The 55,219-nt window shown below is 73.6% G+C and carries 56 protein-coding genes and 1 tRNA gene (2 of these 57 cut by a window edge); 28 read left to right on the top strand and 29 right to left on the bottom strand.

Going from position 1 to position 55,219, the window contains the following annotated elements; genetic code table 11:
• The 12 genes from CRP52_RS23055 to CRP52_RS23000 all read left to right on the top strand — a co-directional run.
• Nucleotides 1–314, top strand: the 3' portion of a protein-coding gene (locus CRP52_RS23055) for a TetR family transcriptional regulator (protein WP_257032810.1). Its footprint begins 313 nt before the window's first position; only the last 314 of its 627 coding nucleotides appear in the window; its start codon lies off the left edge, out of view; the stop codon is at nt 312–314.
• A 188-nt stretch (nt 315–502) separates the two neighbouring features.
• A complete protein-coding gene (locus CRP52_RS40590; RefSeq protein ID WP_097238125.1) occupies nt 503–1,750 on the top strand; it encodes a prenyltransferase/squalene oxidase repeat-containing protein in 1,248 nt (415 codons plus the stop codon).
• On the top strand, nt 1,750–2,430 hold the full coding sequence (locus CRP52_RS23045; RefSeq protein WP_097238124.1) for an SCO2322 family protein: 681 nt from the start codon (nt 1,750–1,752) through the stop codon (nt 2,428–2,430). Before CRP52_RS40590 ends, CRP52_RS23045 begins: the two co-directional genes overlap by 1 nt.
• Before the next feature lie 35 nt (nt 2,431–2,465).
• Nucleotides 2,466–3,572: a CbiQ family ECF transporter T component gene (locus CRP52_RS23040; protein ID WP_097238123.1), complete on the top strand. Its 1,107-nt coding sequence runs from the start codon at nt 2,466–2,468 to the stop codon at nt 3,570–3,572.
• Nucleotides 3,569–5,230 (top strand): ABC transporter ATP-binding protein, encoded by a 1,662-nt coding sequence (locus CRP52_RS23035; RefSeq protein WP_097238122.1) that lies wholly within the window; start codon nt 3,569–3,571, stop codon nt 5,228–5,230. The genes CRP52_RS23040 and CRP52_RS23035 overlap by 4 nt, the downstream gene beginning before the upstream one ends.
• Nucleotides 5,227–6,060, top strand: coding sequence for an ECF transporter S component (locus tag CRP52_RS23030; protein ID WP_097238121.1), 834 nt, complete (start codon nt 5,227–5,229; stop codon nt 6,058–6,060). Before CRP52_RS23035 ends, CRP52_RS23030 begins: the two co-directional genes overlap by 4 nt.
• A 178-nt stretch (nt 6,061–6,238) precedes the next feature.
• Nucleotides 6,239–6,634 carry a VOC family protein gene (locus CRP52_RS23025; RefSeq protein ID WP_097238120.1) on the top strand — a complete coding sequence of 132 codons (396 nt, stop codon included), beginning with the start codon at nt 6,239–6,241 and terminating at the stop codon, nt 6,632–6,634.
• 139 nt (nt 6,635–6,773) lie between these two features.
• The gene (locus CRP52_RS23020) at nt 6,774–7,643 is read left to right on the top strand and encodes a LysR family transcriptional regulator (RefSeq protein WP_257032809.1); all 870 of its coding nucleotides are present in this window, start codon (nt 6,774–6,776) and stop codon (nt 7,641–7,643) included.
• Between the two features lie 175 nt (nt 7,644–7,818).
• Entirely contained in the window at nt 7,819–7,998 is a 180-nt protein-coding gene (locus CRP52_RS23015) for a hypothetical protein (RefSeq protein ID WP_097238118.1), read from the top strand.
• Nucleotides 7,999–8,211: 213 nt separating this feature from the next.
• Nucleotides 8,212–8,538 carry a hypothetical protein gene (locus CRP52_RS23010; protein WP_143685811.1) on the top strand — a complete coding sequence of 109 codons (327 nt, stop codon included), beginning with the start codon at nt 8,212–8,214 and terminating at the stop codon, nt 8,536–8,538.
• A 136-nt stretch (nt 8,539–8,674) separates the two neighbouring features.
• The gene (locus tag CRP52_RS23005) at nt 8,675–9,571 is read left to right on the top strand and encodes an alpha/beta hydrolase (protein WP_097238116.1); all 897 of its coding nucleotides are present in this window, start codon (nt 8,675–8,677) and stop codon (nt 9,569–9,571) included.
• 51 nt (nt 9,572–9,622) lie between these two features.
• Nucleotides 9,623–10,165 (top strand): hypothetical protein, encoded by a 543-nt coding sequence (locus CRP52_RS23000; RefSeq protein ID WP_143685810.1) that lies wholly within the window; start codon nt 9,623–9,625, stop codon nt 10,163–10,165.
• Between the two features lie 247 nt (nt 10,166–10,412).
• On the opposite strand, the gene CRP52_RS22995 is transcribed toward CRP52_RS23000, so the two are convergent.
• Both CRP52_RS22995 and CRP52_RS22990 read right to left on the bottom strand, forming a co-directional pair.
• Nucleotides 10,413–10,739: an antibiotic biosynthesis monooxygenase family protein gene (locus CRP52_RS22995; protein WP_097238114.1), complete on the bottom strand. Its 327-nt coding sequence runs from the start codon at nt 10,737–10,739 to the stop codon at nt 10,413–10,415.
• 88 nt (nt 10,740–10,827) lie between these two features.
• The gene (locus tag CRP52_RS22990; protein ID WP_097238113.1) at nt 10,828–11,238 is read right to left on the bottom strand and encodes a cupin domain-containing protein; all 411 of its coding nucleotides are present in this window, start codon (nt 11,236–11,238) and stop codon (nt 10,828–10,830) included.
• A 62-nt stretch (nt 11,239–11,300) separates the two neighbouring features.
• Between CRP52_RS22990 and CRP52_RS22985 the strand changes: the two genes are divergently transcribed.
• Nucleotides 11,301–11,786, top strand: coding sequence for a MarR family winged helix-turn-helix transcriptional regulator (locus CRP52_RS22985; protein ID WP_257032808.1), 486 nt, complete (start codon nt 11,301–11,303; stop codon nt 11,784–11,786).
• A gap of 31 nt (nt 11,787–11,817) precedes the next feature.
• On the opposite strand, the gene CRP52_RS22980 is transcribed toward CRP52_RS22985, so the two are convergent.
• On the bottom strand, nt 11,818–12,294 hold the full coding sequence (locus CRP52_RS22980) for a CYTH domain-containing protein (RefSeq protein ID WP_097238111.1): 477 nt from the start codon (nt 12,292–12,294) through the stop codon (nt 11,818–11,820).
• Between the two features lie 90 nt (nt 12,295–12,384).
• Nucleotides 12,385–14,457, bottom strand: coding sequence for an MFS transporter (locus CRP52_RS22975; protein ID WP_097238110.1), 2,073 nt, complete (start codon nt 14,455–14,457; stop codon nt 12,385–12,387).
• A 440-nt stretch (nt 14,458–14,897) separates the two neighbouring features.
• On the opposite strand from CRP52_RS22975, the gene CRP52_RS39780 reads away from it, so the two are divergent.
• Nucleotides 14,898–16,049: a peptidoglycan-binding domain-containing protein gene (locus CRP52_RS39780; protein ID WP_101948232.1), complete on the top strand. Its 1,152-nt coding sequence runs from the start codon at nt 14,898–14,900 to the stop codon at nt 16,047–16,049.
• Nucleotides 16,050–16,109: 60 nt separating this feature from the next.
• Here the strand turns inward: CRP52_RS39780 and CRP52_RS22965 are convergent, their stop codons facing one another.
• The 4 genes from CRP52_RS22965 to CRP52_RS22950 all read right to left on the bottom strand — a co-directional run bounded on the left by CRP52_RS22965 (nt 16,110) and on the right by CRP52_RS22950 (nt 20,883).
• The gene (locus CRP52_RS22965) at nt 16,110–16,697 is read right to left on the bottom strand and encodes a TMEM165/GDT1 family protein (protein ID WP_097238108.1); all 588 of its coding nucleotides are present in this window, start codon (nt 16,695–16,697) and stop codon (nt 16,110–16,112) included.
• 267 nt (nt 16,698–16,964) lie between these two features.
• Complete coding sequence (locus CRP52_RS22960; RefSeq protein WP_097238107.1) at nt 16,965–17,750, bottom strand: ABC transporter permease; 786 nt, start codon at nt 17,748–17,750, stop codon at nt 16,965–16,967.
• A complete protein-coding gene (locus CRP52_RS22955) occupies nt 17,750–19,363 on the bottom strand; it encodes a dolichyl-phosphate-mannose--protein mannosyltransferase (protein ID WP_097238106.1) in 1,614 nt (537 codons plus the stop codon). Before CRP52_RS22955 ends, CRP52_RS22960 begins: the two co-directional genes overlap by 1 nt.
• 215 nt (nt 19,364–19,578) lie before the next feature.
• Nucleotides 19,579–20,883 carry an MFS transporter gene (locus tag CRP52_RS22950; RefSeq protein ID WP_257032807.1) on the bottom strand — a complete coding sequence of 435 codons (1,305 nt, stop codon included), beginning with the start codon at nt 20,881–20,883 and terminating at the stop codon, nt 19,579–19,581.
• A 174-nt stretch (nt 20,884–21,057) separates the two neighbouring features.
• Between CRP52_RS22950 and CRP52_RS22945 the strand changes: the two genes are divergently transcribed.
• The gene (locus tag CRP52_RS22945; RefSeq protein WP_097238104.1) at nt 21,058–21,618 is read left to right on the top strand and encodes a MarR family winged helix-turn-helix transcriptional regulator; all 561 of its coding nucleotides are present in this window, start codon (nt 21,058–21,060) and stop codon (nt 21,616–21,618) included.
• 157 nt (nt 21,619–21,775) lie between these two features.
• Here the strand turns inward: CRP52_RS22945 and CRP52_RS22940 are convergent, their stop codons facing one another.
• The 3 genes from CRP52_RS22940 to CRP52_RS22930 form a co-directional block, all read right to left on the bottom strand.
• The gene (locus tag CRP52_RS22940) at nt 21,776–23,587 is read right to left on the bottom strand and encodes a glycosyl hydrolase family 18 protein (protein WP_097238103.1); all 1,812 of its coding nucleotides are present in this window, start codon (nt 23,585–23,587) and stop codon (nt 21,776–21,778) included.
• Nucleotides 23,588–23,932: 345 nt separating this feature from the next.
• Nucleotides 23,933–24,568, bottom strand: coding sequence for an FxLYD domain-containing protein (locus CRP52_RS22935; protein WP_218893106.1), 636 nt, complete (start codon nt 24,566–24,568; stop codon nt 23,933–23,935).
• Between the two features lie 151 nt (nt 24,569–24,719).
• Nucleotides 24,720–25,280: a DoxX family protein gene (locus CRP52_RS22930; protein WP_097238102.1), complete on the bottom strand. Its 561-nt coding sequence runs from the start codon at nt 25,278–25,280 to the stop codon at nt 24,720–24,722.
• A 232-nt stretch (nt 25,281–25,512) separates the two neighbouring features.
• On the opposite strand from CRP52_RS22930, the gene CRP52_RS22925 reads away from it, so the two are divergent.
• A complete protein-coding gene (locus tag CRP52_RS22925; RefSeq protein ID WP_097238101.1) occupies nt 25,513–26,145 on the top strand; it encodes a MarC family protein in 633 nt (210 codons plus the stop codon).
• A gap of 64 nt (nt 26,146–26,209) precedes the next feature.
• Here CRP52_RS22925 and CRP52_RS22920 read toward each other — a convergent pair whose 3' ends face one another.
• Together CRP52_RS22920 and CRP52_RS22915 are read right to left on the bottom strand one after the other, a co-directional pair.
• Nucleotides 26,210–26,749, bottom strand: coding sequence for an NADPH-dependent FMN reductase (locus tag CRP52_RS22920; protein ID WP_097238100.1), 540 nt, complete (start codon nt 26,747–26,749; stop codon nt 26,210–26,212).
• A gap of 95 nt (nt 26,750–26,844) precedes the next feature.
• Nucleotides 26,845–27,279 carry an Lrp/AsnC family transcriptional regulator gene (locus tag CRP52_RS22915; RefSeq protein ID WP_097238099.1) on the bottom strand — a complete coding sequence of 145 codons (435 nt, stop codon included), beginning with the start codon at nt 27,277–27,279 and terminating at the stop codon, nt 26,845–26,847.
• Nucleotides 27,280–27,496: 217 nt separating this feature from the next.
• Here CRP52_RS22915 and CRP52_RS22910 point away from each other — a divergent pair, with 217 nt between their 5' ends.
• From CRP52_RS22910 to CRP52_RS22900, 3 genes are all read left to right on the top strand, one after another.
• The gene (locus CRP52_RS22910; RefSeq protein WP_097238098.1) at nt 27,497–28,327 is read left to right on the top strand and encodes a tryptophan 2,3-dioxygenase; all 831 of its coding nucleotides are present in this window, start codon (nt 27,497–27,499) and stop codon (nt 28,325–28,327) included.
• Between the two features lie 65 nt (nt 28,328–28,392).
• Nucleotides 28,393–29,649, top strand: a complete 1,257-nt coding sequence (gene kynU, locus CRP52_RS22905) for a kynureninase (RefSeq protein ID WP_257032806.1) — start codon at nt 28,393–28,395, stop codon at nt 29,647–29,649.
• A gap of 114 nt (nt 29,650–29,763) precedes the next feature.
• Nucleotides 29,764–30,270: a F0F1 ATP synthase subunit B family protein gene (locus CRP52_RS22900; RefSeq protein WP_257032805.1), complete on the top strand. Its 507-nt coding sequence runs from the start codon at nt 29,764–29,766 to the stop codon at nt 30,268–30,270.
• A gap of 238 nt (nt 30,271–30,508) precedes the next feature.
• Here the strand turns inward: CRP52_RS22900 and CRP52_RS22895 are convergent, their stop codons facing one another.
• Nucleotides 30,509–31,999, bottom strand: a complete 1,491-nt coding sequence (locus CRP52_RS22895) for a choice-of-anchor A family protein (protein WP_143685809.1) — start codon at nt 31,997–31,999, stop codon at nt 30,509–30,511.
• Between the two features lie 298 nt (nt 32,000–32,297).
• Between CRP52_RS22895 and CRP52_RS22890 the strand changes: the two genes are divergently transcribed.
• From CRP52_RS22890 to CRP52_RS22880, 3 genes are all read left to right on the top strand, one after another.
• Nucleotides 32,298–33,011 carry a 4'-phosphopantetheinyl transferase family protein gene (locus CRP52_RS22890; RefSeq protein ID WP_097238095.1) on the top strand — a complete coding sequence of 238 codons (714 nt, stop codon included), beginning with the start codon at nt 32,298–32,300 and terminating at the stop codon, nt 33,009–33,011.
• Between the two features lie 220 nt (nt 33,012–33,231).
• The gene (locus CRP52_RS22885) at nt 33,232–33,714 is read left to right on the top strand and encodes a hypothetical protein (protein ID WP_097238094.1); all 483 of its coding nucleotides are present in this window, start codon (nt 33,232–33,234) and stop codon (nt 33,712–33,714) included.
• 78 nt (nt 33,715–33,792) lie between these two features.
• Nucleotides 33,793–34,635: a helix-turn-helix domain-containing protein gene (locus tag CRP52_RS22880; protein WP_097238093.1), complete on the top strand. Its 843-nt coding sequence runs from the start codon at nt 33,793–33,795 to the stop codon at nt 34,633–34,635.
• A 217-nt stretch (nt 34,636–34,852) separates the two neighbouring features.
• Here the strand turns inward: CRP52_RS22880 and CRP52_RS22875 are convergent, their stop codons facing one another.
• Nucleotides 34,853–35,845 carry an Lrp/AsnC family transcriptional regulator gene (locus CRP52_RS22875; protein ID WP_097238092.1) on the bottom strand — a complete coding sequence of 331 codons (993 nt, stop codon included), beginning with the start codon at nt 35,843–35,845 and terminating at the stop codon, nt 34,853–34,855.
• A gap of 113 nt (nt 35,846–35,958) precedes the next feature.
• On the opposite strand from CRP52_RS22875, the gene CRP52_RS22870 reads away from it, so the two are divergent.
• Nucleotides 35,959–36,783: an inositol monophosphatase family protein gene (locus CRP52_RS22870; protein ID WP_097238091.1), complete on the top strand. Its 825-nt coding sequence runs from the start codon at nt 35,959–35,961 to the stop codon at nt 36,781–36,783.
• On the opposite strand, the gene CRP52_RS22865 is transcribed toward CRP52_RS22870, so the two are convergent.
• The 6 genes from CRP52_RS22865 to CRP52_RS22840 form a co-directional block, all read right to left on the bottom strand.
• A complete protein-coding gene (locus CRP52_RS22865; protein WP_097238090.1) occupies nt 36,784–37,830 on the bottom strand; it encodes an amidohydrolase family protein in 1,047 nt (348 codons plus the stop codon).
• Entirely contained in the window at nt 37,827–39,461 is a 1,635-nt protein-coding gene (locus CRP52_RS22860) for an acyl-CoA dehydrogenase family protein (RefSeq protein WP_097238089.1), read from the bottom strand. The genes CRP52_RS22865 and CRP52_RS22860 overlap by 4 nt, the downstream gene beginning before the upstream one ends.
• Nucleotides 39,445–40,146, bottom strand: a complete 702-nt coding sequence (locus CRP52_RS22855) for a TetR/AcrR family transcriptional regulator (protein WP_097238088.1) — start codon at nt 40,144–40,146, stop codon at nt 39,445–39,447. The genes CRP52_RS22860 and CRP52_RS22855 overlap by 17 nt, the downstream gene beginning before the upstream one ends.
• A gap of 153 nt (nt 40,147–40,299) precedes the next feature.
• Entirely contained in the window at nt 40,300–41,793 is a 1,494-nt protein-coding gene (locus CRP52_RS22850; RefSeq protein WP_097238087.1) for a S28 family serine protease, read from the bottom strand.
• A gap of 261 nt (nt 41,794–42,054) precedes the next feature.
• Nucleotides 42,055–42,882 (bottom strand): S1 family peptidase, encoded by an 828-nt coding sequence (locus CRP52_RS22845; protein ID WP_097238086.1) that lies wholly within the window; start codon nt 42,880–42,882, stop codon nt 42,055–42,057.
• Between the two features lie 208 nt (nt 42,883–43,090).
• Nucleotides 43,091–43,720, bottom strand: a complete 630-nt coding sequence (locus tag CRP52_RS22840; protein ID WP_097238085.1) for a TetR family transcriptional regulator — start codon at nt 43,718–43,720, stop codon at nt 43,091–43,093.
• A gap of 154 nt (nt 43,721–43,874) precedes the next feature.
• On the opposite strand from CRP52_RS22840, the gene CRP52_RS38420 reads away from it, so the two are divergent.
• The 3 genes from CRP52_RS38420 (at nt 43,875) to CRP52_RS22830 (ending at nt 45,449) form a co-directional block, all read left to right on the top strand.
• Nucleotides 43,875–44,030, top strand: a complete 156-nt coding sequence (locus tag CRP52_RS38420) for a hypothetical protein (RefSeq protein WP_179852625.1) — start codon at nt 43,875–43,877, stop codon at nt 44,028–44,030.
• A gap of 95 nt (nt 44,031–44,125) precedes the next feature.
• Nucleotides 44,126–44,449 carry a hypothetical protein gene (locus CRP52_RS22835; protein WP_097238084.1) on the top strand — a complete coding sequence of 108 codons (324 nt, stop codon included), beginning with the start codon at nt 44,126–44,128 and terminating at the stop codon, nt 44,447–44,449.
• Between the two features lie 115 nt (nt 44,450–44,564).
• Nucleotides 44,565–45,449 (top strand): metallophosphoesterase family protein, encoded by an 885-nt coding sequence (locus tag CRP52_RS22830; protein ID WP_097238083.1) that lies wholly within the window; start codon nt 44,565–44,567, stop codon nt 45,447–45,449.
• An 18-nt stretch (nt 45,450–45,467) separates the two neighbouring features.
• Here the strand turns inward: CRP52_RS22830 and CRP52_RS22825 are convergent, their stop codons facing one another.
• The 6 genes from CRP52_RS22825 to CRP52_RS22800 all read right to left on the bottom strand — a co-directional run bounded on the left by CRP52_RS22825 (nt 45,468) and on the right by CRP52_RS22800 (nt 51,665).
• Entirely contained in the window at nt 45,468–45,758 is a 291-nt protein-coding gene (locus CRP52_RS22825; RefSeq protein WP_097238082.1) for an SHOCT domain-containing protein, read from the bottom strand.
• A 248-nt stretch (nt 45,759–46,006) separates the two neighbouring features.
• The gene (locus CRP52_RS22820) at nt 46,007–46,687 is read right to left on the bottom strand and encodes a response regulator (RefSeq protein WP_097238081.1); all 681 of its coding nucleotides are present in this window, start codon (nt 46,685–46,687) and stop codon (nt 46,007–46,009) included.
• Nucleotides 46,684–47,982 (bottom strand): sensor histidine kinase, encoded by a 1,299-nt coding sequence (locus tag CRP52_RS22815; RefSeq protein ID WP_097238080.1) that lies wholly within the window; start codon nt 47,980–47,982, stop codon nt 46,684–46,686. Before CRP52_RS22815 ends, CRP52_RS22820 begins: the two co-directional genes overlap by 4 nt.
• Nucleotides 47,983–48,105: 123 nt before the next feature.
• Complete coding sequence (locus tag CRP52_RS22810; RefSeq protein ID WP_373560569.1) at nt 48,106–50,649, bottom strand: ATP-dependent Clp protease ATP-binding subunit; 2,544 nt, start codon at nt 50,647–50,649, stop codon at nt 48,106–48,108.
• 111 nt (nt 50,650–50,760) lie between these two features.
• Nucleotides 50,761–51,465, bottom strand: coding sequence for a VIT1/CCC1 transporter family protein (locus CRP52_RS22805; protein WP_097240275.1), 705 nt, complete (start codon nt 51,463–51,465; stop codon nt 50,761–50,763).
• 125 nt (nt 51,466–51,590) lie between these two features.
• Nucleotides 51,591–51,665: transfer RNA gene (locus tag CRP52_RS22800), tRNA-Val, on the bottom strand.
• 161 nt (nt 51,666–51,826) lie between these two features.
• Here CRP52_RS22800 and CRP52_RS22795 point away from each other — a divergent pair.
• Entirely contained in the window at nt 51,827–53,194 is a 1,368-nt protein-coding gene (locus tag CRP52_RS22795) for a hypothetical protein (protein ID WP_179852889.1), read from the top strand.
• A 77-nt stretch (nt 53,195–53,271) separates the two neighbouring features.
• Nucleotides 53,272–53,487: an FmdB family zinc ribbon protein gene (locus tag CRP52_RS22790; RefSeq protein ID WP_030058700.1), complete on the top strand. Its 216-nt coding sequence runs from the start codon at nt 53,272–53,274 to the stop codon at nt 53,485–53,487.
• A gap of 89 nt (nt 53,488–53,576) precedes the next feature.
• Here the strand turns inward: CRP52_RS22790 and CRP52_RS22785 are convergent, their stop codons facing one another.
• Both CRP52_RS22785 and CRP52_RS22780 read right to left on the bottom strand, forming a co-directional pair.
• Entirely contained in the window at nt 53,577–54,407 is an 831-nt protein-coding gene (locus CRP52_RS22785; RefSeq protein ID WP_097238078.1) for an HAD family hydrolase, read from the bottom strand.
• Nucleotides 54,407–55,219: the 3' end of a phosphoribosyltransferase gene (locus tag CRP52_RS22780; RefSeq protein WP_097238077.1), read on the bottom strand. Its footprint extends 1,812 nt past the window's final position; only the last 813 of its 2,625 coding nucleotides appear in the window; its start codon lies beyond the right edge, outside the window; the stop codon is at nt 54,407–54,409. Before CRP52_RS22780 ends, CRP52_RS22785 begins: the two co-directional genes overlap by 1 nt.

Here is a 55,219-nt window from a genome sequence, read left to right as displayed (position 1 = left end):
TCGCCGACACCCTCACCCGGGCGTTCCACGGGCTGCAGCGCGAGCCGTTGCTGGCCGAGGCGATGGTCCGGGCGCTGTCCTTCGCGGACCGCTCGGTCGGGGCCGAGGTGGACGAGGTCAGCGCCGCCACCGGGCAGCTCATCCTGGACGCGATCGGCCAGTCCGGCCCGCCCAGCGAGAGCCAGCGCGCGGCGGTGCGGGTCATCGAGCACACCTGGCACTCGGCGCTCGTCGCCTGGCTCTCCGGACGCGCCTCGATCGCCGAGGTCCGGGCCGACCTGCACACCGCGGCCCGGCTGCTCACCCTGCCCTGACCGGGCCGACGCCCGGACCCTGACCGGACCGCTGACTGGAACCTGTTCCTGCCCGCGCGAGCGGACCGGGCCGCCCCGGCGGCTAGAGTCGACGGGCGGCCGGCCCGGTCCGCTCGCCCGGCACCGTCGAGGACCACGGAACGGCCCCGCCCGGGCCTCCTCCGCTCACCGAAAGGCACACCCGCACCATGCTGACCGCCGCCCGCCTGGGCGCCGCCGCCCTGTCCGCCGCGCTGCTCACCGGCATCGCCGCCGGACCGGCCCTCGCCGACGTGTCCCCGCCCGCCGTCCCGGACGGCCTGTACGGCAAGAGCGACCCGACGTACGACGGCGTGTGGCGCCAGGCCCTGGCCCTCACCGCGCTCACCGCCGCCAAGGTCACCCCCGCCGACTCGGCGGTCGGCTGGCTCACCGGCCAGCAGTGCGAGGACGGCGGCTGGCCCTCCTACCGCGCGGCCGGCGCCGGCTGCGATCCCAAGTCCGAGGACAGCAACGCCACCGCCGTCGCCGTCCAGGCCCTGATCGCCCTCGGCGGGCACCAGCCGGCCGTCGACAAGGGCGTCGCCTGGCTCAAGGCCAACCAGAACGCCGACGGCAGCTGGGCCTACAACCCGGGCAACCCGGGCGACGCCAACTCCACCGGCCTCGCCGTCAGCGCCCTGTTCGCCGCCCGGACCGACCCGGCGAGCGTCGCCAAGGCCGGCAGCGGCGGCGCCGCCGGGAAGAACGCCTTCGACGGCCTCGCCCGCTTCCAGCTCGGCTGCGCCGCCCCCGCCGACCAGCGCGGCGCCTTCGCCTACCAGCCGGACGCCGCCACCGGCGCCCTCGCCCCCAACACCCTGGCCAGCGCCCAGGCCGCGCTCGCCGCGGCTGGCGGCCACCTGCCGGTCGCCGGCTCGGTGCGCGCCGACACCGAGCCCAAGCCGCTCGCCTGCGCCGACGGCTCCGCGCCCGCCACCGTCCCGCACGCCGAGGCCGGTGAGGCCGTCGGCGCCTACCTGAGCGCCCAGCTCACCGGCGGCGGCGACCACCTCACCCTCACCACCCCGGGCGCCGCCCCCAGCCCCGACTACACCGCCACCGCCTGGGCCGCCCTCGCCCTCAGCCAGAGCGGCCACCACGACCAGGCCGCCGGCGCCGTCGACTGGCTGGACCAGCAGGAAGCCGCCTGGACCAAGGACGGCAGCGACGCCGGCGCCACCGCCACCCTGCTCCTGGTCTCCGAGGCCGCCCACCGCGACACCGCCGAACTCACCGGCAAGCTCACCGCGCTCGGCCCCACCCCCAAGGCCACCACCACCTCGGACCACGCCACCCCGGCGAAGAAGAAGACCGACAGCATCAGCCAGTACTGGCTCATCGGCGTCGGCCTCCTCATCGGCATCGGCGGCGGCCTGCTCCTCAGCCTCCAGCGCAAGCGCAACCCGAAGCTCTGATGCGCCCGCACGCCGCCCGCACCTCAGGGGCCTCTCCCGCCGCGCTGCTCGCCACCCTGCTCGGCGCCCTGCTGGTCCTCGCCGCGGCCGCCTCGCCCGCGGAGGCCGCCGGGTACCGGTACTGGTCGTTCTGGCGCGGCGCGGACGGCGGCGGCTGGGCGTACCAGCAGCAGGGGCCCGCGGTCGCGGTGCCGCAGGACGGGGCCGTGGACGGCTGGCGGTTCGCGGTGAGCCCGGACGGGGGGCAGGACGCCGCGAAGCCGCGCACGGCCGGGAGCTTCGCGGACATCTGCGCGGGGACGCCCGCGCAGGAGGGGCAGAAGCGGGTGGCCGTGGTGCTGGACTTCGGCACCGCCGGGGACACGGGGGTTTCCTCCTCCGCCGAGGTCCCCGAGCCGCGGACCGCGTGTGCCGCCGTCACGCCCCGGGCCACCTCGGCCGAGGTGCTGGCCGCCGTCGCCCCGCCGCTGCGGTACGACACCAACGGCCTGCTCTGCGCCATCGCCGGGTACCCGAAGGCGGGCTGCGCCGACCAGGTCGGCGCGGCGGGCGCCGCCCGGCCGGACGCCCCGAAGGCCGGGAGCGGCGGCCCGGACATCGGCCCGATCGCCGGGGGCGCGCTGGTCGCCGTCCTCGCCGGGGGCGCCGTCTGGCAGGCGCGCCGCCGCCGTCACCCCTGACCCCGCCCGACTGAACCCCCTCCAGGAAAGACCCCGTGAGCAGCACCCCCCGCAGCACCCGACCACCCACCGGTCCCCGCCAACTGCACCCCGGGGCCTGGTGGTTGTGGGCGCTCGGGCTGGGCGCGGCGGCGACCCGCACCACCAACCCGGCGGTCCTGCTGCTGCTCGCCGCCGTCGCCGGATACGTGGTCGCAGCCCGGCGCGGCGACGCGCCCTGGTCCCGGTCGTACGGGGCGTTCCTGCGGCTGGGGCTGCTGGTGCTCGGCATCCGGCTGGTGTTCGCCGTCTTCCTCGGCTCGCCGATCCCCGGCACCCACGTGCTGTTCACGCTGCCCGAACTGCCGCTGCCCACCTGGGCTCAGGGCGTGCGGCTCGGCGGCCGGGTCACCGCCGAGGGCCTGCTCGCCGCGCTGTACGACGGGCTGCGGCTGGCGACCCTGTTGGTCTGCGTCGGCGCCGCCAACTCCCTGGCCAGTCCGGCCCGGCTGCTGCGCACCCTGCCCGGGGCGCTCTACGAGGCGGGCGTGGCGGTGGTGGTGGCGATGACCTTCGCGCCGAACCTGGTCGCCGACGTCCGCCGGCTGCGCGCCGCGCGGCGCCTGCGCGGCCGTACGGACCGGGGCGTCGCCGCCGTGCTGAGCGTCGGACTGCCGGTGCTGGAGGGCGCCTTGGAGCGCTCGGTCGCACTGGCCGCGGCGATGGACACCCGCGGCTTCGGCCGTACCGCCGACGTCCCGCGCCGGCTCGCCCGGGCGACGGCCGCGCTCACCCTGGCCGGGCTACTCGGGGTCTGCCTGGCCGCGTACGGACTGCTCACCGCGGGCGGCACCGGCTGGGCGCTGCCCGTCCTGCTGCTCGGCCTGGCCGCGGCCTCCGCCGGGCTGTTGCTCGGCAGCCGACGATCCGTCAGATCGCGCTACCGTCCCGACCCTTGGGCGCTTCCGGAGTGGCTGACCGCCGGGTCCGGGGCCGTGGTGGCCGCCCTCACCACCTACCTGGCTGCGCAGGACCCGGCCGCCTTCGCCCCCACCGTCGTCCCGCCGACCGTCCCCGCGCTGCCGCTGGCCGCCGTGCTGACCGTACTGCTCGGCCTGGTACCGGCGTTCGCCGCCCCGACCCCGCCCCGGAGGGCATCGTGATCACCTTCGAGCAGGTCTCCGTCCGGTACGAGGGCACCGCCGCACCCGCCCTGAGCGGGGTCGACCTCACCGTCCCCGAGGGTGAACTCTGCCTGCTGGTGGGCCCGTCGGGCTCCGGCAAGTCCACCCTGCTGGGGACGGTCAGCGGCCTGGTGCCGCACTTCACCGGCGGGGTGCTGCACGGCCGGGTCACCGTCGGCGGCCGGGACACCCGCGAGCACCGGCCGCGCGAACTCGCCGACCTGGTCGGCACCGTGGGGCAGGACCCGCTCGCGCACTTCGTCACCGACACGGTGGAGGACGAACTCGCCTACGGCATGGAGTCGTTGGGCCTGCCCGGCGACGTCATGCGCCGCCGGGTCGAGGAGACCCTGGACCTGCTCGGCCTCGCCGACCTGCGCGACCGCGCGCTGGGCTCGCTCTCCGGCGGGCAGCAACAGCGCGTCGCGATCGGCTCGGTGCTCACCGTGCACCCGCGCGTCCTGGTCCTGGACGAGCCCACCTCGGCCCTCGACCCGGGTGCGGCCGAGGAGGTGCTGGCCGTCCTCCAGCGGCTGGTGCACGACCTCGGCACCACCGTGCTGATGGCCGAGCACCGGCTGGAGCGGGTCGTCCAGTACGCCGACCAGGTGCTGCTGCTGACCCCGGGCGCGCCCCCGGTCCTCGGCGAGCCGGCCGAGCTGATGGCGCACTCCCCGGTGCACCCGCCCGTCGTCGGCCTCGGCCGGCTCGCGGGCTGGCGGCCGCTGCCGCTGTCGGTGCGCGATGCACGCCGCAAGGCGGCGCCGCTGCGCTCCGACCTGGACGGGCGCACGCCCGCCGCCGTACCCCCGCGACGGGGGGAACCCGTCACCGTCACCGACCGCCTCGCCGTCCGCCGCGGCCCCGTCCAGGCCCTGCGCGGAGTCGACCTCGCCCTCCACGCCGGCGAGATCACCGCCCTGATGGGCCGCAACGGCGCGGGCAAGTCCACCCTGCTGGGCAGCCTGGTCGGCCTGCACGCCCCCGCCTCCGGCACCGTCCGGGTCGGCGGCCGCACCCCGCACCGCACCCGCCCCGCCGAGCTGATCCGCCAGGTCGGCCTCGTCCCGCAGGACCCGCGCGACCTGCTGTACGGCGAATCGGTCGCCGCCGAGTGCGCGGCGGCGGACACCGACGCGGGCGCCGCCGCCGGCACCTGCCGCGCCCTGGTCGAACGCCTGCTGCCCGGCATCGCCGACACCGCCCACCCGCGCGACCTCTCCGAAGGCCAGCGCCTCACCCTCGCCCTCGCCGTCGTGCTCACCGCCCGGCCCCCGCTGCTGCTCCTGGACGAGCCGACCCGCGGCCTGGACTACGCCGCCAAGGCCCGGCTGGTGGAGGTCCTGCGCGGCCTCGCCGCCGAGGGGCACTCCGTCCTGCTGGCCACGCACGACGTCGAGCTGGCCGCCGAACTCGCCCACCGCACGGTGATCCTGGCCGAGGGCGAGATCGTCGCGGACGGGCCGACCGCCGAGGTCGTGGTCTCCTCCCCCGCCTTCGCCCCGCAGGTCGCCAAGGTCCTGGCGCCGGGGCCGTGGCTCACCGTGGGGCAGGTCGCGGAGGCGCTGGGCGCGGAGGTTCCGGGCGCGGAGGCGCCGGGGTCGGAGGCGCTGGGGTCGGAGGCGCTGGGCGCATGAGCCACCCGGTCCCGCTCGGCCGCCGCTCCGCCGCGGCCCTGGCCCTCGTCTCGCTCGTCGGCGTCGCCGCCTTCGGCTGGCCGCTGCTCGCCTCCACCGGGTCGGCGCTGGTCGGCCACTCCACGGACGCGCCCTGGCTGTTCGCCCTGCTGCTGCCGCTGCTGCTCGCCGTCGTCATCGCGCAGATCTCCGAAGGACGGGAGGCGGGCGGCGGCGCGCCGGGGCTCGACGCCAAGTCCGTCGCGCTGCTGGGCGTCCTGGCCGCGGCCGGTGCCGCCCTGCGCCCGCTGGGCGCCGGGACGGCCGGCCTGGAGCCGATGTTCTTCCTCATGGTCCTGTCCGGCCGCGTCCTCGGCCCCGGATTCGGCTTCGTCCTGGGCTCGTTGTCGATGTTCGCCTCGGCCCTGCTCACCGGCGGCGTCGGGCCGTGGCTGCCGTTCCAGATGCTCGCGATGGGCTGGGTCTGCCTCGGCGCGGGCCTGCTGCCGGGCTCCGCCAACCTGCGCGGCCGCCGCGAACTGCTGCTGCTGGCGGGGTACGGCGCCGTCTCGGCCGTGCTGTACGGGACGATCATGAACCTGCAGGGCTGGCCGTACATCGGCGGCCTGGCCGGCTCCATCTCCTTCGTCCCTGGCGATCCGGTGGGCGCCAACCTGGTCCGCTTCGCCGCCTACTGCCTGACCACGTCCCTGGGCTGGGACCTCCCCCGGGCCGCACTCACCGTCGTCCTGTGCCTCACCCTCGGCACCCCCGTCCTGCGCGCCCTGCGCCGCGCCACCCGCCGCGCCGCCTTCCACTCCCCGGTGACCTTCCGCCCGCCGGAGGGCTGAACCGCCACGCCTCCGGTTCGTCCTGCACCGGTTCGTCCCACACCGATTCGTCCCACACCGTTGCGCCGTGCGCCGTTGCGCGCCCTGCTCGTCCGCCGGTCCTCCGCCCAGCGGTGTAGGACCGGCTGCGCCCCTGGCCCGATCCCTGACCGACCGACAGCGGCCTACCTTGATCCACATGGAGATTCCCGAGCACCACCAGCGCACCGTCCTCCCGCACATCATGGTCGACGGCGCCGCCGAGGCCATCGCCTTCTACACCACCGCCTTCGGCGCGACCGAGCACATGCGGCTCGCGGGCGAGGACGGGCGGATCATGCACGCCGAGATCAAGGTCCACGGCGCCACCCTGATGCTCGGTGACGCCGACGCGCCCTTCGCACCGCCCGGCACCGGCGGCCCGTCCGTCGCCCTGCACGTGTACGTCCCGGACGTGGACGGGCTGACGGACCGGGCCGCGGCCGCGGGCGCCGAACTGCTCTCGGCCCCGGCGGACATGTTCTACGGCGCCCGGCAGTCGATGCTGCGCGACCCGTTCGGGCACGTGTGGATCTTCCTCACGCCGCTCACCTGACCCGGTTCACGCCCCCGCTCCCCGACCCTCGCGCCGTTCGGAATGTCCGCACCCCAGTACGACCGCGCGCACGCCCCCGTACGCTGTCCCGCAGCACCGGGAGCCAGGGCGTTCGGGGGAACCAGTGGAACTACGTCAGTTGCGCGTCTTCGAGGCCGTCGTCGCCCACCGCTCCGTCACCGCCGCGGCCGCGGCACTCGGGCTCGCCCCGTCCTCCGTCACCGAGCAGATCCGCACCCTCGAACACGGCCTCGGCACCGAACTCTTCGACCGGGCCCCGCGCGGCCTCGCCCTCACCCCGGCCGGCGAACGGCTGCGGCCGTGGTCCCGGCGGCTGCTCGACCAGGCCGAACAGGCCCGGCGCGAGGTCGTCGCCGCCCGCGCCCGGCTGCGCCTGGGCGCCCTGGACACCATCGCCGCCACCCACCTGCCCACCGTCCTGGCCCGCCTCGCCGAACGGCGGCCCGACCTGGAGATATCCCTGCACACCGGCACCACCCGGGACGGCCTGCTCGACGGCGTCGCCGCCGGGGCCCTGGAGGCGGCACTCATCCTCGACGCCGCCGGCCCGCTCGGCGGGCTCGGCTTCTCCCTGCCACCCGCCCCGCTCGACCACCTCGACCTGCAGGACGTCCCGCTCGCCCTGGTCGCCGCCCCCACCCACCCGCTCGCCCGCGCCACCACCCTCACCCCCGAGGACCTCACCGGCCAGCGCCTCCTGGTGAACACCCCCGCCTGCTCCTTCCACCTCGCCGGCGAACGCCTCCTCGGCCACCACCTCGCCCGCGTCCCCACCGGCGGCATCCCCGTCACCCGCGCCTGCGCCGAACAGGGCCTCGGCCTCGCCCTCCTCCCCGACGCCGCCGTCCACGACCGACTCACCACCGGCACCCTCGTCCGCCTCCCCCTCACACCCCCGCCCCCACCCCTCCACCTCCGCCTCGTCTGGCGCGCCGACCGCACCCCCACCCCCGCCCTCCACCAGGCCCTCCACGCCGCCACCCCCTGACCGCGCTGCACCGGGCTTCCGCGGCGCCTACTCGTCCGCAAGCGTCGAGAAGAGGTCGACCAGCTCGTGCTGCGGCACCCGTCCCCACGTCGCCGGTGCACGGGCCGCCATCATCGCCCAGGGCCCGAGGAGCCGGCAGCCGGAAGCCGACACCCCGTCGGCGAAGGAGCCCGGTGTGGCACCGGTCGACGCCTACGCAACGCCGGCCGCGGCAGAGCACGATGTGGCCTGGCGCGAGCGGGTCAGCGCCGGCGTCCCCCAGCCCGACGAGCGGGAGGCACCTCGCCTGTCCGAGGCCGCCGTCCTGCTGGCCATCCACCGCGTCACCTACGACCGACCTTCAGCCTCCCCCTGATCCTCGAAGAGATCCGGATCGGCGCTGACACCACCGGCCTGACTTTCGGCATCGACGTCACCAAGCCCAAGCGCGCCGCTGGACAGCCGAAGGCAGCCCGCCAGCTGTCCATATGATCTGAGTATCTTGACGGATACGTAGCGTGCGGGACTCAGTTAACGTTCCGCGGAACACAGATACGCGTATCGAACGCCTGGGTGGGGGGAGAAGACAGTGGGTGACAACGCCACCCGCAAGGTCGCTATACAACCAACCGATCTGCGGGCCTCCGCAGGTATCGCCAAGAGTCTGGGTGAGGAGCTTGGCCCTCCCGTTCAGAACGCGGTGAACACCAGCGAGACCGTCTCCGGCCAGCTCGCCGGCTGGTCGATCGCCGGCGGGCTCAGCCAGTTGGGCACCGGCTGGTCCAAGCCGCTCGGCGACCTGCATCAGCGCCTCGCGGACACCGCGGCCAACCTGAACGCCAACGCCACGGCCCATGAGCACAAAGACCGCGCGATCGCCGGTGCGTGGGCCGTCGCACCGCAGGGGGGCAAGTGAGCCTCTACGAACTCCTGGTGAAGTTCGACCCGCACGGACTTCATGACGCGGCGAAGGCCTGGACGGCCCTGGGTCACACGGCGGAAAGCATCGGCCAGCGGCATCGTAGCCAGGTCAACGGACCGCTGGCCGGCAACTGGGAGGGGGACGATGCGAAGGCTGCGCTCTCGTACATGGCGAAGACGGAGCAGCAGCTGAACATCGTCAAGATGGAGGCGGACACTGCGGCCCTGGTGCTCAACACCGTCGCCGACCGGATCTACCAGGCGCAGACCAACCTCACCAATGCCGTGAAGCGCTCGGTGGATGCCGGCCTGAATGTGTCTGCCGACGGTGTCGTCAGCATCCCGCCCGTAGGCAAGGGAGAGGCCAACGACCCAAGGCGCAGCACACGGCGGTCTTCGTACCGGGCACCGGGACCGTGTTCGCCGGGGTACCGGGGCAGATGGACCACATCCGCCGCCTCCAGAAGGCGGCCGAGGACAAAGCCGGCGACGAGAATGTCGCCGTCGTCTCGTGGCTTGGCTACGAGACACCCAACTGGCTGGACGGCTCCGTGGCCCAGTCCGACCGCGGGGACGCCGGGGCACCGCTGCTGCGCAACTTCACCAAGGGCCTGCGGGTGGCCGAGGGCGACAACGGCGTCTGCTCACACCTGACCCTGATGGGGCACAGCTACGGCAGCTACGTCGTCGGGGTGGCCGCACGCGACGCCGGCGGGGCGAATGCCAACGACATCCTCGCGCTCGGCAGCCCCGGCATGGGGGTGGAAGGCGCGTGGCAGCTCAACGTCGACCCGAAGCACGTCTGGGTCGGCACGGCCAAGGACGACTTCATCCAGACCTTCACCGGCACCGTTCTCGGCGATGGCCCCCAGTACAGGGACTTCGACGCCCAGCGCATCCAGATCGACACCAGCGGACACGGCGGCTACTGGGACTTCGGCCCTGGAGGCGCAAGTGAAAGCCTCCAAAATCAGGGGCGGATCATCGCCGGCCGCCCGCCGACGCTCGCCCCCCGCTACCCGCGCTGACCCTGTCACCAGTCCACCGAACAGTCGATCCGCACCATCCTCAGGAGCGTCATGACCGCGACCCCTACCCGGCTTTCCAGGCGCCTTGCCTGCACTGCGCTCCTGGTCGCGATGCTCGGCGCGTGCTCATCCACTCCGACCGACAGGAATGACACACCACCCGTGAAGTCCAAGGCTGACGCCCAGACCTGGGCGCAACAGATAACCGAGCACATGGCCCGGACCGCCGGGATCGAGATCGATCCCACGACCGTCGACGCACTCTTCACTCCGTGTACTGGCAGGAACGGGGAAACCGCGACTGATGACCGGTACATCCTGATGTACAGCGTGAAGAGTTCGGTGCCGCGCGCCCAGCATCCGGAAGCGGTCAGAAAGGTCCGCGACATGTTGGTGGGCGAGGGCCTGACGGTGGAGGGCTATCGCGAGTTCGTGGACGGCAAGCCCGATGCGCTCGTCGACGCCGTCCACCCCAACAGCCGGTACACCGCCACGGCGGAGACCTCGGGCAGCGGAGATCGTATGTACCTCGGCATCATCACTCCCTGCCTGTTGCCCCCGCCCGCGTCGGTCTCGCCGACGAGCACGTCATAGCCACCGAAAGGGACAGCCCCCGCGTCCGGGCAGGGCGTGGGGGCTGTCGCAACTCCCCTTCACTTACTCAAGCGGCGGCGCATCCGCGCCGCCGGGCGGCCCCACCCGCCCCCGGCCGGGCATGCGGCCTTGCGGCCGTTCCGGGCCGGGCGCCTGGCCCGCCCACCGAGGCACACCCCTCACAACGGGCCCTCCCCTGACGTCAGGGGAGGGCCCGAAGCACGAGAAGAAGCAACAGCGAGGCAATCTAGGCGTTCTTGGGGCCGGCCGACTGGACGACCTCGAAGGACCAGAGGGTGGAGCCGGAGGCAGCCGGGCGCTTGGGCGCCTCGCCGTCGCCGCCGTTCTGGTGGGCCGACTTCATCGGGCCCTCCATCCAGGCCTTGAAGTCCTCCTCGCTGCGCCAACGGGTGTAGACCAGGTACTGGTCGGTGCCCTCGACCGGGCGGAGGAGTTCGAACCACTCGAAGCCGTCCGAGTTCTCCACCGCGCCGGCGCGGGAGGCGAAGCGCTGCTCCAGCACCTCGCGCTGCTCGGCCGGGACCGTCAGTACGTTGATCTTGACGACGGACATGCCGCTCCTTGTCGATTTCGCCGGGGTCCGCGTGCGGGCCGTCGGCTCGGTCATTGTCAGCAGTGTCCTACACCTCACGCCGGCGGGTTCAGCCGATCCACGGCGGGAGGAGGCGCTGGGCGTCGCGGGGGGCGAGGGTGCAGGCGTCCTCGGGGGTGCGGGCGTCGGGGTTGTAGGCGTGGGAGGGGGAGGTGGAGGCGACGACGGCGGTGAAGCCTTCGGTGGTGGCGATGCGTCGGGCGGCGTCGGCGGGGAGGACGAGGGTGTCGCCGGCGGAGAGGGCGAGGGTCTCGCCGGCGAGGGCGACGGTGGCGGAGCCGGTGAGGAGGGTCCAGATCTGTTCGGCGTCCATGGCGTGCAGCGGCCCCTGGGCGTGCGGCCGCATCTCGACCTGCCACATCGCCAGGGTGGTGGTGCCCTGGGTGGGCGAGCCGAGGGTGGTCATGACGGCGTTCGGGGTCTCGGTGCGGCGGGCTTCGGATCGGTGGATCACGGGCATGGCGAAGGAACCCCCTAAGATGGACAATGAAGTTGTCTATATGGTCAATGAGGTTGTCTATCGTGTCAAGCGAATCCACCGAACCCGCCCCGCCGGGCTTCGAGCTGCCGCTGCGCCTGCTGCTCGCCTTCCGGACGATCATCGACGAACTGCACGAGCGCATCGCCCGCGAAGGCCACCCCGACCTGCGCCCGATGCACGGCTTCGTCTTCCAGGCGATCGGGCCGCAGGGCACCACTGCCGTCGAACTCGGCCGCCGACTCGGCGTCTCCAAGCAGGCGGCCGGCAAAACCGTCGAGAGCCTGGAGCAGCTCGGCTACGTCGAGCGCGGCAGCGACCCGGCCGACGCGCGCCGCAAGGTGGTCCGGCTCACCGACCGGGGCGTGGACTGCCTGGTCCGCTCGGCGCGGATCTTCGACGAGCTGCGCGCCGAGTGGTCGGCGGCCCTCGGCGAGGAGCAGCTGCGCCAGGTGGAGGACGGGCTGCGCCGGCTCGCCCCCGGCGACCCGTTCCGCCTCGACACGCCCCGCTGGTTCGGCGCGCCCTGAGACCCGGGAGCGCGCAACTGCCGTGGCAGCGTCAGGACTCGGGGAGGCCTCGGACGGCGAGGTTCTGGTTCTTGTACGCCGGGACTCCGGTGATCTCGGCGCCGAACCAGTCCGGCGGGGTGAAGGCCTCCGCCGCCTCCTCCGAGCCGAACTCGACCTCGGCGGTGAGCAGTCCGGCCAACTCGCCCCGGTAAACGTCGACATCGACGGTGACGCCGGCCGACTCGACGGTGTACCGGTCCTTGACCAGCCGGGCGCCGGCCGTGGCCGGCCAGAGCTCGTCGAACTCCCGCTCCCCGAGCTCGCGTTCCACCTCGACGCGGACGGGTGCGGCCCCCGCCGTGGCGCGTTTGACGCCGAGGACGCAGCTGTCGCCGATCCGCCGCAGCCGCACCTCCGTCCCGTCGTCCTTGATCGCGATGTAGCCCTGCTCGATCCGTCGCCGCACCGCCGTCTCCGGCGGCGTGAAGGCGGTCAGCAGGAACTTGCGCTCGATTTCGAGTGGCATGCCGCACCTTTCCTTCCCGAGCTGCCCAGCGACCTGGTGATATCGCGACGATACGCCGATGCGCCTCACTGATACGCCACTTGGGGACGGTCAGAACGACCGCCCCTCGCTCCGGTACGGCGGCTCCGGTCCGACCGGGTCGGGCCGGTCCCTCCGGTCGGCGCACAGGGTGGAGCTGAGCCTGGTGAGCAGTTCGGCGAGATCGGCGTACTGCTTCTCGTCCCAGTCGCCCAGCAGGTCTGCGAGTTGGGTGCGCCGGGCGGCGACCAGCCGGAGCGCCGCCTCCTCCCCCGGTTCGGTGAGCCGCAGCGGCAGCCCGCCGGTGCGCGCGGCCAGTCCCCGGCTCTCCACCTCCCGGACGGCTTGCTCGATGACGGCGATCGGGACGATCCGTCGCTCGGCCAGCTCCGCCGGCTCGACCGAGCCGTGCTGGTGCATCTGCAGCAGCAGCCAGCTGGAGGCGGGCAGCAGGTCGAGGCCGGCGGTGGCGGTGATCCGCCGGAAGAGGTCGCGCCGGGCATCGCGGGTGCTCAGCACCGAGAGTGCGCGGGCGATCTCGTCCAGGGAGCTGCGCTCGACCGGGTTGAGTCCGATGGACTCGCTCAGGTCCGGCGCGGTCACGGTGGAGCGCAGTTTCTGCTCGCGCAGGAAGAGCGACAGGACGAAGGCGACCACGGCGACGGGCACCGCGTAGAGGAAGACGCGGGTGATCGACTCGGCGTAGGCGTGGTAGACGCCGGCCTGGACGGCGGCCGGCAGCCGGGAGATGACCCGCGGGTCGGAGGTGATGGCGTCGGGCTGGAAGCCGGGCGGCAGCGGCACCCCCGCCAGGGCGTCGGCGAGCCGGTCCCGCAGCCCGCTCGCGAAGATCGTCCCGAAGATGGAGACGCCGAAGGCGGCCCCGATGGAGCGGAAGAAGGTGGCACCCGCGGTGGCCACGCCGAGGTCCTGGTAGCCGACCGAGTTCTGCACGATCAGCACCAGCACCTGCATCACCAGGCCCAGCCCGAGGCCGAAGACCAGGAAGTAGCAGCTCGTCTCGGCGGTGCTGCTGTGCTCGTCCAGCCGGGAGAGCAGCAGCAGTCCGACGGTCGTCACCGCCGTCCCGGCGATCGGGAAGACGCGGTAGTGGCCGGTGCGGGCGACGATCTGGCCGGAACCGATCGAGGTGAGCAGCATGCCGAGCACCATCGGCAGCATGTGGATGCCGGACATGGTCGGCGAGACCTGCATGACCACCTGGAGGAAGGTCGGCAGGTAGGTGAGTGCGCCGAACATCGCGAAGCCGATCACGAAGGAGATCACCGCGACCAGGCTGAAGGTCCGCGAGCGGAACAGGCGCAGCGGCAGGACGGGCTCCGCGGCGGTGCGTTCGACCAGGACGAAGGCGAGCAGCAGCACCAGCCCGAGCACGCCGAGGCCGACGATCTGCCAGGAGCTCCAGGCCCAGGTGGTGCCGCCGAGCGAGGTCATCAGCACCAGGCAGGTGGCGACCGCGGCGATCAGGGCGGTGCCGAGGTAGTCGATCCGGTGCTCGCGCCGCACCTCCGTCCCGTGCAGCACTGCCGCGATCACCAGCAGGGCGACGACGCCGACCGGCAGGTTGACGTAGAAGACCCAGCGCCAGCTGAGGTGGTCGACGAACAGCCCGCCGAGCAGCGGCCCGAGCACGCTGGTGACGCCGAACACCGCGCCGAACAGGCCCTGGTAGCGGCCGCGGTCCCGGGGCGGGACGAGGTCGCCGACGATCGCCTGGGAGAGCACCATCAGCCCGCCGCCGCCCAGGCCCTGCAGTGCCCGGAAGGCGATCAACTCGCCCATGTTCTGGGCGATTCCGCACAGCACCGAGCCGATCAGGAAGATCACGATGGAGGCCTGGAAGAACCGCTTCCGGCCGTACATGTCGCCGAGCTTGCCCCAGAGCGGCGTCGCGGCCGTGGAGGCCAGCAGGTAGGCGGTGACCACCCAGGAGAGGTGGTCGAGGCCGCCGAGGTCGCTGACGATGGTGGGCAGCGCGGTGGAGACGATGGTCTGGTCGAGGGCCGCGAGCAGCATCGCCAGCAGCAGGGCGCTGATCGGCACCCACAGGTTGGGGACGGCTGCGGCCGGCGGACCGGGCTCGCCCGCCGGGCTCCGGTCGGACGCGGCGAGCGGATCCGTCATGGCGTCTCCAGAGGATCTCGGGGGGCAAGGGGCGGGTCCGGAGGGTCGCGGCTCCGGCTGGCGGGTCCGGGCGGATGATCACTCCCAGCTCACCATGCTGGCAGATTCACCCCGATTTGTTCCGCCGGATTGAGCCGAACGTAGCCGAACGTCAGCAGCTGCGTCAGAGGCGACCTCAGCAGCAGCGCCAGAGGCAACGTCAGCAGCGGGGACGTCCGGGGCCTGCGGACCGTTCTCGGAGGGGCCAACCGGCATCAACCGCCACAACACCCCCGCCCGGGACCGGACGCCCCTGTCCCCCCTCCGGGCCGTCCTGCATAATCAGGCGCGATCGTGCGGCCCGGGCCCCGCCCCGAAGCGCGGGCGACCCCGCAAGACCGCCGCAGGATCACCCGCAAGACCGCCCGCGAGACCGACGCGAAATCGAGGAGGACCGGCCGATGCCGGACCAGCACTGCCCGACGTGCGGCACCGCACGCTCAACCGGGTGCGGCTGCGTCCCGGATCCGAGCCTCACCGAGACCGCCGTCCTCCCCCATGCCGAGGGCCCGCCGCTGGTCCGCCCGTACGTCCCGCAGACCGCCGACCAGGTGGCCGAGGAGCTGTCGGCGGACGGCCCGGTCGTGGACCCGTTCGCGACCACGGTGCTGCCCCCGGTCGCCCCGGGGCAGCCGGGCGCGCCCGCCGGGCCGGTCACCCCTCAGCTGGGGCCGGACGCGGACGCGTACGCCACCACCGTGCTGCCGCCCGTCCCGACGGGGCGCGCCCCGCTGGGGCCGGACGCCGACGCCTACGCCACCACCGTGCTGCCGCCGGTGCCGCCCACCGGGCACGGGCACGAGGGAGGGCACGGGCAAGGGGAACGGCAGGACGACGAGCTCGGGTTCTTCCCCTTCGCCAACGCCCCGGCCGCCTCCGGCTTCGGACCCGGGCTCGACGCCGGACTCGAACCGGAGGCCGGCGGCCGGGCCGCGCGCCGGGCCGCCGAGCAGGCCGCGAGGAACCCGCTCGCCCAGCGCAAGGGCCTGCTCGCGGGGGTGGGCGCCGCGCTGGTGGCGCTCACCATCGGCGTCGCGTACGCGGTGACGCCCTCCGCCGGGCCGGACGCCAAGCAGGCGCTGCCGCTGCCGACCACCACCCTGGCGCCCGCGCCGGTGGATCCGACCGTGGCGCCCGCCGTGACCACGGCGGCCCCGACCTCCGAGGCACCGAGCCCGACCGCGACGCCCACCCGCAAGCCGACACCGACGAAGACGGCCACGCCGACGCCGACCCCCACCGCGACGCCGACGCCCACCCCGGTCCAGACGCCGACGCCGACCCCCACCCCGACCCCGACGCCCACCCCGACGCCGACGACCACCGCCCGCGTGCTGCAGCTCGGGATGAACGGTCCGGACGTCAAGGACCTGCAGCAGCGCCTGTACGTCGCCGAGTGCGGATTCGTCGACAAGTCGATCGTCACCGGCACCTTCGACTACTGGACCCGGTCGGTGCTCAGCAGCTACCAGAAGGAGAACCGGATCAAGGGCGAGGACGGCGTCTACGGCCCCAAGACCCAGGCCGTCCTCGCCGCCGACCCGGGCTGCTGACCGGCCCCGGACCGGGACCCCGGCCACCCCCGGACCCGCTGACGGGCGGCGCCCCGCCCGTCAGCCGGTGATCGCCCCGAAGATGCTGACGCCCGCCAGCACCACCATGATCGCCGCCGCCACCCGGATGATCAGCTTCATCGGCACGTACTTGAGCAGCTTCTGGCCGCCCACGATGGCCACCCCGCCGACCGCGCAGAGCGCCAGCCAGGAGCCGATGCCGACGGCCAGCGGATCGGCGTACTTGGCGGCCAGGTTGGCGGTCATGATCTGGGTCAGGTCGCCGAACTCGGCGATCGCGACGACCACGAAGCTGGCCCCGGCCACCTTCCAGAAGCTGTTCGAGGACGGCTCCTTGGCGGCGTGCTCGTCCTCGTCCCCGCCGCCGTGGAACAGCAGCATCGCGGCGCCGGCCAGGAAGAGCAGGCCGGTGACGCCCTCCACCCAGCGGTGCGGGAGCAGCGAGAGCAGGTGCCCGGCGACCAGTGCGATGCCCACCTGGAGGGCGAAGGCGGCGGCGATGCCCGCGAAGACGTAGCTCGCCCGGTACTTGGTGCCCAGCACCAGACTGGCCAGCGCGGTCTTGTCCGGCAGTTCGGCCAGGAAGATGATGCCGAAGGTCAACGCGGCGACGGTCAAACTCATCAGAAGGGTTCCTCGGTCGGGCTGCCCGGCCTCCGCAGCTCCGTCAGGGGACGCTTCGGCCCGACAGCACTGGTCATGGTCACAGCACTGCGGCCGAAGGTCTCGCCGGCAACGCTCTTCGAGCGGTGCCCCGGGCGCCGGGCCCCTGGGGGCCAGTATGTCGACGGTCCGGTGGAGGGCTACTCCCCTTCAACGCCCCCAAGGGTACCCGACCCCGCCGACTGCCCCGGAGCCCGCAGCCCTCGACCGAAGCCCCGGAGCCCGCAGCCCTCAGCCCTCGCCCACCGCACCCGCGGTCACCCGGCCCCGGCCGACCAGTTCCAGCACCACCACGATCGCCACCGATTCCACCGCCAGCAACCCGACCAGCACGAACAGCTGCACCGCCCCCGCCTGGACGGGCGAGGCCCCGCCGAGCAGCATCCCGACGAAGGCCCCGGGCAGGGTGACCAGGCCGACCGTCCGGGTCTGGTCCAGCGCCGGGACCAGCGAGGTCGCCGCGGCCGTACGGCAGATCTCCAGCCGCGCCTCGCGCTCCTCGAAGCCGAGCGCCAGCGCCGCCTCCACCTCGCCGCGCCGCTGCCGCAGCTCGTCCAGGGCGCGCCGGCCGGCCAGCGAGGTCGCGGTGAGCGCGCCGCCGATCAGGATGCCCGCGACCGGGATGACGGACAGCCCCTTCGGCGGCAGCAGTCCGACGCCCAGCAGCAGGGCCAGCACCGGCAGCACCCCGGCGCCGATCGGGGCGGCCGCCCAGACCCAGCCGGGCCCGGGGGTCATCCGCCGCCCGGCGGTGCGCACCGCGACGACGAACATCACCAGCACGAACAGCGCCGACCACCAGAGCGAGCCGACCACCCAGGTGATCACCGCGGCGACCCCGGCCAGCTGCACCACGGCCCGCAGCCCGGCCCGCAGCACCGCGTGCCCGTGGCCGAGCAGGCCCCGCCCGGCGACGGCGACGGCGGCCACCAGCAGGACGGCGGTGACCACCCCGAGCACCGGGGTGACCGGCAGCAGCTGACCGCCGGAGGCCGCCAGGGCGGGCCCTGGCGCCATCAGATCCAGCTGGTGAACCACATCCGGTCCTGCCAGGACGACATCGGGATCACCTCCGCCGTGTACAGCGGATAGAAGAAGGCGAAGCACCCGACGATCGCCAGCACGACGGCCCCGGCCCCGATCGCGCCGATCCGGCGGCGCCGGGGGCTGCAGCCGGGCGGGCCGACCATCGCGCCCAGCATCTGGGCGACGGCCAGGCACAGGAACGGCACCAGCACGACCATGTAGAAGGAGAAGATCGTCCGTTCCTGGTAGCGGAACCAGGGCAGGTAGATCCCGGCCACCGCGCAGAGCACCGCACCGGAGCGCCAGTCCCGCCGGAAGAACCAGCGCCACAGCAGGTAGGCCAGCGCGAAGCAGGCCGCCCACCACAGGAACGGGGTGCCCAGGCCGAGGATCTGCGCCGAGCAGCCGCCGGAGGAGGTGCAGCCGCGCGCCCCCTCGGGGACCTGTTCCCAGTACATGGAGACCGGGCGGCCGTCGACCAGCCAGGCGAAGGGGTTGGACTGGTAGGTGTGCGGGGTGCTCAGGCCGGTGTTGAAGTCGTACATCTGCGAGTGGTAGTGCCACAGGCTGCGCAGCGCCGCGGGCACCCAGCTCATCGACACCTGCGGCAGCGGGATGCCGAGGAAGCTGTCCGGGCAGAGCCCGGCGCGGCCGTCGGCCCAGTGCCGGTCGTACCCGCCGTCACCGACCCCGCCGCTGGCCAGCCAGCCGCCCCAGGCGCCGACGTACACCACCAGGGCGGAGCCGGCCATCGCGAGGAAGGCGGGGACGGCGTCCCGGCGCAGCATGGAGCGCCAGGGGTGGCGGGCGCCGGCCGCACGGCGGCCGGACTGGTCCCACAGGACGGTGAGGACGCCGAAGGCGGCGAGGATCGGCGCGCCGTTCCACTTGACCGCGCAGGCGGCGCCGAGGAACACCCCGGCGGCGATCCGCCAGGGGCGCGCGCCGAGCCGTACGCGGTCGCCGTCCATCGCCTGCGCCAGCCGGGCGCGGGCGTGGTCGCGGTCGATCAGCAGGCTGCCGAAGGCGGCGAGCACGAAGAACATCTGGATGCCGTCGAGCAGGCCGATCCGGCTCATCACCAGCTGCAGGCCGTCCACCGACATCAGCAGCGCGGCGGTGCAGCCGACCAGCGTGGAGCCGAAGAGGCGGCGGCCGATCCGGGCCAGCATCAGCACGGTGAAGGTGCCGAGCAGGGCGGTCATGAACCGCCAGCCGAAGGGATGCAGGCCGAACAGCTGCTCGCCGATCGCCATCACCCATTTGCCGAGTGGCGGGTGCGCGATGAACTCGGGGGCGGAGCCGAGCGGGACGGCCTGCGGGACGGCCAGGATGTCGGCGTTGGCGTGGTCGGGCCAGGAGCCCTCGTAGCCCTGCTGCAGCAGCGACCAGGCGTCCTTGGGGTAGTACGTCTCGTCGAAGACGAAGGCGTTGGGGTAGCCGAGGTGCCAGAACCGCAGCAGGCCGGCGAAGAGCGCGACGCCGATCGGCCCGAGCCAGCCGGAGCGGTCGGCCGCCCAGCGGACCAGGCCGCCGCGGGGGGCCGGTGCGGGGGCGGCGGGGGTCGGGGCCGCCGGGGGGTGCGTGAGCGCCGCTTGCGTCATAGCCTGCCGAATCGCCTGTCTGCTCGCTGCCCGGGCCGGCCGGTGCGGCCGGATCCGGGCGGTCAACAGCCACTGACACTATGTGGCGGTGCTCGCGAAGCCAAGCGCGACGGGCGCCGACCAGGTGACCTGGTCGGCGCCCGTTCCGAACGCTCGTACGTGCGCTTCGGCCGTGTGCCCTTCGGCTGCTCGCCCCTCCGCCACGGGGCGGTCTGCTACGCGGCGGTCTGCAGCTCGCGGACCGGGACGGCGTGGACCACGGCCGGTGCGGCGTTGTCCTGCTCCGGCGTGAGGTGCCGGCGCAGCCGCAGCGCCAGGGTGACGACCAGCAGCGTGGAGCCGGCCATCGCCGCCAGGTAGAGCGGCCAGGTGCCGGAGCCGACCAGCAGCACGCCGACGGCCGGGCCGACCGCGATCGCGATCTGCTTCACCAGGGCGTACCCGGCGTTGTAGGTGCCGAGCAGCCGGGCCGGGGCGAGGTCGGCGACCATCGGGCCCATGGTGGGGGCGAGCAGCGACTCGCCGACGCCGAACAGGGCGTAGATCGAGACGATGGCGACCGTGGCGGCCATGGTCTCGGTCCGGATCAGGCCGGCCAGCAGGGCCATCGCCCAGGCGCCGAGCCAGACCAGGCCGGCCGCGGCCATCGCGGTGGTGCGGCGGCGGCGCGCGGTGATCCGCACCATGAACATCTGCAGGACCACGATGGTGAGCGCGTTGGCGCCGATCGCGAAGCCCAGGGTGGAGGGGGCGGTGCCGACGGTGTCGGTGGCGAAGGCCGCGACGCCGGACTCGAACTGGCCGTAGCAGGTGAAGAAGATCAGCCCGGCGAGCAGGCAGAGCCGCAGCATCGCCTTGTCGGCGACCAGCGCGCGCAGGCCGGTCGGGCCGTCGCTCCTGCCGTGGACGGCGGTCAGCACGACCTTGGGCATCCGGGCGGTGCCGGTGACCAGGGCCAGGCCGAGGAAGGTCGCCGCCTCGATGGTGAACAGCCTGGTCAGGCTGGCCGGGTCGGAGACGTCCACGATCTGCCCGCCGACCAGCGCACCGATGCCCATGCCCAGGTTGACCAGGGTGAACTGCAGCGCGAAGGCGTGCGAGCGGGTCGCCGCCGTGGAGCAGCGGACGATCATCGTGGCGAGCGCCGGCTGGCAGGTGGTGACACCCGCACCGAACAGGAAGGAGGAGACCAGCAGGGCCGGGGTGCCGGTGGCGTGACCGAAGGCGAACGCGCCGGTGGCGGCGAGCGCCGCGCCGGCCAGCAGCACCGGGCGGGGGCCGTACCTGTCGATGCCGCGCCCGGTGAACGGGAGGACGGCGAGGGCCGCCAGCGCGAAGACGGTGAAGACCATCCCGGCCGCCAGCGAACCCAGCCCGCGCACCTGGTCCACGTACACGAACATGTACGGCATCGTGAACCCGCTGCCGAACGCGCTGAGCGCGTTGCCGATCTGGACGCGGCGCAGCGGGCCGCCCGCCCCGCGTCGCTGCTGCCTCTGCTGCTTCACCGTGCCGGTCACCGTGCACATCCCTTCCTGGTTTCGACTGGACAGTCTTGAGCCTCACACTCTTGAGACCCACACTCTTAAGTCCAGAAGATTTCAGAGCTAAAGTTTGACGAGATAAAGTCTTAGCACCGGAAGAGTGCGGAGTCAAAGGCTTAAGGCGTGCACCCTCGTGCGACACTGGTCCGCATGACTACGGACAAGCCCGTGCCGGCCACCCCCCTGGAGTTCGGCATCGCCGAGCAGGTGGCCCTCTACCAGCGGGAATTCCCCACCGTGGACCCCCAGGTGGAGACCATCGTGCAGACCCTCAACCGGGTCTCCCGACGGATGGGCGTGGCGTACGACCGGCAGCTGACTGTGCTCGGAATCACCTCCGCCGAGTGGGAGGTGCTCAAGGCCCTGGTGGTCGCCGGCAGCCCCTACCGGCTGGGGCCGGGCGAGCTGGCCAAGCGGCTCGGGCTCACCCCGGCGGCGATGACGCACCGGATCGACCGGATGGTGGCCGACGGCCTCGTCACCCGGGATCGGGACGAGTCCAACCGGGTGCGGGTGATCATCGAGCTGACCGAGACCGGCCGCGACAAGTGGCTCGAATCGATGCGGATGGCGGCCGTCTTCGAGGAGGGGCTGCTCCAGGACATCACCGGCGAGGAGCGCACCGCACTCTCCGGCCTGCTGGCCCGGATGCTGCGCCGGATCGAGGAGAGCCGCCCCGACACCCCCGCACGCACCACCGACCTGGGCTAGCGGCGCGGGGCTTTCGAGGCCTCGGAGCCTCGGGGCCTCGGGCCGAACAGGCCCGGAAAACGGTCGAGTCCGGCCCGCCGGGGGACTCCCCCCGGCGGGCCGGACTCATGACATCAGGTGGTGCGAGGGGCCGTCGGGCCTCCGGTGCTGCGGGGTGTCAGCAGGGCCCGTTGTCGGCCCAGACGCCCCACTGGCCGCTCAGGGTCGGGTCCTCGCCCTTGGTCCACCACTTGTTGGTGTAGTAGTGGCCCTTCCAGGAGACCTTGGTGCCGCCGGCCGCGTAGGTGGTGTTCGGGTCCCAGCTCGGGGCGGCCGAGCAGGTGGCCGGCGTGGTCGGGGTGCCGGTCGGGGTGCCCGTGGGGGTTCCGGTCGGGGTGCCCGTCGGCGTACCGGTGGGGGTGCCGGTCGGGGTCGGGGTCGGCGTGCCGGTGGGCGGGGCCGGGCAGCCGGCGGCGGAGCCGTTGGTGGCGTTCACCATCGTGTCGAACAGGGCGGTCCTGGTCCCCAGGTCGTACAGCGAGAAGGCGAAGGAGCCGCCGAGGCCGTTGCAGTGCGCGTAGTCGAGCTTGGCCTGGATCGACTTGGCGTCCTCACCGCTCCAGAAGGTGTTGCCGTCGTAGAAGTAGGTGGCCTTGGCGGCGTCGTCCCAGAAGGTCTTGGACGGGTTGTCGACGAAGCCCGCGAGCTCCTTGTACATCTGGATGCCGGGGACGTTGCCGGACATCGCCGCGCCGGCCGCCGGGCTGGCGGCGGGCTGGAACAGGCCGTGCTGGCCGTTGTCCTTCACGCCGGTCCAGCCGCGGTAGTAGAACGGCACACCCATGTTGATCTTGTTGGCGGGGAAGCCGCCGGGGATGCCGTACTGCGCGTCGCCGACCGTCCACGCCTTGACGGCGTTGTCGATCGAGTACTTGCCGTTGCCCGGCTTGGCCGGGGTCGACGGGTCGTTCGGGCCGGAGTAGAGCGGGGCCTGGTGGTTGGTCGGGCCCTGCGCGTCCCAGCCGCCGTGCATGTCGTAGGTCATGACGTCGAGGAAGGTCAGGTACTGACCGATCTTGTCGGTCTCGACGTTCATGATCTTGTCCTGGCCGGCGCCGACCGCCGCCGACAGGGCGTAGGTCTTGTTGTCGGCCTTGCCCTGCGCGTCCAGCTGGGTGCGGAACTCCTTCAGCAGGGCCGTGAAGTTCTGCTTGTCGGCCGGGCTGGAGAGGTTGCCGGTGTGGCCACCGCCGCCCGGGTACTCCCAGTCGATGTCGATGCCGTCGAAGACGCCCGCCCCCGAGCCCGGGCCGCCGAAGCCGGCGTCGGACGGGAGGTTGCCCTTGATGAACATGTCGAGGCAGGACGAGACCAGGTGCTTGCGCGAGGCGTCCGTGGCGGCCGCCGCCGAGAAGTACTTGGAGTAGGTCCAACCACCCAGCGAGAGCAGGACCTTGAGGTTCGGGTTCTTCGCCTTCAGCTTCTTCAGCTGGTTGAAGTTGCCCGCGATCGGCTGGTTCCAGACGTCGCCGACGCCGTCGACCGAGATGTCCGCGCCGAAGCTCTTCTGGTAGTCGGCGAACGCGTCGCCCGCACCGTCGCCGGCGTTGGGGTTGTTGTCGTTGGTGTCGGCGGCCTTGGTGGCCTCGAAGCAGCCGAGGTCGGTCGGGTGGATGTTGGCGAAGTCGTAGATCAGGTAGTCCAGCTTCCCGGCCACGCCGGTGTCCTGGATCGTCTTGGGGTAGTACGCGTTCGCGTAGACCGACCACTGGTCGAAGTAGGCGACCTTGATGCCGCCGCTGGTCGCGGGCGCGCCGGTGCTGTTGGTGGTCGCGGCGTTGGCCGCGGCGCCGCCGGACAGCGCGAGGCCCGCGCCGAGCAGCAGGGAGGCGGTGGTGCCGGCCGCGATGGCGGCCAGGCTCTTGGGGCGGCGTCGACAGCCGCCCTGCGGAGCCGGCGTCCCGGCCCTTTCAATGCGTGAGCGCAGCATGGGTGCATGACTCCTGGTTGTGGGGGATTCCGGTCGGCCCGGGGGTGTGCGTCCGGGGTGGGGCCGGACGACCGGGACATGACAGGAAAGGGTGGGGAATCGAGCGGGATCAGGCCATGACGGACACCGGGATGTGCCGAACCGGCGCCCGCGGCACGAGGCCGTTGACGCCGGTTCAGGGGCTCCCTGCACCTGGGCAATAAAAATGGACTAGACCAACTCGCCCGTCAAGGGGTCCCGTTGGGCCTTGAGTCCCGCTTAAGGTTCGACCCCGCTCGACGCCCCCGCTCGACGCCCGCGCCAAGGCCCCCGCCGAGCTGCGCCCCGCTCCCCGGTGGCTGCGCCTCAGTAGCGGATGGCGTTGGCGACCTCGACCTTGACCGTGCCGGAGAGTTCCCGGTTGCTCCGCGCGGTGGCCTGGGCGCTCTGCCCGGCGGCCACGTCCTGGACGGTCACCGCGGTCGCGTCGAGCACCTTGCCCGACTCGTCGGTGAAGTTCAGCTGGATCACGTACCGGTACGACTGCTGGCCGTGGTTGGTGACGGTCAACTGCACCTGCGCCTTGCCGTCCACGCCGGTGGTCACCGGCCCGGCGGTGACGTCGGCCTTCGCGTCCAGCCCACCCTTGATCCCGGCCACGGCCGAGGAGGCCGCCGACACCGCCGCCGAGGCCTGCGCCTCCACCGAGGCGATCGCCGAGGACGCCCCGCCGGCCACCGAGGCCAGCGCGGAGGCGGCCGAGGCGGCGGCGCTCGCGCCCTTCGCCGCCGCGGACGCCGCCTCGGAGGCCACACTGCTCGCGCTCTTGCCCGAAGAACAGCCCGCCAGCACCGCCGCACCGAGCACCGCACCGGCCACCGATGCGACCAACACCCGTGCTACAGGCTGCCGTTGACCGCGCAGCGGCGGCGCGCCCAGGTCCTGCGCGGTAACTCTCGACGGGGTCCGGGGGGTGGCCCGGGTGAGCGGCTGGCGGTCCATGCGATCCCTCGTTCACGGTCGGCGTTTCCGGTCGGCGTTTCCGGTCGGCGCCGGGCTGCCCGGCACGCCTCCCGCCCACCCTCCGCGGGCCCGGGGGCGGCCGCCAGCAGGGCTGCTGCCTCCGGGTGAGCGGGCCCCCTCGGTGCTGCGCTCAGGACAGCCCCGAGCCCTCCTGCTCGTCCGCCTCCACGGCGGCCCGCTCCTCGCGCAGCCGCACCAGGTGCCGGCGCCGCGCCACCACGCCGTACGCCGCCGCCGCGCTCCCCACGAAGGACAGCAGGCCGACCCACGACCGGTCGAAGACATGGCCGGTCAGGTGGTCCAGCGAGTACCGCCCGGGCCCGGCCAGGCCGATCGCCAGCCCGGCCGCGCCGAGGAAGGCCGGGTACTCGTAGCCGCCGGACATCGCGAAGAAGCCGGCCGGGGCGTGCACCGCCACCGCGCCCGCCATCGTCCCGGCCACCACCGCCCCGGCCGCGGGCGTGGCCAGCCCGGCCACCAGCAGCGCGCCGCCGCCCGCCTCGCCGACACCGGCTGCGATCGCGCTCTGCCGGGCCGGGTGGAAGCCCATGTGGTCCATCGCCTGGGTGGTGGCATCCAGGCCGCCGCCCCCGAACCAGCCGAACAGCTTCTGGGTGCCGTGCGCGATCAGCACCCCGCCGACCGCGCTGCGCAGGGCCAACAGGCCCAGGTCCTTACGGTTCAGGCACATGTCGCATCCTCGTTTCCGCGGCGGAGTGGTCGCTGCCCGGTGGCAGTCCTGTCTCCATGGCACCCGAGGGCGCGCACCCGTTCGAGCCGGAGCCCGCCATCCGGGCGAATCCGCAGACAGCCGGGAATGCCCCGCCGAACGGGGTCCACGGGCGCACCGGGGAGACCACGCCACGCCCGGCCGCGGGGCGTGGCGGCCCGGCCGCCACCGGCGCCGCGGTCATGCTTGGCCCATGTTCGTCTTCAACCTGAGCAGCGCGTTCATCACCTTCTTCGCCGTGGTCGGCCCGCCGAAGACGCTGCTGGCCTTCGCCCGGCTGGCCCCCACCCGCAGCACCCGGGAGCTGCGGCGGCTGGCGGCGTGGAGCACGGCCATCTCGGCGGTGATCGGCCTGGTGCTCGGCTTCTCGGCGGACGAGGTCAGCACGCTCTTCCACATCAGCGACCAGTCGCTGCAGCTCGCGGGCGGGCTGATCTTCTTCGTGTACGCGGTCGCGCTGGTCTTCGGCGTGCACCTCGGGGGCGCGGACGAGGACGACGAGCACCTGCCGAACCCGTTGGTCGACGGCATCCGCGAGCTGCTGCTGCCGTACATCGCCAGCCCGCTCGCGGTGAGCGCCGTCCTGGTCGCCTCGCTCCTGCGGGACGACTGGGCCTGGAAGGCCACCGTCGCCGGGGCGTACGTCTCCGTGACGGTGATCAACTACTTCTGCGTGGCCCTGCTCGCGCCGATCATGCAGCGCACCCACCGCACCTCGCTGGAGGTGCTGTCCCGGCTGCTCGGGCTGCTGCTGGCGGCGGTCGGCGTGGAGCTGGTCCTGGCCGGCCTGGCCGGGCTCGGGGTGCACCTGCCCGCGGCGCACTGACCCGCCCGAAGCGCCCGGCCCGCCCGACCCACCCGACCCACCTGGCCCGCCGACCCACCGGCCGTCAGGCGGCGGCCAGCTCGGCCAGCACCGCGCCGATCCGCTCGCGCACCAGCGGGTCGGCGACCAGCCCGTCCGGGCCGACCGCCCCGCGCTCCAGCGGGATCCGCACGCAGGCCGCGTCCACCACCGCCGCGCCGGTGTAGCCGAGGACGGTGCGCAGGGTCGCCTCGGCGCCGCCGCCGCGGCCCGGCCCGGCGGCGTTGATCCAGGCGGTGGGCTTGTCCGAGATCTCGACCCCGCCGACCGTCCAGTCCAGCAGGTTCTTGAACGAGCCGGGCAGCGTTCCGGCGTACTCGGGGGTGCAGACCAGCAGCGCGTCGGCCGCCTCGATCGCGGCCCGCAGGGCGACCACCGGCTCCGGCAGCGGGTCGGTGTCGTGGTCGGGGTTGAAGTGCGGCAGCCCGGCCAGCCCGGTGTAGTACGTGGTCCGCAGGCCCGGGGTGGCGGCGGCCACGACGGCCGCGGTGCGCAGCACCGTCTCGTTGGCGGAGCCGGCCCGCAGGCTCCCCGGCAGCAGCAGGATGTGGCACTCGTTCGACATGCCGAGGAACCTACTCCTTGACGTCAACGTCAAGGCCAACATCAAGGCCGACGTCAGGACCACCGGCCGCCACCGCCACCGCCCCCACCCGCGGGTCAGCGCGGCGCGAGCGGCCGCCACGGCACCGGGCTGGAGAGGATCATCGAGCTGGCCGGCTGGCCGTAGCCGCCGAGCCGGTCGCACAGCGCCTCGAACTCGGCCATCGTCGCCACCGCGACCAGCAGCACGCAGCAGGCACCGCCGGTGACCCGGTGCAGCTGGAGCACCTCCGGCCAGGTCGCCACCTCCGGGTCGCGCAGTACGCAGCGCGGGCCGTAGCACTGGATCTGCACCAGCGCGGTGATCGGCAGCCCGGACCGGGTGGGGTCCACGTGGGCGTGGTAGCCGCTGATCACGCCCTCGGCCTCCAGCCGGCGGACCCGTTCGGCCACCGCGGGTGCGGACAGGCTCACCCGGCGGGAGAGTTCGTTGTACGAGAGCCGGGCGTCGGCCTGCAGCTCGGCCAGCAGGCGGCGGTCGACGGCGTCCATGGCGACTCCCCGGGTGGTCGGGATCAAGGGTTTTCCATTCGTAAAGCGAATCGGCCGAACGCCTCGCGAACGACAGCTCCACGGGCGGTTGCGGTGCCCGTCGACCATTCAAGCGGGGGGCTCCACCGCCGCACAATGGGCACCCCGGTGGAATCAGGCAGTCCGTCTGGTTCACCGGAGCGGGCGACGGGGCCCGGACGGATCAGGAGGCATCGGGATGGGGCACGACACGGTGGAGACACCCAACCTGTCGTTCGGTCGGGGTGGGGTGCCGGGTCGGAGCACTCCGTACGCCCAGTACGTGCGCCTGGAGGAGCTGCACGACCTGCAGCACCCGCGCAGCAAGGAGCCCGCCGAGCTGTCGTTCATCATCACCACCCAGGTGATGGAACTGCTCTTCGACCTGCTGCGGCACGAGTGGACGCTCGCCCGGCAGGCGCTGCGCGAGGACGACCTGCCCGCCGCCCTGGCCGCGCTGCGCCGGGGCACCCACGCCCAGGACGTCCTGGTCGACTCCTGGGACCTGCTGGCCACCATGACGCCGCAGGAGTTCAACTCCTTCCGCGCGCTGTTCGGCGAGGCCTCCGGCTTCCAGTCCGCGGCCTTCCTGCACCTGGAGTTCGTGCTCGGCAACAAGAACGCCGCGCTGCTGGGGATGTACGAGGGGATGCCGCGGACGCGCGAGGAGCTGGTCGAGGCGCTGCGCTCCCCCGGCCTGTACGACGAGGTGCTGGCACTGCTGGCGCGGCGCGGCCTGGGCCCGCTCCCGGAGCCGTCGGAGCAGCGCTACCGCCCGTCCGAGGAGGTTGCCGCGGCGTGGCGGCGGGTGTACACCGAGCCGGAGTTCGCCGCGCTGCAGCCGCTCGGCGAGGCCCTGCTGGACGTCGCCGAGCGGGTCACCCGCTGGCGCCAGCGGCACCTGTCCGCGGTCAAGCGGACCATGGGCGGCAAGCCCGGCTCGGGCGGCTCCAGCGGGCTGACCTGGCTGCGCAAGTCGGCCGAGCAGGACGTCTTCCCGGAGCTGTGGACGATCCGGGACGAGCTGTGAACGAGGGGAACGACGTGGCGGGCGCGGGAACGGACGCGGGAACGGACGAAGGGACGGTCACGGGGATGAGCGCAGGAACGGGCGCACGGATGGGCGCGACCACGCGCGAGGAGTGCGCGGCGCTGGACGCCGTCGATCCGCTGGCGGCGTTCCGCAAGGAGTTCGCCCTGCCGGACGGGGTGATCTACCTGGACGGCAACTCGCTGGGCGCGCTGCCGGTGCGCACGCCCGAGCGGGTGCGCCAGGTGGTCGAGGAGGAGTGGGGCCGGGAGCTGATCCGCAGCTGGAACGACGCCGGCTGGTTCGAGCAGCCCTACCGGCTGGGACGGCGGATCGCGCCGCTGATCGGGGCCGATCCGGCGGAGGTGGTCGTCTGCGACACCACCTCGGTGAACCTGTTCAAGGTGCTGTCGGCCGCGCTGCGGCTGCGCCCGGGCCGGCGCACGCTGCTCGGCGACGCCGAGGCCTTCCCGACCGACCTGTACATCGCCGAGGGCGTGGCCGGTCTGGTCGAGGGGGCGCGCAGCGTGCTGGTCCGGCCGGAGGAGCTGGACCGGCACCTGGACGGGGACGTCGCCGCGGTCGTCCTCTCGCACGTGGACTACCGCACCGGAGAGCTGCTGGACATGCCCGGGATCACCGCCCGGGTGCAGGCCGCGGGCGCGCTGATGATCTGGGACGTGTGCCACGCGGTGGGCGCGCTGCCGGTCGAACTCGGCGCCTCGAACGCGGACTTCGCGATCGGCTGCACCTACAAGTACCTCAACGGCGGCCCCGGTTCGCCGGCCTTCCTGTACGTCGCCGAGCGGCACCTGGCGGCCGGTCCGCTGCAGCCGCTGAGCGGCTGGTTCGGCCACGCCCGCCCGTTCGCCTTCGAGCCCGGGTACGACCCGAAGCCGGGCATCGGCCGCTTCCTGACCAGCTCGCCCTCACTGCTCGGCCAGGCGGCCCTCGACACCTCGCTGGACCTCTGGGAGCGGGTCGACCTCGCGGCGGTGCGGGCGAAGAGCCTGGCGCTGACCGATCTGTTCATCGCGCTGACCGAGGGCCTGGACGGCATCGAGGTGGTGACCCCGCGCGAGCACGCCCGACGCGGCAGCCAGGTCGCGCTGCGGCACGCGGACGGCTACCCGGTGGTCCAGGCGCTGATCGAGCGCGGGGTGATCGGGGACTTCCGCGCGCCGGACCTGATGCGCTTCGGCTTCACGCCGCTCTACCTCTCCTACACCGAGGTCTGGGATGCCGCCCGGCAGCTGGCCGAGGTGCTGGAGAGCGGCGAGTGGCGGGCGGAACGCTTCTCCCGCCGGGGCGCGGTGACGTAGCGCACCCTACGTGACCGAGCTCATGGTCGAGTGAACGTTCGACCGCCATCACGCCGGGGAATCCCCCCACTCGACCGGCACTTGACTGCCAGTCAGACCAAGGGGAGGTTGCGCGTGAACATCGAACTCGGTCCGCTCAAGCCCGATCCCTCCATCCTGGCCCTCGGCCTGGCCCAGCTCTTCCTGATGATGTGGGCCCTCGGCGGCGGCCTGCTCCCGCGCATCGAGCGGGTGCGGGCCGCACGGTGGGACGCGACCGAAGGCCGTACCGAACGCGCGGAGGCGGTCCGCGCCGAGGCCGAGGTCGTCCGGGACGCCGCACTGCGGGAGATCGGCGCGGCCCGGCACGAGGCGGCCCGGATCCGCGAGGAGTACGCCCAGCGGGGCGCGGCGGCGATCGCGGCGGCCCGCTCGGACGGCCTGCACGCCCGGGAAGCCCTGCTCGCCACCAGCCACGCGCGGATCGCCGCCAACCGCGCCGCAGCCGCCGACCGGCTCCGGCAGGACGTCGGCGAGCTGGCCGTCGCCCTGGCCGGCCGGGTGGTCGGCGAACCGGTGGACACCGTCGCCGCCCACCGCCGCACGGTGGACCGCTTCCTCTCGGAGAACCGGCCTTCCTAGGGCCCGTCTTCAAACCCCCGTCGTTCGCCCGGAGGGCGGGCGGGGCGGCGTTGGGGTGCGTGCATCGCAAGGCGGAGGAGGGAGCCCAATGCAGCGCATTGGCGACCGACGACAACGCGGCGAGGTGCGTGCCCCGGCGTCGGCCCGCAGGCGGGGGTTTGAAGACGGGCCCTACGCCTGGCCCCAGGACGTGCCCAGGCCGCCCGGTCGGGTCGACGCGGGCGGCCTGGGTCGTGGGTCAGCCGTGGCGGCCGCGGCGGCGGGCGGCCATCACGGCCAGGCCACCGAGACCGAGCAGGCCGACGCCTGCCAGGCCGAAGACCACCGGGGCGTTGCCCGCACCCGTGGAGGGCAACTCACCGCCGCCACCCGGGTGGTGGCTGGCGGAGTTGTGCCCGGTCGGGTGCTCCGTCGGGTGGTGGCTGGTCGGATCCGCACTCGACGTCGACGGCTTCGGGCTGTGGCCGGTGCGGGTCGGGCTCGGCGAGGTCGGCGACGGAGAGGTGGGGCTGGGCTTCGTCGGGCTCGAAGACGTCGGCGACGGCGAAGTCGGGGACGGAGACGTCGGGGAGGGAGAGGTGGGGCTGGGCGACGTCGGACTCGGCGACGTCGGACTCGGCGACGTCGGCGAGGGCGAGGAGGACGTCGGCGACGGACTCGGCGTCACCGTGCACTCCGGCAGGTCCCCGTCGAACGGGTAGCTGTGGATCTCGTAGCCGCCCGTCCCGGTGTGGATCAGGTTGCCCGCCAGGTACACCCGCCCGTTCATGCCCGCTTGGGCGATGGTCGTGGTCCCGCCCGGGTTGCCGGCCAGGACCGAGCCCTGGAACTGCGCGCTGCCGAGGATCTGGGCCGAAGTCGCGGTCGGGAAGTTGTACATCAGCTTCGACCGCATGGCGGTGGTCTGGTCCCCGGCCAGACCGGTGCCCGTGTAGGTGTTGATGATCGGACTGTCACCGAGCATGTTCACCACGACGGTGGCGCCGGCCGGGATGTTGTTGAAGACCAGGCCGATCTGCCCGCCGGTGGGCGAAGTGAGGTTCCCGGTGACGTTGAAGACCTGCTTCATGCTGGTCCCGTCTCCGGTGAAGGTGGCCTGGCTGGAGGAGATGTCGACCGTTCCGGTCGCGGCGGCCCGCCCGACGCAGTCGGAGACCTCCTCGATCTGGGTCAGCACCGTCTGGTACGGCGCGGCCGCGTTCGGGTCCTGGATCGACTGGCCGGTGGGGTCGATGTTGACGGTGCCGGTGACGCTGCCCGCGTGGCGCAGGTTGCCGAAGGCCGGGCCGTGGGAGTCGCTGCCGCCGATCAGGATCCGGTTGCCGGTCTTGACGTCGACGCTGCCGCCGGTGGTCACGAAGTCGCTGCCGTTGGGCGGCACGACGCGGGAGCCGACACCGACGACGCCCATGTTGTAGACCCCGCCGCCGTTCTTGTCGACGGTCAGGTTCCCCAGCGTGACGATTTTTCCCTCGGCCTCGGCGGCGCGGCCGTTCACGGTGTAGTCGCCGCCGGTGAAGACGTTGATGGTGGAGTCCCGGCCGGTGAAGTCACCGTTGTTCGGCGGCGGCCAGGTGGCGGGGCAGTCGGGTCCGGTGCAGGCGCCCAACGGCGGCGCCAGCGGGGCGGCCGAGCCGACCGTCAGCACGGCGGCCAGCGGCAGCGCGGCGACGGCGGTCGCCACCGCGGCCCGGACGGCCCGGCGGCCGCGGGTGGCAGGTGTCCTCACGGCGGTCGTTCTGTGACCCGGCGAACCGGTTGCCTGACCCATCGACAATTCCTCCGCGCATGGAAAAGGGCAGGGCCGGACGGCCTGCCATGTTCTGTGATATTTGCTGACCATCCCACAGATCCAGGACATCCAACCTCGAATCGGACGATTCACTCCCTCCAGGACCTCGAATCCGATCCGGAGTTCCCACGAACGGCCACCCACGGTCCCCGGCGCGCTCCCCTGCCGGTCCCCACCGGTCCGGCCCCCGAGGGCACGGGGCTTGGGGCCGGCGGGATCGGGCTAGGTTGGAGGCATGACCACCGAGGCCCTGGACCGGAACGCGCCGCTCGTCGTCGTGGCGTCCGCCGACGCCGTACTACGGCACCCCGAGGCGAGCGAACACCTGCTGACCGCACTCGAACGGGAGCGCGCGGCACGCTTCCGGCACGAGTCCGGGCGGACCGACTTCACCGCCGGGCACCTGCTGGTCCGGCTCTGCGCCGCCCGACTGCTCGGCATCCCGGCCGAAGGCCTGGTGCTCGCCCAGCAGTGCCCGGACTGCGGGCTGGCCGACCACGGCAAGCCGTACCTGCCGGACCACCCGGGGGTGCACGTGAGCCTGTCGCACACCCGGGGCGTGGTCGCGGCGGGCGCCGGCTACCGGCCGATCGGCGTGGACGTCGAGCTGTCCGCCCGGGGCGGCTCGCTGGGCGCGGTCGCCCGCCGGGTGCTCGCCCCGGCCGAGCTGGCCGCGGTCGAGGCCGACCCGGAGCCGGACCGGGCGTTCCTGCGGCAGTGGGTGCGCAAGGAGTCGCTGATCAAGATCGGCCGGGCCACCCTGGACACCCTCGGCCGGATCGACCTCTCCGCCCTGCCGCTGACCGTCCCGCCCGGGCCCCCGCTGCGCAGCCGGTACGAGGACCTGCACCTGGTCGACTGGACCGACCCGGAGCACGGCGCCGCCGTCGCGGCCGTCAGCACCGCCCCGCCGCGGATCGTGGAGCTCACGGCGCCGGCCACGGGCTGACCCCTCGCCACCGGCCGCGGGCTGACCCCTCGCCACCGGCCACGGGCTGACCCTCGCCACCGGCCGCGGGCTGGCCCCGCGCGACCTGGCACGGCCCGGGGCCTGCACCGGACCCGCACGCCGGGCCTGTGGATAAACGGTGTTACGGTGCCTGGTCGTGGGCCCGCCGACCGCGCGCGCCCACCGATCCCAACGCCACCGGACCAAAGGGTGCCCCGCCATGGCCAAGTTCCTGCTGAGCCTGCACGTCCTCGTGTCGGTCCTGTTCATAGGCCCGGTCGCGGTGGCCGTCAGCATGTTCCCGCGCCGGGCGAAGGCCGCGCTGGCCGGCGGGCCGGACCAGGCCTCCGACGCGGGCGTGCTGCGCGTTCTGCACCGGATCACCCAGGTCTACGCGCTGCTGGGAGTCGCCGTGCCGGTGCTGGGCATCGGCCTGGCCCAGGTCATGGACGTGATCGGCCAGTCCTGGCTGATCGTCTCGATGGTGCTGACCGCGATCGCCGCGCTCGCGCTGCTGCTCTTCGTCCTGCCCGGCCAGCAGGCCGCCGTGGACGCGCTCGGCCTCGACTCGGCGGACGAGCGGCGCACCAAGGCCGTGGGCGGTCTGCGCCTGCTGCCGATGACGGCCGGGGTGTTCAACCTGCTGTGGGCCGTGGTCGTGGTGCTCATGGTCGTCCGACCGGGTTCCAGCACCGGCGTCTGAGGTCCGGCACCCGCGTCCGGTCCGAGCAGGGGGTGCCCCCTCCCGCCGAGCGAGCTCGTTCGAGTACCGTCCCGGTCCATGACGATCATGGCGGGCATGGGCGGCCCGACGGGAACCGGCGTCGGACCACTGCTGCGCGGCTGGCGGGAACGACGACAGCTCAGCCAACTCCAACTGGCCCTGCGGGCGGACTCCTCGGCCCGCCACCTCAGCTTCGTGGAGAACGGCCGCGCCCGCCCGAGCCGGGAGCTGGTGCTGCGGCTGGCCGAACAGCTGGACGTCCCGGTGCGCGAGCGCAACGCCCTGCTGCTCGCCGCCGGCTACGCCCCGCACTACCCCGAGACCCCGCTCGACGCCCCCTCGATGGACGCGCTGCGCGGCGGCATGGAGCGGCTGCTGGCCGCCCACGACCCGTACCCGACGGTCGTCGTCGACGGGAGCTTCCGCGTCCTGGCGGCCAACCGTTCGCTCGGGCTGCTCCTGGACGGCGTCGCCCCGCACCTGCTGCAGCCGCCGCTCAACGCGATCCGGGTCACCCTCCACCCGGACGGGCTGGCGCCGCGCATCGTCAACCTGCGGGAGTGGCGGCGGCACCTGCTGGAACGGATGGAGCAGAAGCTGGAGCTGGTCCGCTCCGAGCCGCTGCGGCGGCTGTACGAGGAGGTCCGCGACTACCCCGAGCCGTCCGACGGCCCTGCGGACTGCCCCGCGGACGGTTCTGCCGTAGGCCCGGGTGCGGAGGGCTCCCCGTTCGCGCTGCCGCTGCGGATCCGCCACGAGGGACGGATCCTCTCCTTCCTCTCCACCATCGCGACCTTCAACACGCCGCTGGACGTGACCGTCTCCGAGCTGGCCATGGAGACCTTCCTCCCGGCCGACGCGGAGACGGTGCGCTTCCTGCAGTCCGCGGTGGAGCAGTGAGCTGCAGGACGGCGAACAGGGCCACCGCCGCGGCCCGCAGCAGGATCCAGACGTACCCGGCGGTCAGGGTGTTCGCGTGGGCGGACATGGCGGATCGCCTCCTGCTCGGGGGTGGGATCCCGGGGCCGGGGCGGCCGCCCGGCCGCCCCGGGCGCCTCCACCCTGCCCGGCCGGACGGTGGGCGTCGATCACCCCGCAGGTGAGGGCCGGTCACCGCTCACGGCTTCCGGGGCGGCTGCCGGAGCAGGACGCCGGACCGTTTCACCGCGCGGGCGGTGATCGTGGTCTCGGCGCGGGCGGCCCCGAGCGGGCCCAGGGTGTCGGTGAGGAAGCGGTACAGCTCGTCGTGGTCCGTGCAGAAGAGGGTGGCCAGCAGGTTGGTCGGGCCGCTGGTGGCGAACACGCCGTGCACCTGGGGGTGGCGGGCCAGCGCCGTGCCGACCTCGGCGAGCCGGCCGGGTGGCACGTCCAGCCAGAGGTTGGCGTCCACGGCCATGCCGAGCAGCCGGGGGTCGACGGTGGCATGGGTGCGCAGCAGCCCGAGCCCGTCCAGCCGGTGCAGCCGGCGGCGCACGGTCGACTCGGGCGCGCCGACGGCCGCGGCCAGGACGGCGTGGGACTGCCGGGCGTCCTCGCCCAACCGGCCCAGCAGCGCGCGGTCGAGGGCGTCCAGCGGCGGGGGCGTGGCGGGGCGCGGGACGGCGGGCCGGGCGAGCGCGGCGGCCTCCTCCTCGGTCAGGTGGCCTGCCTGCCACTGCCCGGCGTCGGCGAAGGCGTGCAGCACGGCGTGGGTGATGGTCTCGGTGACGGCGCTCGTCGCGGGCAGCTGCCCGTACAGCAGCCGGTCGCGGGAGCCGGCGTCGGTCAGCATCACGGCGCCGACCTCGTGGCCGCCGAGCATCACGTCGACGAAGGGGATGTCGGGGCGGTCGGCCAGCGCCTGCGCGACGACGTCGACCCGGCCGCTCAGCACCCGGACCCGCAGCAGCAGCGCACCGACCGCGGCGTCCTCCACGTCGGGCATCCGCACCACCCGCAGCACGCCGGCCTGCCGCATCCGGGCCAGTCGGCGGGTGACGGTGCGGGCCGAGACGCCCAGCACCTCGGCGATCCGGCCGGGCTCGGCCCGTCCGTCCACCTGCAGGGCGCAGACCAGGCGGCGGTCGAGGGCGTCCAGCACATTGTCCGGATCAGTCGTGGTGAGGTCCATGGTGTCCGATCTCCGTCGTTCTCGACCACTTGAGCGTCCTGTTCGGCAGCCCTGACGCTACACCTTGTCCTGCGGGGCCGGAGCGGCCCGGCCGGGAGCGAGGAGGGGTCACCATGCCGATCGAGTCGTACGAGACGAACGAGCTGTGGACGCTGGCGGAGGGTGTGGAGGCCGCGGTGCGCGCGGTCGGCGCGGAGCTGGCGGCACGTCGGTCCACCGAGCCCACCACGGCGCGGACCCTCGCGGAGGCGGGGGCGCGCTTCGCGGAGCTGGACGGCCCGGCCGCCGCCGGCCTGCGGGAGCGGCTGACGGCGCTGCGCCCGCAGGCCGGCTGGGTGCCGGAGGAACTCGACGGTTCGATGCCCGCCGAGGGCGAGTGGTGGCTGTGCGACGCGACCGACGGCGCGGTGCAGTACCTGCTCGGCCAGCCGCACTGGGCGGTCACTGCCACGCTGGTGCGGGACGGCGCGGCGGTGCTGGCCGTGGTGCACGCCCCGGAGCTGGACGGCGGGCGCACCTACCGGGCCGTGCTGGGCGGCGGCGCCGACCTGGACGGGCTGGCCATCGCGCCGCTGGAGCGCGAACTGGCGATCACCGTCGCCACCACCAGCCAGCCGCCCGCGGTGGCCGCGGACCCGGTGGCGCTGCGCCGTGCGGGCGAGTCGCTGTCCGCGATGGCGGGCGCAGTCCTGGCGGTGCGCAACCTCGGCCCGACGGCGCTCCAGGTCGCGCAGGTCGGCTCCGGGCACCTGGCGCTGTTCTGGCAGTACGGCCTGGACGCAGGCAACCTGCTGCCCGGCGCGCTGATCGCGAGCGAGGCGGGCGCGGCGGTGACGGACGCCGCCGGATCGGCCTGGACGGCCGGCTCCGACAGCATCCTCGTCGCCGCGCCCGGACTGCACGCGGACGCGCTGGGGGTCCTTCGGGCGGTGCGCTGATCAGCCCGCTCTGTCGAGCCCGATGGACGGGCCGAGCCCGACGGACGGGCCGAGCCCGACGGACGGGCCGAGCCCGACGGACGGGCCGAGCCCGACGGACGGGCCGAGCCCGAAGGACGGGCCGAGCCCGAACAGCGCGGCGCCGTTGTCGTGGCAGACCGCCCGCAGCCACTCCTCCCCCAGCCCCAACCCGGCCAGCGCCTCCAGCTGGTGGAGGTAGCGGTACGGGATGTTCGGGAAGTCGGTGCCGAGCAGGACGCGGTCCTGCAAGCCGCGCAGTCGCGGCAGTTCCCCGCGCGGGAACGGGTCCTCGGCCTCGACGAAGTCGGTGAACGCCATGGTGGTGTCCAGCCGGACGGACGGGTGGCGCTCGGCCAGGTCGAGGAAGTCGCGGTACTCGGACATGCCGAGGTGGGCGACCACCAGGACCAGCCCCGGGTACCGGGCCAGCACCTCGCCGATCGGGCCGGGACCGGTGAACTTGCCCGCCACCGGCCCGGATCCGCAGTGGCTGACCACCGGGGTGCCGGTCTCGGCGAGCAGCCCCCAGACCTCGTCCAGGTGCGGGTCCGTCGGGTCGTAGCCGCCGACCTGCAGGTGCGCCTTGAACACCCGGGCGCCGTCCTCGATCGCCCGGGCGACGTATCCGGCTGCCCCGGGCTCGGGGAAGAAGGTCGCGGTGTGCAGGCAGTCCGGGGTGCGGGCGGCGAAGTCGACGGCCCAGGCGTTCAGCCAGGCGGCCATGCCCGGCTTGTGCGGGTAGAGCATGGCCGTGAACGCCCGGACGCCGAACTCCCGCAGCCGCCGCACCCGTTCGGCCTCGGCCTCGCGGTAGGTGATCGGCCAGGGCCGGTCGATCAGCGGGCCGGCCGCGTCGAAGTACGCCCAGACCTTGTCGAGGACGTTCTTCGGCATGAAGTGGGTGTGCACGTCGACCAGTCCGGGCAGGCCCAGGGCCTGCCAGAACGCTCGGACCTCCCGGACTTCCCGGGCCTCGCGGGCCTCGCGGGCTTCGCTGACTTCCCGGGTCTCCCCGACCTCGCTCACGCCGGCACCGGCCGGGCCCGGTCGATGATCGCCCCGGTGTCGACCCCGGCCGGCAGGGTGCCGAAGGCCGCGCCGTGGTCGCCGCCCAGCCGGCTCGCGCAGAACGCGTCCGCCACCGCCGGGCTGCCGTACCGGACCAGCAGCGAACCCTGGAAGGCCAGCGCCATCGACTCGACCAACCGGCGGGTGCGGAACTCCAGGTCGGTCGGGTCGGTGAGGTCCTTGCGCAGCGCGGCGACCGCCGCGTCCAGCCGGCGGTCCGCGCCCGCGGCGGCGTCGAGTTCGCCGAGGAAGGCCTCGACGCTCTCCGGGCTCCTGGCCATGGCGCGCAGCGCGTCCAGGGCGGCGACGTTGCCGGAACCCTCCCAGATCGACACCAGCGGGGCCTCCCGGTAGAGCCGGGGCATCCCGGACTCCTCCACGTAGCCGTTGCCGCCCAGGCACTCCAGCGCCTCGGCGGAGTGTGCCGGACCGCGCTTGCACACCCAGTACTTGGCCACCGCCAGGCCCAGCCGCCGGACCAGCGCCTCGGTCCGGTCCCCGGCCAGGGCGAGGTCGGTGGAGTGGGCGAGCCGCATCGCGACGACGGTGGCCGCCTCGGACTCCACCACCAGGTCGGCGAGCACGTTGCGCATCAGCGGCTGGTCGACCAGCGCCTTGCCGAACGCCCGCCGGTGCAGGGCGTGGTGGACGGCCCGGGTGGCGCCGTAGCGCATGCCGGAGGCGGCGCCGGCGGTGCAGTCCAGCCGGGTCATGTTGACCATCTCGATGATGGTCGGCACCCCGCGGCCCTCCTCGCCGACCAGCCAACCGACCGCGCCGTCGTACTCCAGCTCGGCGGAGGCGTTGGACTTGTTGCCGAGCTTGTCCTTGAGCCGCATCAGCTGCAGGCGGTTGCGGCTGCCGTCCGGGAGGATCCGCGGCAGCACGAAGCAGCTGAGGCCGCCCGGGGCCTGGGCGAGCGTCAGGAACAGGTCGGACATCGGCGCCGAGGTGAACCACTTGTGGCCGGTGATCCGGTAGGTGCCGTCCGGCTGCGGGACCGCGGTGGTGGTGTTGGTGCGGACGTCCGAGCCGCCCTGCTTCTCGGTCATCGACATGCCGGCGATCAGCCCGCGCTTGGTGCGCGGCTCGCGCAGCCCGTAGTCGTACTCGCGCGCGGCCAGCAGCGGCTCCAACTCCGCGGCCAGGGCCGGGTTCGCGCGCAGCGCCGGGACGGCGGCGTAGGTCATCGAGATCGGGCAGGTGTGGCCGGCCTCGACCTGGCCCCAGACGAAGAACTTGGCGGCGCGGGCGGAGTGGGCGCCGGGCCGTTCGTCGCGCCAGGGTGCGGCGTGCAGGCCGTAGGAGACGGCGGTGCGCATCAGTTCGTGCCAGGCGGGGTGGAACTCGACCTCGTCGACGCGGTGGCCGAAGCGGTCGTGGGTGCGCAGCACGGGCGGGTTCTCGTTGGCCAGCCGGCCCCACTCGGCGGCCTGCTCGGAGCCGGCCAGCCGGCCCAGCTCGCGCAGCTCCGGCTCGGCCCAACCGGCGCCGGCCCGGTCCAGGGCGGCGAGCAGTGTGGGGTCGGCGGCGGTGTCGTGTCCGTACGGCAGTGGCACCTGGTTGGTGACCTCATGCGTCGCTGTCATCGCGTCCTCCCAGGGCACGCAGGGTGAAGGAGACCAGGGCGGGGACCACCGTGGTGTTGTCGCTGTGCAGGGTGTCGCTGTGGCTGGCGTCAGCGCCGCTGTGCCGGTCGCTGCTCTGCCGGTCGTCGCTGTGCTGGTCGCCGCTCTGCCGGGGGGCCGTGGCGAGCGGGCCGGCCAGGGCCTCGCCGACCGCGCCGACCAGCGCCGCAGCGGTCAACACCGGGTCCTGCTCCGGCAGTTCGCCGCCGGCCACGGCGGCGGCGATCTCGGTGGCTATCACGTCCCGGAACGCCCGCCGGAACACCAGGCGTTCGCCGTCCACCACCGCGTCGGCCGGCTCGACCAGCAGCGCGTACGCCAGCCGGCGTGCGCGCAGGGCGCGGGTGGCGAAGGTCTCGACCACGGCGGCGATCCGCTGCTGCGGGGTGTCCCGCTGGGCGAGGGCCGCGTTCACCGCGTCGATCTCGCGGGTGACCACCCGGCGGAACAACTGCACGGACAGCTCGGCCTTGTTGGCGAAGTGCTGGTAGAGGCTGCCGGTGGCGATCCCGGCACGGTCTGCCACGGCCGCCATCGTGCAGCCCCCGTAACCGCGTTCGGCGAGCAGCAGGACGGCCGACTGCAGTACCGCCTCGCGCTGGGCATCCAGGCGGGCTTGTACGGCGGGCGTGCGTCGGTAGGCCATGGAAGCATTGAAGCACCGATTCAGCACTTCGGGGAGGGAGCGGTCGCCCGTGGTCCGCGGTCGGGGGTGGACGGCGGTCGGGGGCGGACGCACGGAGGCCGCCCCGGGCAGCGGGGCGGCCTCCTGTCTGCGTGGCCCTGGTCGGCTCAGGTGCTACAGCGGGCGGCGCTCCTGCTCCAGCCGCTGGCCCTCGACGTCCAGCGGACCGAAGTCCGGGATCAGCTGCGGCGACTTGGCGAGCGAGCGGGCCTTGTCCTGGTCGCCCAGACCGGCCCACTCCAGCACCTTGGCGGTGGCCTCCGCGGCCTGCGCGGCCGGCAGCTTGCCGATGTTGGAGCCGTGGTTGCCGCCGGGCACGGTGTAGACGTAGCTGTCCTCACTACCCCGGCCGAGGCGGAACGGCTTGGCGCCCCACGGGTCGTTGCCGCCGTAGACGTAGATGATCCGCTCGCCCTCGCGCTTCACCCAGCGGTCGACGTCGGTCATCGCGTACGGGTTGAAGGCGGTCGGGATCTCCTTCGGCACGTAACTGCGGGCCGAGTAGAGCTCCTTGTAGTCGTAGTGCAGCAGGTCCTTCAGGTACGAGACGTCGAAGAACGGCGCACCCAGCTCGGTGGCGGCCTGGTAGTAGTACGCGGTGTACTTCGCCAGCGACTGGTCGCTGTTGCCGGTGATGCCCGACTGGGCGTCGAACCAGGCGTACAGCTCGTCGTCGGTCGCGGTGGCGGCCACCGGGACCTTTGCGCAGTCCGCCTCCAGGCTGTACTGCCAGAACGCCCAGACGACGTCCAGCACTCCGGCCTCGTACGCGCGGTCCGGGGTGCCGAGGGTGCCGAAGGTCGAGCCGGCCGCCTTGTTGTCGGCGACGTAGCGGGCCTCCAGGCGGTCACGGCGCACCAGCAGCTCGCGCTGGGCGGCGTTCAGCCGGCTCCGGCACTCGGGGGTGCCGACGGTGCTGAAGAACTGGGTGTAGGCCGCGTAGTCGTTGACGTCGGTGTTGTTCGGCGCGACGTAGGCGATCGTGCCGGCCACGTCGTCCGGGTAGAAGCGGCGGTAGTAGGTGGAGGACATGCCGCCCTTGCTGGCGCCGGTGGACAGCCACTCCTGGTCGTAGATCCGCTTGAGCGCGGTCACCAGCCGGTGCGAGTCGGCGGCGCCCTGCCGGATGCCGGCCTTGGACCAGTCCGCCGGCTCGGGGCGGGACGGGGTGAAGTAGCGGTACTCGATGGAGACCTGGTTGCCGTCCACGAGCCGGGTGGGCTCGGTGCGGGACGGGTTGGTGCCCAGCGTGTAGCCGTTGGTGTAGAAGACCGTCGGGCGGTCGTAGCCGCGGTGCAGCACGCTGAAGCGCTGCTGGAAGGTGCCCAGCCAGGGGCGGAAGTGGTCGATCGGCTGGGTGTAGGTGGCGATGAAGTAGCGGTGACCGGTGGTGGTCGGCTTCTCCTCGGTGATGGTGACCCCGGGGATCGCCGCCAGGCGGTCCTTGATGTCGGCGTTCGGGTCGTCGGCGGGGCTCCGGCCGTGGGCGGATCCGGCCCCCCGGGCGCCCTGGGCGTCGGCGGCCAGCGCCGGGGACGCCAGGCCGCCGAACGCGAGCAGCGGTATCAGCAGGGCGGAAACCAGCAGCCTTCTCACGGTGGTGGTCATCAACTCTCCATCTGGTCAACGGACATGCATGCCGCCTGTCAGGACGACTCTGCGGTGCCAACGGTGCGACGGCCGCCCGGGGGACGGCCGAATGGGCCACCCGCCGTCGGCGGATGGCCCATCGGGGCGGAAGTGCTGGTCACATGGGGGTTCTTCGTGCGGGTTTCCCCGTGAGGGTTCCTCGTGCGGGTTCCTCATGGGGGTTCCTCATGGGGGTTCCTCATGCGGGTTTCCCCGTGAGGGCTCCCGTGAGGACCCGCCCTAGGGGCGGGGCAGGGTGCAGCCGGGGAGGGTGAGGTCGAAGCGATTGCCGGCGGCGAAACAGGCCGGGATCCCGTAGGTCTCCTGGGCGTAGCCGATGCCCTGGCGCACCGTCACGACGCCGTTCTGGTCAACCTCGCAGGGGTTGTCCAGGGTGCAGCGTTCGCCGCTCTCGTTGATCGTGTTGTTGACGGCGACCACCTGGCCGGAGGAGGCGTCGACCACCGGGGAGCCGGAGGTCCCGCCGATCACGTCACAGCCCGAGGTGTAGCGGACCGAGTCCTTGAAGGTCCAGTCGGCCTCTTTCAGCCGGTAGGCGAAGCCGTCGACCGAGCAGGAGTAGATCTTCTTCCAATAGCCGGAGACGACCTTGATCGAGGTGCCCTGGACGGGGTGGCCGGCGGCGACGGTCAGCGGCGCGATCCCGTACCGCGACTGGATCGAGGAGTAGCTGGCGTTCAGCTGGTAGATCGACACGTCGGTGTCGGTCATCGCGCCGTAGACCACCTTGGTCGCGCGCAGGGTGGCGAGCCGGCCACCGGTGGCGCTGAGCAGGGTGAAGGTCCGGCTGGAGGCCTGGTTGAGGACCACCTCGCCGGGGCCGGGCATACCGGACTCCAGGCAGTGGCCGTTGGAGAGCACGAGCGCCGGGTCGCTCGCGGCCGAGCCGGGCATCCGCACCAGCGAGCCGGAGCAGTTGCTAAGCGCGACCGTCCCGGCGAAGTTGACGGTGGCCGTGGGAGCCGCCTGGACCGGGGAGGCGCCGACGAGGGCGGTGGCACCGGCGACCAGGACGGTGGCGAGCGTGCCTATGAGCGGCTTCTTCATGAGAGACCTCTCGGTGTGGGGGTCCACCAAAGCTGTCGCGGACATGACCCACTGTCAAGAGTCAAAGCGAGACCAAGAAACCATCCCGACGGCAATGGCCGATTACCGGACCGGTTGCCGGGCCGCTTGCCGGCCGGGCGGGGCCGGGGCACCCGGTCGCCGCCCACGACCGCCCACCGCGGCCCTCGCCGCCCCGCTCCCCGGTCGGTCAGCGCCCCTGCCAGTGACGCCGCCCCAGGCTGATCAGGCGCAGCTGGAAGCGCGCGGTGTCGGCGATGCTGCGCTCCCGGGCCGGGTCGGCCTCCTGTGCCTCCAGGAAGGCGGAGGCCGTCGACACCATGTGATCCACGTACAGCTCCGCGAGCATCCGCAGGTCCCGCTCGCTCCACCCCTCCGACACCGGCTGCAGCGCCAGCGCGGCCCCCACTTCGGCGGCGAAGCGGCCGAGTTCGGCATCGATCGCCTCACGCACCTGCCGGACCCCGCCGTGCCGCTCCCGCGACAGGAACCGTACGTGCGGGCGGTGTTCGCGGACGTGCCGTTCGATCACGTCCACCGCGCGGTCGATCACCTCCTCGGCGCCGCCGGCCTCGGCGAGCACCGAGCGGATCATGACGTGCAGGCTGGCCAGCGACTCCTCGACCAGCGCGACGCCGAGGGCGGCGAGGTCCGGGAAGTGCCGATAGAAGGCGGCCGGGGAGAGCCCGGCCTCCCGGGTGACCTCGCGGACGCCCAGGCTGGCCAGGTTCTGATCGGCCAGCAGGTGCAACCCCGCGTCCAGCAAGGCCCGCCGACTCTGTTGCTTCTGGGCCTGTCTGGCCCCCACGGTGTGACTCACGCCATTCAGTAAACATTCGTTTGCCGAACTTGGCCAGCCGGGCGTACAGTGGGACCGAAGTCGGTGAACACTTGTCAACCGAAACCGGCTCAGCCTCCCCCTGCCAGCCCCTGCCCCGCAGCCGCCACCTCAGCCTCAGCCGAAGGAGTCAGCCGTGATCCTCCTCTCCGCCCTGATCGCCATGGGCGTCCTGATCGGCACCGCCGCCCACACCTCGCTCCCGGTCTTCCTCACCGCCTCCGCTGCCATCACCGCCTGGCTGCTCGCGTTCGGCGCCCGCGAGGGCATCTCCCGCCTGCGCCACCGCTGACCCGGACGCTGCGCCGACCCGGACGCTGCGCAGCCCCAAACGCTCCCCGGACCACACCCGCGTCCACTCCACGACACGAGAGGACCCGCACCGCCATGAGCACCGTCACCGCCCGCCAGAACACCGCCCGCCAGAACACCACCCTTCAGACCCCCGCCCGGCAGGCCCCCGACCGCCGGAGCGCCGCCGAAGCGGACGGCCTGGCCATCGCCTCCTTCCTCCTCGGCCTCCCGGGCCTGCTGCTCTTCAACATCGTCCTGGGCCCGATCGCCATCACCCTGGCCACCCTGGCCCTGGTCCGCGGCACCAACCGCCGCGGCCGCGCCGTCCTCGGCCTGGTGCTCGGCGTCGCCTCGCTGGCGCTCCTCGCCGTCACCACCGCCACCTCCCACGGCGTGCTGATGGATTTCGGCTCCTGAGCCGGCCTCAACTCCCTTCCTGCCCGTCGAACAACTGATCCCGTCAACCCGCCCCGCTCCCCCGGCCTGCCACGTAGGGTGGGCCCCATCGGCCGGACGACCTCAGGGGGCAGGAGTGGCCACGGAGAACCGCAGCGACGCACAGCCGGCACGGCCCGCCCCGACGGGCGGCCGACTGCTCGCGGTGAGCGACCTGCACATCTCCTACCAGGAGAACCGCGACCTGGTGGAGAAGCTGCAGCCCAGCCACCCCGACGACTGGCTGCTCGTCGCCGGTGACGTCGCCGAACTCACCACCAGCATCGAGTGGGCCCTCGGCTCACTCGCCGAACGCTTCGCCCGCGTGGTCTGGGTGCCCGGCAACCACGAGCTGTGGACCCACCCTCAGGACCCGGTCCAGCTGCGCGGGGTGGCCCGCTACGAGCACCTGGTCGAGCTCTGTCGCGGCCTCGGCGTGCTGACTCCCGAGGACCCGTACCCGATCTGGGAGGGCGCGGACGGACCGGTCCGCATCGCCCCGCTCTTCGTCCTGTACGACTACTCCTTCCGTGCGCCGGGCACGACCACCAAGGAGGAGTCCCTGGAGGCCGCCTACGAGAGCGGCATCGTCTGCGCGGACGAGCGGATGCTCCACCCGGACCCGTTCCCGGACCGCGACTCCTGGTGCCGCGAGCGCGTCCGGCTGACCGAGGAGCGGCTGGCGGCCTGCGACCCGGACGTCCCGCTCGTCCTGGTCAACCACTACCCGCTGGTCCGCAACCCCACCGAGGTCCTCTGGTACCCGGAGTTCGCCCAGTGGTGCGGCACCGAGCTGACCGCCGACTGGCACCGCCGCTTCAACACCGCGGCGATGATCTACGGCCACCTCCACATCCCGCGCAGGACCACCTACGACGGTGTCCCCTTCGAGGAGGTCTCGCTGGGCTACCCGCGCGAGTGGCGCAAGCGTGGCCTGCCGGACCCGCTGCTGCGCGAGGTGTTCCCGCAGGCCACGGAGTGACCCTCCGGAACGCGTCAGTCACCTGCCACCGCCGCCTCCTCGGGCGTCGTCACGGGATGGTTCGCTGAGCACGGCCCGCCTGGCCCGGTACTCCTCGGCGTCGATGTCGCCCTCGGCGTAGCGGCGCCCGAGGACGGCCAGCGGGTGCTCGGCGGCCGCGCCGGCTCCGTACCCGAAGCCGCAGCCGCGCCGCCGCCAGACCGTCCGCCGCAGCGCCAGGATCACCAGGAAGACCACGGCGATCCAGATCAGGGGGACCAGCAGGATCCAGGGGCCGGGCCCGTGCCAATCGGCCAGCTGCGTGTACATGGTGGTTCAACTCCTCGGTGGTGGGCCTCCAGGACCTCGGGCGGTTCCCGAGATGTCCAGAGCGTCCCTCACCGGAGTCTCATCATGCGTCCTACCAGCAGCGGCAGTTGGGATACTCCCCGGAGAGTACGGACGCCCCGCGACACGCCGGGACGGGAGTACCCGGGCAGAACCGGGACGTCCCCGGGCAGAGGGCCAAGAGCCCCGGGCACGACCGGCTCAGCCCAGCCGGCCCGTCCACAGCAGGCTCAGCCCAGCCACCCCGGCCGCACCAGCCCCGACTCGTAGGCCAGCACCACCAGCTGCGCCCGGTCCCGCGCGCCGACCTTCACCATCGCCCGGCTGACGTGCGTCTTCGCCGTCAGCGGGCTGACCACCAGCCGCCGGGCGATCTCCTCGTTGGACAGCCCCATCCCGACCAGCGCCAGCACCTCGCGCTCCCGTTCGGTCAGCATCGAGACGTCCGGGAGCCGCCCCTGCGGCGCCGCCTCGGGCGCCTTCGAGCGGGCCGCGAACTCGCCGATCAGCCGCCTGGTCACCCCCGGCGAGAGCAGCGCGTCCCCCGCCACCGCGACCCGGATCGCCCGCAGCAGGTCGGCCGGTTCGGTGTCCTTGACCAGGAATCCCGCCGCCCCCGAGCGCAGCGCCTCGAAGACGTACTCGTCCAGCTCGAAGGTGGTCAGCACGACCACCCGTACGGAGGACAGCGCCGGATCCTCGGCGATCCTCCTGGTCGCCTCCAGGCCGTCCATCCGCGGCATCCGGATGTCCATCAGCACCACGTCCGGCACCAGCTCGCGGGCCAGCTGCAGCGCCGCCTCCCCGTCGTCCGCCTCGCCGACCACCGTGAGGTCGTCCTGGAGGTCCAGCAGGGCCCGGAAGCCTGCCCGGACCAGCAGTTGGTCATCCGCCAGAAGTACCCGAATCACTCACTCTCCGCCTTCGGTGTCGGCAGCTCCGCCCGGACCCGGAAACCGCCGCCGGGCAGCGGCCCCGCCGTGATGGTGCCACCGAACGCGGCCGCGCGTTCGCGCATCCCGACCAGCCCGCTGCCCGACCCGCCGGCGTCGCCGAGCACGGCCGGCCCCGGGTCCTCGACCCGGACGACCAGCACGGCCGGATCCGTCCAGTCCAGCACCACGACCGCCTGCCGGGCCGCCGAGTGCCGCACCACGTTGGTCAGCGCCTCCTGGACGATCCGGAAGGCGGTGAGGTCGACGGTGGCGGACAGCGGGCGCCGATCACCGCGCTCGTGCACCTCGGCCTCCAGGCCCACCCGGTCGGCCTGCTCGGTGAGTTCGTCCAGCCGGTCCAGCCCCGGGGCCGGCCCGCGCGGTGCCGCCCCGGGCCCGCGCAGCGTCGCGAGCACCTGGCGGACCTCGCCGAGCGCCTCCTTGCTGGTCGATTTGATGGTGACCAGCGCGGTGCGGGCCTCCGCCGGCCGCCGGTCGAGCAGGGCGAGCGCGACCCCCGCCTGAATGTTGATCAGCGACAGGCTGTGCGCCAGGATGTCGTGCAACTCCCGGGCCATCTTGAGCCGTTCCTCGTTGGCCCGGCGCTCCTCCAGCTGCTGCCGGTAGGCCCGGTGGGCGGCGATCCGCTCCCGCCGGAACCGCACCAGCTCGGCCCCCGCGACCACCAGCAACAGCCAGGCCAGCAACCCGAGTTCCGGCAGCCAGGGGGAGCCGGACGGCGGGCGGGCGCGCTGCCAGTCCGCGGGCAGCACGAAGGTGGCCAGCACGTGCACCAGGTAGACCCCGGCCAGCCCCGCCCAGGCGGCCCGGCGGTGCCCGGCGCCGATCGCGGCGCAGCAGGCGATCAGCCAGCTCACGAAGGCCGGCCCGTACGGGTAGCCGGCGGCCAGGTACCCGGCGGTGACCAGCGAGGTGCCGGCCACCACCGCGACCGGCCGGCGGCGGCGCAGCACCAGCAGGGCCGGCCCGAGCAGCAGCAGGAGGTAGCCGAAGGCGTCCAGCGGGGCCCGGCCGTGCTGGTTGTGCGCGGCGAAGGTCGACCCGACCACCTGCACCATCGCGACCGCCACCGCCTGCCCCACCGCGACCGCCACCGGCTGCCCCAGCGGCCGGCCCGCCCCGGGCACCCGCGCCCGCGGCGGGCGCCCCGGCTCGGGCGCCCCCTCCGCGGACGGCCCCGACGGGGAGGGGCCCGACGCGGACGGCCCCTCCCGGAACGGCTCCGGCGGCTGCGAGGTGGGCGGCATCATGCCCACAAGCTAGACCCGCGCCCCGTCCTCACGCGTCCTCCACCAGTGGCGTTCGGGCGTACTCCCCCGGGAGTACGCCCGCCCCCGACCCCGACCCCGCCCCCGATCCCGCCCCCGCCGCAGTCAGCTCTCCCCGCCCTTCGCCGCCCCCGCCTCCGCCTTCTCCTCCGCCTCCTCGAAGGCCGCCGACGCCTCCGGCCGCGTCAGCCTCACCACCAGCTCGCCGCCGCTCACGTCCGCGACCAGCGTGTCCCCCTCCCGCACGGAGCCGTCCAGCAGCAGGTTGGAGATCCGGTTGTCCAGCTCCGACTGGATCGTCCGGCGCAGCGGCCTGGCCCCGAACTCCGGCTGGTAGCCGCGGTTGACCAGGAACTCCTTGGCCGCCTCGGTGACGTCCAGCCGGACGCCCTGGGCCCGCAGCCGCCGGCGGCTGCGGTCCAGCAGCAGGTCCACCACCGACACCAGGTCCTTCCGGGTGAGCGTGTGGAAGACGATCACCTCGTCGATCCGGTTGAGGAACTCCGGCCGGAACTGCTGCCGCAGGTCGCGCATCAGGTCGTCGCGGATCTCGTCCACGTTCCCGGAGTGGTCGAGGATCCGCTGCGAGCCGAGGTTGCTGGTCATGATCACCACGGTGTTGCGGAAGTCGACCGTACGTCCCTGGGAGTCGGTCAGCCGCCCGTCGTCCAGCACCTGGAGCAGCAGGTTGAAGACGTCCGGGTGCGCCTTCTCCACCTCGTCGAAGAGCAGCACGCTGTACGGCTTGCGGCGCACCGCCTCGGTCAGCTGCCCCGCCTCGTCGTAGCCGACGTACCCGGGCGGGGAGCCGACCAGCCGGGAGACGGTGTGCTTCTCCTGGAACTCGCTCATGTCGAAGCGGATCATCCGGTCCGGGTCGCCGAACAGCAGCGCCGCCAGCGCCTTCGCCAGCTCGGTCTTGCCGACGCCGGTCGGCCCGAGGAAGAGGAAGGAGCCGGTCGGTCGCTCCGGGTCGCCCATCCCGGCCCGGCCGCGGCGCACCGCCTGGGCGACAGCGGTGACCGCCTCCTCCTGGCCGATCACCTTCTCGTGCAGGTGCTCCTCCAGCTTGAGCAGCCGCTCCTTCTCGGTCGCGTTCAGCTCCGCGACCGGGATGCCGGTCCGGGAGGACAGCACCTGCGCGATGTCCTCGGCCGTCACGTCGACGACTTCCTCGCGGGACTCGGCGATCGCCGCCAGCTCGTCCTCGGTCCGGCGCAGCTCGGTCTTCAAGTTGGCGGCCCGGACGAATTCCTCGTCCGTGACGGCCTCCTCCAGCTCCCGCTTCAGCTTGGTGATCCGGTCCTGCACCCCGGTCGACTCGGTGGACCCGCTCAGGCTGCGCAGCCGCACCCGCGCACCGGCCTGGTCCAGCAGGTCGATCGCCTTGTCGGGCAGGAAGCGGTCGCTGACGTACCGGTCGGAGAGCCGCGCCGCCGCGTCCAGGGCCTCGTCGGTGAACCGCACCTGGTGGTGCGCCTCGTACGCGTCGCGCAGCCCCTGCAGGATCTCGATGGTCTCCTCGACGCTCGGCTCGGGCACCAGCACCGGCTGGAAGCGGCGCTCCAGCGCGGCGTCCTTCTCCACGTGCTTGCGGTACTCGTCCAGCGTCGTCGCGCCGACCACGCTCAACTCGCCGCGCGCGAGCGCCGGTTTGAGGATGTTGCCGGCGTCCATCGAGCCCTCGCCGCCACCGCCCGCGCCGACCACGGTGTGCAGCTCGTCCAGGAACAGGATCACGCTCTTCTCGGCCGCCGTGACCTCGTCGATCACGTTCTTCAGCCGTTCCTCGAACTCGCCCCGGTACTTGGAGCCGGCCACCAGCGCGGTCAGGTCGAGGGTGACCACCCGCTTGTCCCTGAGGCTCTGCGGCACGTCCCCGGAGACGATCCGCTGGGCCAGGCCCTCCACGATCGCGGTCTTGCCGACGCCCGGCTCACCGATCAGCACCGGGTTGTTCTTGGTCCGCCGGGAGAGGATCTCCACGGTCTGCTCGATCTCCTCGGCCCGCCCGACCACCGGGTCCAGCCGGCCGGCGCGCGCCTCCTCGGTCAGGTCGCGCCCGTACTCGTCCAGCGTCGGCGTCTCGCTCGGGTGCGCCCCCGCGCTGCTGCGTTCACCGCCGGTGCCGCGCCCCTCCAGCACCGACTTCAACGACTCCTGCGAGGGCGCCGCGTTGCGCAGCGCCGTACCCGCGCCCGAACGCTCCTGGTCCAGCAGGGCGCCCAGGATGTGCTCCGGCCCGATGTACGAGGCGCCGGCCTCCTGCGAGCGGGCGTGCGCGGCGAGCAGCGCGCGCTTGGCGGAGGGGGTGAGCGCCGGCCGTCCGTCGACGGCGTCCGGGGTGCCGGACGGCAGGGCGTGCTCCAGGTCGCCGGACAGCCGGTCCGGATCGATGCCCGCCCGCTCCAGCATTCGGCGCGAGGGCTCCACCCGGGTGGCCGCCCAGGCCAGGTGCGCGGTGTCCAGGTCGCTGGAGCCGTCCTCCGCCGCGCGCTGCGCGGCCAGCGCGAGCAGTTCCTGCGAGGACTCGCTGAGCAGCCGCCCGATCGGTACCCGCTGCACGGCGGGCGGGGAGGCCAGCGGGCTCATCCCGAAGAACCGACTGAGCAGGTCGGAGAACGGATCGTTCGAGCCGAACGGGGGCATGGTCACGGCGATTCACCTCTCCCAAGCGATTTGCAGCCACACAAACACAGGCCGCGCACCCCCGCCTGTCGAGCGGGGCGGCGCCGTCCCGGAGCGCACGCCCCTGCTCCGTCACCCCGTGAAGCGGTCCAGCAGCACACCACCGCTGTACGTCACCGCCATCGCCAGCAGCCCGCCCGCCACGTTGCGCCCCACCGCCCGGGCCGGTCCCGCCCCGCCCGTCCGGGCGCTCGCCCAGCCCGACAGGGTGAGCGCGGCCACCACCGCCACCACCGTCACCGCCAGCCGCCACGACTCCGGCGGCAGCAACACCGCCAGCAGCGGCACCAGCGCGCCCAGCGTGAACGCGGCCGCACTGGCCAGCGCCGCCTCCCACGGGTTGGTCAACGCCTCCGGGTCGATGCCGAGTTCGGTCTGCGCGTGCGCCGCGAGCGCGTCCCGCTCGGTCAACGCCACCGCCACGTCCCGGGCCAACTCCTCCGCCAGCCCACTCCCCCGGTAGTAGTCGGTCAACTCGTCCAGCTCCCCCTCCGGGTCTTCCGCCAGCTCCCGCCGCTCCTTCGCCAACGCGGCCCGCTCGGTGTCCCGTTGGGTACTCACCGACACGTACTCCCCGGCCGCCATCGACATCGCCCCCGCCAACAGCCCGGCCACCCCCGCCGCCAGCAGCGCCGACCGCGACCCGGTCGCCCCCGCCACCCCGGTCACGATCCCGGCCGTCGACACCACCCCGTCATTCGCCCCCAGCACCGCCGCCCGCAGCCAGTTCAGCCGCGACGACAACGCCGCCCGCGACCCCCCGACCTCCTCCACCATCCGCCACCGCGCTCTCAGCGACCCGACCACGCCCCCCGATCCTCACCCGCCCCGCCCGGCCCCGCCACCGACAACGACCGAGGGCCGGTCCGGGAGGTGTGAACCTCCCGGACCGGCCCTCGAAATGGTGGGCGCGGACGGTTTCGAACCGCCGACATCTGCTTTGTAAGAGCAGCGCTCTACCGCTGAGCTACGCGCCCCCGGCCGTGGCCTGGCGGGCACACGACGAGTGCCTAGGGTACCTGGTCCCGGAGGGTGGTGCGGGCCGGGCGGGCGGAAGGGGGTGGGGAGGGGGTGACGGGCGGGTGGGGTGATCGGGGAGAATGGGGCCGGATCAGCGGGTCGGAGCAGGGAGCGCGCAGTGACGGTGGCCGGCGGGAGCGGGCGGGGGCGGCGTCGGGCGGGGAGTGCGCTGGCGGACGCCCTGGTGTTGCCGGTGGTGCTGGCGGGTGCGCTGGGGGCGGTCGGGCTGGCGTCGGCCGGGACGGGCGGCTGGTGGGGCCGGCGCGGGGGCGGCGAGGGCGTACGGGCGGGGGCCAGGGAGGCCCGGGCCGCGGCGCAGGAGGCGTTCTACGAGCTGGAGGAGACGCAGCGCGAGGTGCAGCTCGCGGTGGAGACCGTCCGCGCGGCCGAGGACGGGCCGACGGCGCAGCGCGCGCTGGCCGATCTGGCGGCCATCTCCGGCCGGGTCGAGCAGGTCACGGTGAACTACCTGGGCGCGCTCGACGCCCACAACCTGGACAGCGAGGCCCTGGATTCCGGCGCGGCCGCACAGGCCCGGCGCCAACTGGAGGACGTGAAGGGCCAGCTCGGCTCGGCCAAGGCGGAGCTGAACGACTTCCTGCGCCGCCTGCAGCCGACCCTCGAACACGCCGAGCAGCAGCTGATGCGGGTCACCCCGGCGGTCGAGCAGGCCAAGCGCGCGCTGCTCGCGGCCTCCAACGCGCTGGACGAAGCGCGCGGCGCCGGCCTGCGGGCGGACGACCTGGCGGCCCGGCTGGCCGAGTTGGCACCGGAGCTGGGCCGGCTGAACGAGGGCCCGGCCCGGCACGGGGTGGCGGGCACCCTGCAGCGCGCGGAGGACGTGAAGCGGCGGGCCGAGGCGGTCGCCGCCGACGCCGGGCAGCTGCCGGAGCGGGCGCGGGAGATCGACCGGCGGGTGGCGAGCCTGCGGACCCGGATCCAGGCCCTGGAGACCAAGGCCGCGACGGTCGACCCCGCCCTGAGCGAGCTGCGCCGCCGGTTCAGCACCGCCTGCTGGCAGGACCTACAGCGGGTGCCGGACCAGGTCGCGGAGAGCGGGCGCGCCGCCGAGCGCAAGCTCGCCGAGGCCGCCCGCGCCCGGGACGAGCAGCGTTGGGCGGACGCCACCGCCGCGATCGGTACGGTCCGCGCGCTGCTGGAGACCGCGGACGGCTCCGTGGTCGCGGTGAACGACCGGCTGCGGCAGCTGAACGAGGTGCAGCACGATCCCAACCGGGAGATCGAGCGCGCCCGCTTCGCCATCCGGGACGCGCAGCGGCTGGCGATGGCCGGGCGCAACGCCCCGGACCCGCGGCACGCCGCCCCGCTGGACGAGGCGGTGGCCCGGCTGGACCGCGCGGTGGCCACCCTGGAGGCGGCCGGCCGGCACCCCGACTACTGGCACTTCCTCACCGAACTGGCGGCGGTGCGGGACACGGCGGCGCAGGTGATCGGGCTGATCCGCGGCGACCTGGGGCACCGGTAGGACGGGTGGTACCGGCGGTACGGGCCGGCGACGGTCTCCTCTGGAGCGGACGGCCGTCTCCTCGGTACCCTGCCGTCATGCCACGCTACGACTTCCGCTGCCGCTCCTGCGGCGCCACCTTCGAGCTCCGCCGCCCGATGGCGCAGGCCGGCGACCCCGCCGTCTGCCCGCAGGGCCACGAGGACACCGTGAAGCTGCTGTCCACCGTCGCCGTCACCGGCGCGGCCGGCGCCCAGCAGGCCCCGGCCGGCGGTGGCGGGGGCGGCTGCTGCGGCGGCGGGTGCTGCGGCTGACCCCCGCCTGACAGGCCGCCGGTCAGCCACAGGTCAACAGACCAACGGATCAACAGGTCGACGGATCGACGGATCGACGGATCGACGGATCAGCCGACCGGCACCGCCGTCGCGCCGGCCAGGAAGCGCCGGACGATCTCCTCCCCCGCCGTCACCCCCACCTCCGCGAGGGCGGTGACGCCGGGGGCGGTCCAACCGCTGTCGGCGAGTTCGCCGTGCCCCGGCCGCCAGGCCGCGTCGGCCGCGAGCAGCAGGTCCGCGTCGAGCAGCGAGTCCCCGGCGGCGAGCACGGTGGTCGCCCCGGCCCGCCGTACGACCTCGGTGAGTGCGGCGCTCTTGGTGAGCGGCGCCGGGACGGCGTACACCTTGCGGCCCTGCAGCGAGACCGCCCAGCCGCGCTCCGCGCACCAGCCGGTCAGCTCCTCCAGCCAGCCGGCCGGCAGCTCGGCGCGCTCGACCACCAGGTAGGCGAACAGCTCGTCGGCGATGCGCCGCTTGTGCGTCCACTGCGGGTCGGCGCAGAGCGCGAGCCGCCGGACGACCTCCTCCAGCGGGGCCGAGCCGTCGGCGATCCGCGCGGTGATCTCGGCCCGCCAGTCCCGGTCCGGCACGCCGTCCACCAGCAGCTGCCCGCCGTTGGCGCAGATCGCGTACGCGGGAACCCAACCCGCCGTCGGACCGGGCAACTTGACCCGGTGGTACTGCTCCGGCGTGCGGGTGGTGGCGGGGACGAAGCAGGCCTGCCGGGAGAGGTCGGCGAGCAGTCCGGCGGCCCGTTCGGTCATGTAGGACAGCGGCCGCCCCTGGTACACCTCGACGCAGAGCAGCCGCGGCGCGAGCCGGTCGGGGACGTCCAGGGCGAGGGCCCGGTCGGAGTAGATCAGCGTCCGGTCGAGGTCGCTCGCCACCAGAACACCCATCAGGAATCCCTCCCCGTCACCGAACCCTCAGCCGAACCCGAAGCCGCACCCTCAGCCGCACCCGAGCCCGAAGCCGCACCCGCACCCGCACCCGACAGCGAACCCGCCGCCACCGACCGCCCGTCGCCCCCGGTCGCCCCGCGGCTGTAGCGCGGGTGGATCAGGCCCACGCAGGTGTACGGCAGACCGTCCACCTCCTCGACCTCGACGCCGCGCTGGGAGGCGAGCAGCCGGACGTGGTGCAGGTCCGCGCCGGCGCCGCGGCGGGCGAGGATCCGCCAGGGGACGCGGCGCAGCAGCACCCGGGTGGTCTCGCCGACGCCGGGCTTGACGAGGTTGACGTTGTCGATGCCGTACTCGGCGCTGATCCGTTCGACGGCGGCCCAGCCGGCCCAGTCGGGCGTCCGGTCCGGGTCGGCGGAGAGCCGGTCGGCGCCCTCGACCGCCGCGGCGCGCACCTCCGCGAAGCAGGCGGCCACCGCGTCCAGGAAGGCCGCCGAGACGTCGCTCCCGGCCAGTTCGGCGTAGTGCTTGGCGCCGTGGAACTCGTCCGGCCCGATCAGCCCGGCCCGCAGTACGGTGCGCGAAACCAGGCCGGACACCGTGGAGTTGAGGCAGGCGGACGGGATCAGGAAGTCGTCCCGGGTGCCGTAGGTACGCACGCAGCGGCCGGGGTCGGCGAGCACCGCGAGGTCCGGGTCGAAGCCGGTGCCGGCGAGGGCGTCGGCGAGTTCGCGGGTGATCGCGCCCTTTCCGGTCCAGCCGTCCACGAACACCACGTCCTGCGCACGGTGCCGGGCCGCCAGGTAGCG

Source organism: Streptomyces sp. 1331.2 (assembly GCF_900199205.1).
GTDB lineage: Bacteria > Actinomycetota > Actinomycetes > Streptomycetales > Streptomycetaceae > Kitasatospora.
This window is presented reverse-complemented; position numbering and strand designations above follow the sequence as displayed.

Bases quoted from the DNA above. Each gene is read 5' to 3' on its own strand.
- CRP52_RS22955 (WP_097238106.1), bottom strand. From the start codon at position 19,363: ATGACGCAAGCGGCGCTCACGCACCCCCCGGCGGCCCCGACCCCCGCC.
- CRP52_RS22930 (WP_097238102.1), bottom strand. From the start codon at position 25,280: ATGTGCCTGAACCGTAAGGACCTGGGCCTGTTGGCCCTGCGCAGCGCG.
- CRP52_RS22855 (WP_097238088.1), bottom strand. From the start codon at position 40,146: ATGGCCTACCGACGCACGCCCGCCGTACAAGCCCGCCTGGATGCCCAG.
- CRP52_RS22975 (WP_097238110.1), bottom strand. From the start codon at position 14,457: ATGACGGATCCGCTCGCCGCGTCCGACCGGAGCCCGGCGGGCGAGCCC.
- CRP52_RS23045 (WP_097238124.1), top strand. From the start codon at position 1,750: ATGCGCCCGCACGCCGCCCGCACCTCAGGGGCCTCTCCCGCCGCGCTG.
- CRP52_RS22890 (WP_097238095.1), top strand. From the start codon at position 32,298: ATGACCACCGAGGCCCTGGACCGGAACGCGCCGCTCGTCGTCGTGGCG.
- CRP52_RS23000 (WP_143685810.1), top strand. From the start codon at position 9,623: ATGACCGCGACCCCTACCCGGCTTTCCAGGCGCCTTGCCTGCACTGCG.
- CRP52_RS22815 (WP_097238080.1), bottom strand. From the start codon at position 47,982: ATGATGCCGCCCACCTCGCAGCCGCCGGAGCCGTTCCGGGAGGGGCCG.
- CRP52_RS22790 (WP_030058700.1), top strand. From the start codon at position 53,272: ATGCCACGCTACGACTTCCGCTGCCGCTCCTGCGGCGCCACCTTCGAG.
- CRP52_RS22835 (WP_097238084.1), top strand. From the start codon at position 44,126: ATGAGCACCGTCACCGCCCGCCAGAACACCGCCCGCCAGAACACCACC.
- CRP52_RS22940 (WP_097238103.1), bottom strand. From the start codon at position 23,587: ATGCTGCGCTCACGCATTGAAAGGGCCGGGACGCCGGCTCCGCAGGGC.
- CRP52_RS40590 (WP_097238125.1), top strand. From the start codon at position 503: ATGCTGACCGCCGCCCGCCTGGGCGCCGCCGCCCTGTCCGCCGCGCTG.
- CRP52_RS22885 (WP_097238094.1), top strand. From the start codon at position 33,232: ATGGCCAAGTTCCTGCTGAGCCTGCACGTCCTCGTGTCGGTCCTGTTC.
- CRP52_RS22915 (WP_097238099.1), bottom strand. From the start codon at position 27,279: ATGGACGCCGTCGACCGCCGCCTGCTGGCCGAGCTGCAGGCCGACGCC.
- CRP52_RS22875 (WP_097238092.1), bottom strand. From the start codon at position 35,845: ATGGACCTCACCACGACTGATCCGGACAATGTGCTGGACGCCCTCGAC.
- CRP52_RS22925 (WP_097238101.1), top strand. From the start codon at position 25,513: ATGTTCGTCTTCAACCTGAGCAGCGCGTTCATCACCTTCTTCGCCGTG.
- CRP52_RS22935 (WP_218893106.1), bottom strand. From the start codon at position 24,568: ATGGACCGCCAGCCGCTCACCCGGGCCACCCCCCGGACCCCGTCGAGA.
- CRP52_RS22870 (WP_097238091.1), top strand. From the start codon at position 35,959: ATGCCGATCGAGTCGTACGAGACGAACGAGCTGTGGACGCTGGCGGAG.
- CRP52_RS22990 (WP_097238113.1), bottom strand. From the start codon at position 11,238: ATGCCCGTGATCCACCGATCCGAAGCCCGCCGCACCGAGACCCCGAAC.
- CRP52_RS23030 (WP_097238121.1), top strand. From the start codon at position 5,227: ATGAGCCACCCGGTCCCGCTCGGCCGCCGCTCCGCCGCGGCCCTGGCC.
- CRP52_RS22920 (WP_097238100.1), bottom strand. From the start codon at position 26,749: ATGTCGAACGAGTGCCACATCCTGCTGCTGCCGGGGAGCCTGCGGGCC.
- kynU (WP_257032806.1), top strand. From the start codon at position 28,393: ATGAGCGCAGGAACGGGCGCACGGATGGGCGCGACCACGCGCGAGGAG.
- CRP52_RS22845 (WP_097238086.1), bottom strand. From the start codon at position 42,882: ATGAAGAAGCCGCTCATAGGCACGCTCGCCACCGTCCTGGTCGCCGGT.
- CRP52_RS39780 (WP_101948232.1), top strand. From the start codon at position 14,898: ATGCCGGACCAGCACTGCCCGACGTGCGGCACCGCACGCTCAACCGGG.
- CRP52_RS23025 (WP_097238120.1), top strand. From the start codon at position 6,239: ATGGAGATTCCCGAGCACCACCAGCGCACCGTCCTCCCGCACATCATG.
- CRP52_RS22945 (WP_097238104.1), top strand. From the start codon at position 21,058: ATGACTACGGACAAGCCCGTGCCGGCCACCCCCCTGGAGTTCGGCATC.
- CRP52_RS22860 (WP_097238089.1), bottom strand. From the start codon at position 39,461: ATGACAGCGACGCATGAGGTCACCAACCAGGTGCCACTGCCGTACGGA.
- CRP52_RS22980 (WP_097238111.1), bottom strand. From the start codon at position 12,294: ATGCCACTCGAAATCGAGCGCAAGTTCCTGCTGACCGCCTTCACGCCG.
- CRP52_RS22785 (WP_097238078.1), bottom strand. From the start codon at position 54,407: ATGGGTGTTCTGGTGGCGAGCGACCTCGACCGGACGCTGATCTACTCC.
- CRP52_RS22805 (WP_097240275.1), bottom strand. From the start codon at position 51,465: ATGGTGGAGGAGGTCGGGGGGTCGCGGGCGGCGTTGTCGTCGCGGCTG.
- CRP52_RS22825 (WP_097238082.1), bottom strand. From the start codon at position 45,758: ATGTACACGCAGCTGGCCGATTGGCACGGGCCCGGCCCCTGGATCCTG.
- CRP52_RS22995 (WP_097238114.1), bottom strand. From the start codon at position 10,739: ATGTCCGTCGTCAAGATCAACGTACTGACGGTCCCGGCCGAGCAGCGC.
- CRP52_RS22810 (WP_373560569.1), bottom strand. From the start codon at position 50,649: ATGCCCCCGTTCGGCTCGAACGATCCGTTCTCCGACCTGCTCAGTCGG.
- CRP52_RS22880 (WP_097238093.1), top strand. From the start codon at position 33,793: ATGACGATCATGGCGGGCATGGGCGGCCCGACGGGAACCGGCGTCGGA.
- CRP52_RS22960 (WP_097238107.1), bottom strand. From the start codon at position 17,750: ATGGCGCCAGGGCCCGCCCTGGCGGCCTCCGGCGGTCAGCTGCTGCCG.
- CRP52_RS22850 (WP_097238087.1), bottom strand. From the start codon at position 41,793: ATGACCACCACCGTGAGAAGGCTGCTGGTTTCCGCCCTGCTGATACCG.
- CRP52_RS22910 (WP_097238098.1), top strand. From the start codon at position 27,497: ATGGGGCACGACACGGTGGAGACACCCAACCTGTCGTTCGGTCGGGGT.